Here is a 57,671-nt window from a genome sequence, read left to right as displayed (position 1 = left end):
TGGGGTGCAGATATTCATATTACTCAATGTGGTAAATTTTTATATGCTACAGATCGTAGTGCAAATATTCTTACTGTGTTTTCTGTTCACGAAGTATTTGGAACATTAAAAATTATTAATCATTATATTACTGAAAAACAACCTAGATCATTTCATATTGATCATAATGATCAATATCTATTTATTGTGGGACAACAATCTAATTCTTTAACTGTTTATCATATGAATGATAAAACAGGATTATTACATTTTTTAAATAATTTTTCAATTAACAATAATCCGTTATGGGTAACAACATATTAAAAATATAAAACAATTTATTATTTATTGAAAAAATTTTTTATAATCTAATGCTATTGTAATAGCGTCAGCTAATTTTTTTATTTCTAAATCTTTAATAATATATGCTGGGACAACATAAATTAAATTTTTAAATGGACGAATCCAAACACCATGATGTACAAAAAATTTTTGTATTTTTTCAATATTGATTTTTTTCTTACATTCAATTACACAAATTGCACCTAATACTCGAACATCTAATACTCTTTTATGTTCTTTTAAACAAGAAAAATAATATGTTAATTTCTTTTCTATAAAAGAAACTTGTTTTTTCCAATGATGTTCTTGTAGTATACTAATACTTTCTATTGCTACCGCACAAGCTAATGGATTTCCCATAAAAGTTGGTCCATGCATTAAACATTTTTCTTTTCCATTGCTAATTACTTCAGCAATTTTTTTTGTCGTAAGAGTAGCAGATAAGGTCATCATTCCTCCTGTTAAAGCTTTCCCAATACATAAAATATCTGGAATAATATTAGCATGTTCATAAGCAAATAATTTTCCAGTTCTTCCAAAACCAGTAGCAATTTCATCAATAATTAAAGGAATATCATATACTTGAGATAATTCTTTTACTTCTTTTAAGTATTGTGGATGATAAAAATGCATCCCTCCTACACCTTGTACAATAGGTTCTAATATTATTGCAATGATTTCAGTATGATATTTTTGTATTAATGTAAAAAATGAATATACATCTTTTTTATTCCATTTTTCAAAAAAATTAATTTTAGGAGATTCTGCAAATAAATTATTATGTATAATATTATGATTATATAAATTATGAAAAGAATTGTTAGGATCAGAAATAGACATAGCAAAAAATGTATCTCCATGATACCCTTTTTTTATTGTCAAAAAATATTTTTTTTTTATTCCTAAAGCTTTCCAATACTGTATTGCCATTTTCATAGATACTTCAATAGCTATAGAACCTGAATCTGCAAGAAAAACACATTCAAAGTTAAAATTTGTAATATTTAATAATTTTTTACATAATTTTATTGCTGGAATATGTGTAATACCTCCAAACATTACATGTGACATTTGATCAATTTGGTTCTTTAATGCATCATTTAAACGTTTATTATTATATCCATGTATAGCTGCCCACCAAGAAGACATTCCATCAAGAATTTTTTTATTGTATTCTAAAGTTAGATACATACCTTTTGCAGAAATAACAGGATAACATTTTGTTGGGTATAACATGGAAGAATAAGGATGCCAAATATGTTTTTTATCAAAATGTAGATCTATTTTTTTCATATATTTTTAATATTATTTATGAAAGAACATATTGTAAAATACAATTATTATACTAAAAAAAGAGAAATAAAAAAATGAAAAAATACTGGTCTTTGAAAGAAACTAATCAACTATTTAAAAAACCTTTTTTAGATTTATTATTTGAAGCTCAAACAATACATAGAAAAAATTTTCATCCATTAAAATTACAAATAAGTACATTATTATCTTTAAAAACAGGTGGTTGTCCAGAAGATTGTAAATATTGCCCTCAAAGTGCTAGATATAAAACTAATTTAAAAAATACAGAAAAAACTGCTAAACTTGGCATACAAGAAGTAATTTTATCTGCAAAAAAAGCTAAACAATCAGGAGCAGATCGATTTTGTATGGGAGCAGCATGGAAAAACCCAAAAGATCAAGATATTCCTTATTTAGTAGAAATTATTACAAAAATAAAAAAAATGGGTTTAGAAACATGTATGACTTTAGGAAGTTTAAATATAAATCAAGCACAACAGTTATCAGAAGCTGGATTGGATTTTTATAATCATAATCTAGATACTTCTCCTGAATTTTATAACAAAATTATCACTACAAGAACATATCAAGAAAGATTAGATACCTTATCAATTGTACGTCAATCTGGTATGAAAGTATGTTCTGGAGGAATTTTAGGAATGGGAGAAACATCAAACGATCGTCAACAATTACTTATGCAACTTGCTAATCTTGAACAACAACCAGAAAGCGTTCCTATTAACATGTTAGTTAAAACACCAGGATTACCTCTAGAACATGTTGAAGAAATAAATAATTTTGATTTTATTAAAACTATTGCTGCAGCAAGGATTATGATGCCTAAATCCTATGTCCGTTTATCAGCAGGTAGGCATCAAATGAGTGAAGAAATGCAAACAATGTGTTTTATGGCTGGTGTTAATTCAATTTTTTATGGATGTAAGTTACTTACAACACAAAATGTAGAAGCTAGTCAAGATATTAAATTTTTTAAAAAAATTGGTATTATTACTGATAATTTAAATATTAATGAAAAAAAAGAAAATGACATTAAATATGTATTACAACAAAATATTTATAAACAATACTATAATATATAGTAAAAAATAGTTGTTATATATACAATTGATTTTCATTAAATATTAAGTATGTATTGTATCGTTGTAAAAAAGATACAATACATATTAACATATAAAAATATATTAAATTTTTTACAAAAATTTTTTTTTAAAATTATCTTTAATACAAGACGAAAAAAAAATGATATGAAAAATAATTGGTTTATTACAGGAACAGATACAGAAGTAGGAAAAACAATTTTTTCTAGTATTTTGCTAAAAATTGGGACAAAAAATGGATATCGAACAGTAGGATATAAACCAATTTCTTCTAATATTATAGAAGAAAATAATATAAAAAAAACAGACATAGAATTAATGAAAAAAAATAGTTCCGTTTATTTTCCAAATAAAATTCTTAACCCTTTTAATTTTTATGAACCTTTTCCACCTCATTTTATTGTACAAAAACAAAACAAAAAAATTAATCCTGTAATTTTGTCAAAAAATTTAAATATTTTAAGAAAATATTGTAATTGGATAGTTATTGAAGGAGCTGGAGGATGGCATACTCCTATATCTAATGATTATTTATATTCAGATTGGGTAATTAAAGAAAAAATACCAGTAATTTTGGTTGTAGGATTAAAAATAGGTTGTATTAATCATGCAATATTAACTAGTAATACTATTATTGATAATAATGTACCTTTTTTTGGTTGGGTTTGTAATGATATTTTATCGACACAAAATTATAAAAAAGAATATTTATCTTGTTTAAAAAAACATATTGCTGCTCCCTTTTTAGGAAATATTCCATATGTGTCCTCTAAAAAACATTTTTATACAAACAAAATATTACAAATTTTTGATAAATCTATAAAAAATTTTGAAAATTATCATTAATATTTTTTAAAAAAAATGATGCTATGTTATATATATTATAACATAGCTAATACATTATTTATCCATATTTTATTTAATATATACAGGATATTGTTGACACAATTTTATTACTTCTTTTTTGATCATGTTAACTACTGTTTCATTATCTATGTTTTTTAATATTTTTATTATCCATTCTGATACTTGATAAGCGTCTAATTCTGTAAATCCTCTTCTTGTAATAGCTGGTGTACCAATACGGATTCCTGAAGTAACAAATGGACTTAATACGTCATATGGAATACTGTTTTTATTAACAGTAATATTTGCTTTTTGTAATACATGTTCTGCTTGTTTTCCAGTAATTTTTAAATTTGTTAAATTTATTACAAATAAATGATTATTAGTTCCATTTGAAACTAAATCAAAATTGTTCTCTATAAAATTTTTGGACATAATTTTTGCATTTAATAATATTTTTTTTTGATATTTATGAAAATCTATTTCCATAGCTTCTTTAAAAGCAACAGCCTTTGCGGCAATAACATGAACTAATGGACCACCTTGTGTACCCGGAAAAACAGAGGAATTAATTTTTTTATATAAACTTTCATCTTTTTCATTAGATAAAATAATACCGCCTCTTGGTCCAGACAATGTTTTATGAGTAGTACTAGTAACTATATGTGCATGTGAAAGAGGATTAGGATACAAATGAGCCACGATTAAACCAGCAATATGGGACATATCTACAAGTAGATAAGCATTAACACTATCTGCAATTTCACGCATTAATTTCCAATTTGCAAGACCAGAATAAGAAGAAAATCCTCCAATGATCATCTTCGGTTTATTTTTATAAGCTAAATATTCTATTTGTTGATAATCAATATCTCCTTTTTTATCTACCCCATAAAATATGGAATTATATATTTTACCAGAAAAATTTACTTTAGATCCATGTGTTAAATGTCCTCCATGTGATAAATTCATTCCTAAAATTAAGTCACCTGGTTTTAATAAAGCATTATATACTGCAAAATTAGCTTGAGAACCAGAATGAGGTTGAACATTAACATAATCTGCTTGAAATAATTTTTTTGCTCGTTGAATCGCAATATTTTCTATTAAATCAACATTTTGACATCCTCCATAATATCTTTTTTCAGGATATCCTTCTGCATATTTGTTAGTAAATTCTGATCCTTGTAATTCTAATATAAGTCGACTAGCATAATTTTCTGAGGCAATTAATTCAATATGTTCTTCTTGTCTTTTTTTTTCTAGTTGTAATATATCCCATATAGTTTTGTCATAATTTTTTAATAATATATTTGATTTTAACAATATATTCTCCTAAATATTTAAAATTTTCTTTGAAATTATTGTATAATTATTTTTATTAAAAATATTAAGTATAATATAAATGATATTATATATTTAATACAATCAATTAATATTTAAAAAAAAATGATAAATAATTAATAACTTGATCTATTGGAATATTTTTTTGAGTATGTTTGATTAAATTTTTAACTAATATACAATTATTCATTATTTCTTTTTTTCCAAAAATAAACATTAATTTTGAAAAAGAATTAACTGCATGTTTTATTTTTTTTGACAATTTTCTTGAACTAAAATCTATTTTTATTCTAATTTTTGAAAATTTTTTTCTAATCATTGCAGAAATTTTTAATACTGACAATTGAATAGAATTTTCCAAACAAATGATATAAATATCAACGGTATTATTTTTTTTATCAAAAATTTTGTGTTTATTTAATAATAATAATAATCTATCTAAACCAACGGCACAACCTAATGAAGGAGTATTTGTTCCTCCTAATTTACTCATTAAAAGATTATAACGACCACCGGCACAAATAGTATTTTGTGTATTGGCATCATTGATTGTCCATTCAAATACTAAATCATTATAATAATCTAATCCTCTAATTAAATTTTTGTTTACAATAAAAGGTATTTTCATTAATTTAAGTAAAATACAAATTTTTTTAAATTTCAAATGAGTATCTTGATGTAAAGAATCAAATAGTTTTGGAGCTTTAAAAAGTATGTTTTTTATTATAGGATTTTTGCTATCTAATAATCTTAAAGGATTTTTAAGTAAAGTCGTTTTCAATTCATGATCAAAAATAGATTCATATTTTCTAAAAAATAATAATATTTTTTTTTCGAATTCTTTTCTTTCTTCATAAGATCCTATAGAATTAATTTCTAAACTTAATAATTTATGTATTCCAAGTTTTTTCCACCATGTATAATTTATTGTCAACAATTCTAATTCTATTTCTTCCCCTGATATTCCAAATATTTCTGTTCCTAACTGATAAAATTGACGATATCTTCCTTTTTGAGGTCGCTCATAACGAAACATAGGACCAGAGTACCATAACCTTTGTTCTAAATTTTGTTTTAATAAATTATGTTGTATCACAGCTCTCACACAACTTATAGTTCCTTCTGGTCTTAAAGAAATTTTTTCATTACTTTTACTTTCAAAATTATACATTTCTTTTTCTAAAACATCTGTACTTGGACCTATTGTTCGATAAAATAAATCAGTTTTTTCTAATAACGGTAATTTAATTTCTTGAAAACAATAACTTTTGAGAATTGAAAGTAAAATATTTTCAATATTTCGAAATTTTTCCGCATCTTTAGGAAGATAATCGTGTATACCTCGAATAGATTGAATATTTATATTCATTATCATTCCTTATCTTAATTACAATTAATAATATTAATAAAAAGTTTAAATATACTTAAAATGATTAAATTCAAATAACACCATTATTGTTTATCATTAAAAATAAATATATCTATAAAAATAGATTAAAAAAATCTTTTTTTATTTTGTTTGAATATTTCCTTTTAATTGTCCACATGCAGCCTGAATATCTATTCCTCTATTTTTTCTTATAGTAACCAAACACTTTTTTTTTAATAAAAAGTTATAAAAAAGATTAATTTGAGATTGAGAACTACAATTCAAAGAAGATCCAGTTATATAATTATAAGGAATTAAATTAATTTTACTTTTTATATTAGATAAAATTTTTACTAATTGATATGCATGTATTAATGAATCATTAATATTATTTAACATTATATATTCAATTGTAATGCCACTTCGATTTGCTTTAGATTTTTGAATATATTTTTTTGCAGCAGATAATATATCTTTAATATTATATATATTATTTATAGGCATAATTTTACTTCTTAAATCATCATTCGGTGCATGTAAAGAAATTGCAAGATTTACATCAACTGTATTCATCAATTTTTTTATTGCAGGAACAATACCTACAGTAGATAATGTAATTTTTCTTTTTGAAAAACCTAAACATAATGGATGTTGCATAATTTTTATAGCTGTAACAACATTATTAAAATTTAATAATGGTTCCCCCATTCCCATTAATACAATATTTGTAATCAACATATTTTTTTTTTTTTTTTTTGTTTTATTAATAATATATTTTGCTAACCATATTTGTCCAATAATCTCAGATACTGTTAAATTTCTTTTAAAACCTTGTTTTCCAGTTAAACAAAATGTGCATTTTAAAACACATCCTACTTGTGTAGAAATACATAGAGTATTTCTATTTTTTTCAGGCATATAAACTGCTTCTACTAATTGTTTACCTACTAATACACCCCATTTTATAGATCCATCTAAAGAATGCTGTTCTTTTATAAATTTCAGTGGTATAATACACGCAAGCTTAACAAGCTTCAATCTTAATTCGATTGGTAAATTATGCATTTTTTCAAAACTAGTACAATTTTGATGATAAATCCATTTCATAATTTGATCTGCACGAAATTTTTTTTCTTGAATAGAAAGAAAAAATTGTCTCATATGATGTATATCATATTCAAATAAATTAATTTTATTTTGTATAATATCCATGACTTTTATTTCCATTATATGTTGAAATATTTTTTTAAATATTAAACACTAATTATAGTTCTAAAGAATAATATTTTTTATTGAATTAATTAAATAGTCATGAGGAAAGACATTATGCATCCTATGTTAAATATAGCAATTCGTATAGTACGAACAGTAGGTGTATCTATTCTTCAAGCATATGATTCTCAATCTTTTACACAAAATTATCAAAATAACAACAGTGATTCTGTTACTCATATTGTAATTCAATCAGAAAAAATTATGATTAAAATGATTAAAAAGTTTTACCCCAATCATAAAACAATATTAGTACTTGATAAAAAAAAAAAAATTGAAAATAATAAAGTTTATTGGATTATTAATCCAATAAGTGGTCAAAAAAATTTTGTTAAAAAAATACCACTTTTTTGTACTTCTATTAATATTTTAGTTAATAAAAAAATAGAAATATCAGTGATATATGATCCTCTACACAATGAATTATTTACTGCAGTAAGAGGACAGGGATCTAAATTAAATGGTTTTAGAACAAGATGTATACAACCTAAATCTATCAATAATACAATTTTTACAATTAATAATCATGATATTTTTAATCTTAATAAAAATAAATTATATCATAAATTAATAAATTTATTATATATAGATGGTATTACTTTCAGATGTACAGGATCATTAACATTAAATTTAGCTTATATTTCTGTTGGAAGAATTGATGGGTTAATTTATTGTCATATTCCTTTTTTTAAATTAATGACAGGAAAACTAAATATTATAGAATCAGGGGGATTACTTAATCATATTTCTCATAATAAAAATGAAAATATTAACTTAAATAATAATTTACATATTTTTATAGGAAGTTCCAAACTTATGCAAGATCTTTTAAAAAAAATAAAAACAATATGAAATGAAAAAAAATATTTGAAAAAAATTTTCAAAAAATTTTTCAAATATTTTTAATAAATTATTAAAAAAATTTTATGTAATAAAATTACATAACAAAAATATATCTTTGACAATTGTTAATATATAAAAAAATACAAATATTTTTATTTTTATTAATTTAAATTTTTAATAATAATTGTTTTATATTTTGTATATATTTTATAACAATTAAATAAATTTTAAAAAAATTTTTAAAAAATATTTTGATATATATCACATCAAATTTATACTTTTAAAAAAAATTTTAAAAAAAATTGATAGAAGTCATGAAATATACATAATATAATATTACTAATACGTTCAAAAAACATTTTTTTTTGAATTACGTATTGTATTTGTAATACATGAAAATTTTTCATTTTTATTTGAATAATATCGTCACTTGTATTAATACTATCTATAAATTTTTTTTTCAATGCTTGAGTACCAAACCAATGTTCTCCACTAGATATATCTTCAATTTTTAATTGAGGTCTCATATTTAATATAAATTGTTTAAATAAGTCATGAGTGTCTTGTAATATTTGACAAAATTTTTCTCTTCCTTTAGGTGTATTTTCACCAAACATAGTTAAAGTACGTTTGTATTCTCCTGAAAAATGAGATTCTACATCAATATTATTCTTCTTTAAAAATTTATAAAAATTTGGAAGTTGAGCACATACACCAATAGAACCAATTATAGAAAAAGAAGAAGCTGTTATATGATTTGCAACACAAGCCATCATATAACCACCACTAGTAGCAATTTTATCTACAGAAATAATAAGTTTTATATGAGCGTTTCGTAACCTTTGTAATTGAGCTGCTGCTAAACCATAACCATTTACTGTTCCACCTGGACTTTCTAATCTTAGTAAAACTTCATCATGATGTTGTGCTACAGATATAATTGCAGAAATTTCGTTTCTTAAAGATGTCACTTCTTCTGCATGAATACCGCCTTTAAAATCTAATACATATAATACTGGTTTTTGAAATTCTATATGTAATTTGGAATTATAAAAATAATGTATTATTTGTTTTATTTTTCTTTTAACAAAAGCAATAAAATTTTCTGAAGTTAAAAACATTTTTTTTTTGTTCTTTTTTTGTAAACTTTTTATTTCTTTTTTAATATTATTAAAATCATCACTTAATGAAGTAATAATCATTTTACCAGAATTGATTTTTTCTTTTTTTTGACATTTAAATAAACATATTAAAATAAAAAAAACTGTTAATATTTTAATTAAAAAAAAAACATAATTATAAATTAAGTGCATAAGTATTCCTTCTAGTAAAAATTTTTAATCATTATTTAAAATGACTAAATATCAAAAACATTGTTGTAATATATAAATTTTTATTATCAATTAACTATTTTTTTTAAAAAATTAATTTTTTTATAATTTAAATATACCCATTTTTTTGGTTTCAAAAAAAATGGTAGTTTAACATCTCCATATTTTATTCTAATTATTCGTGATACTTGTATATTTAGATAATTTAATAACTTTCTTATTTCTCTATTTTTACCTTCATATAAAGTAATTTTTAACCATTTATTAGTTTTGTTATGATTATGTAATTTTATTTCTTTAAATGCAATAAAATCTTTTTCTAATTGTATACCATTTTTTAATAAACTAATTTTATTATTATTCAAAGTTCCAAAAAAACGTACTAAATATACTCTTTTAATTAAATTTTTAGGATGCATAGCATAATTAGCAATTATGCCACAATTTGTAAATAACAATAATCCACTGGTATTAATATCTAATCTTCCTATATATAACCATCGATTCTTTTTAATTACAGGTAAATTTTTAAACACAGTATTTTTATGAAATGGATCATAATGAGTAGATATTTCCCCTATAGGTTTATGATAAAGCAACATTTTTTTTTGTATTTTTTCATTTTGAATAGTAACTTTAATAGAATCAATAATGAATTGATTTTTTTTATATATATTTATTTTATCTCCTAATACTACAATTTTTTTATTTAAAATAATTTTTTTTGCAATAATTAATTGTTCTATCATCCTACGAGAACCATAACCTCTTCTAGATAAAACTTTTTGCACTCTTTCCAAACACATTTTATTTACCTAATAAGAATTAATTTTTAAAATTTATATATTATTTTTAATATTTATATAATCATATAATATTATTAGATTATTTAAATTTTATATATTAATATTTAATTATATTAATATATATAAATCTTTATTTTAAAATAAATAAAAATATTTTTTTATTTATTTTAAAAATTAAATAAAGAACTATTAATATTTTTTAATTAATTTTAATTAAAAATGAATTATTTTCAATATAGTTATTCTATATTTTATTTTATAATATTTTAAAAATTAAAAAAAATAAATATTGTTAAATATATATATTTTTATATAAATTTCTTAAAAAATACTTGAACTTTTGATAAAATTATAATTTATGAAATAAAAATTATAAAAATAATTTTATAAGAAAATATATATTTTTATATATTAAAATAATTAATAATTACAATTATATATTTAAAAATATTTTTTTTATAAAAAAAATTTTTTGAGGTAAAATATTCAAGTAAAATTTATAAATTAATATAAATTTTAATGTATTCAGTTAAATAATGAATAAAAAAAATTAACAAGTATTTATTATTTAATAAAATAAAATTAAAATTAATCATCATACTGTTTAAACATTAAAAATTTTTACAAACACAATAATTTAAAAAAAATATGAAAAAAATTTTAAAAAAAATATATTCTTTACATGGTTTAAACCAAAGTGAAATATACGAATTATTTAATTATATATTATTTAAAAATATAAAAGAAATTGAGCTCGCTGGATCTATTATCGCTATGAAAATGAGAGGAGAAACTATTAATGAAATTATTGGAATGACTCATTTATTTTTAGAAAAAGCAAAAAAATTTCCTACACCACAATATAATTTTTCTGATATTGTAGGAACTGGAGGAGATAATAATAATGATATTAATATTTCTACTGTAAGTGCATTTGTTGCAGCAAGTTTAGGATTAAAAATTGCAAAACATTGTAATATTGGAATTACTAGTACATCAGGTTCTTCAAATCTTTTAAAAAAGTTTCAAATTAATTTAACACAAGAACCAAAAATATCACGTTTATCGTTAGATAAATTTAATCTTTGTTTTTTATTTGCACCATTTTATAATAAAGGTTATAAAAATATACATCATATTCGCCATACTTTAAGTACTAGAACTATTTTCAACATTTTAGGTCCTCTAACTAACCCATCTCGTCCACCATTTACTTTAATTGGAGTATATAATATTAAATGGATTTCTATAATAATCAAAATTTTAAAAAAACTAAATTATAAAAAAGCTATAGTATTATCTAGTAATAATACTGATGAAGTAAGTTTATCAGGAGAAACACACGTATCAGAATTATATGATGGTAAAATTATTTCATATATATTACAACCTAAAGATTTTGGATTTCAACCATTAGATATAAAAAAATCATCGGGAGGTACTCCATCAGAAAATTATACCTTGATAAAAAAATTATTGCAGGGAGATGGTAATATTCAACATGCACAAATAATTTCTGCTAATGTAGCAATGGTTTTAAAAATATTTGGATATAACAATTTAAAAGAAAATGCGCAACATGCTTTAGAAATAATTCAAAGTGGAATCGTATACAAAAAAATATTACAAATAAAAAAAATTGGTATAGTATGAATACAACAATTTTAGAAAAAATTATTCACTCGAAAATCGATTGGATTAAAAATCGAAAAAAAATTCAACCATTAAATACATTTCAAAATAAAATTCAAATTAGTACTGAAAATTTTAAACAAACTTTAACAAAGAAAAAACCGGCATTAATATTAGAAATAAAAAAAAAATCTCCTTCAGAAGGAATATTACAAAAAAAATTTAATATTCATTATATTTCTAACATTTATAAAAAATATGCATCAGCTGTTTCAGTTTTAACTGACGAAGAATTTTTTCAAGGAAAATTTGAATATATTCCAATAGTTAAATCAATAGTAAAAAAACCAATACTCTGTAAAGATTTTATTATTGATCCTTACCAAATATATTTATCAAGATTTTTTCAAGCAGATGCAATATTATTAATGTTATCAGTTTTAAATAATGAACAATTTATACATTTATATAATCTTGCAAAAAAATTAAATATGCATGTAATTACTGAAATCCATAATAAATATGAATTAAAAAGAGCTATTTTATTAAAATCCGAAATTATTGGAATAAATAATCGTAATTTACATGATTTAAGTATTAATATTAATAATACTTTTAAACTAGCCCCCCTAATCCCGAAAGAAATTATTACAATTAGTGAATCAGGAATTAAAAATTATCGTACTATAAAAAATATTAAAAATATAGTACATGGTTTTTTAATTGGATCATCTATTATGAATAAAAAAAATGTGGAAAAAGGTATACATAGTATAATATTTGGTAAAAATAAAATTTGTGGTTTAACACGTGTTATTGACGCTAAGATAACGAAGCAAGTAGGTGCAATATTTGGTGGATTGATATTTATTAAGTCTTCAAAAAGAAAAATTAATATTTCACAATCTTTTAATATAATTAAATCAATTAATTTAAAATATATTGGTGTTTTTCAAAATGAATGTATAAAAAAAATTATATATATTACTGAAAAACTTAATCTGTATGGTGTACAACTTCACGGTAATGAAAATCAAGAATATATTAACCAATTAAGAAAAAAATTATCTTCTTCAATTTTTATATGGAAAGCTTTCAGTATTAAAAACGTAATTCCTACAAAAAAAATAGAAAATATACAATACACATTATACGATAATGATCAAGGTGGTAGTGGAAAACAGTTTAACTGGTTATTATTAAAAAAAAAAGAATATAACAATATTCTAATAAGCGGAGGAATTAACATAAATAATTGTCAACAAGCATCTACTTTAGGATTTTCTGGATTAGATATAAATTCTGGAGTAGAAAAAAAACCAGGAATTAAATCTGAAAAAAAAATAAAAAAAATTTTTGAAATATTAAATATTAATTACAAAAACATTTAACATAACCATTATTATTATAATTAAAAAAATAAAATTATGAAATTATTAAAACCATACTTTGGAAAATTTGGTGGAATGTTTGTTCCTCAAATTCTTGTGCCTGCTTTAAATGAATTAGAAAAAGAATTTATAATAGCAACAAAAGATATTTTTTTTAAAAAAAAACTGTTAAATTTATTAAAAAATTATGCTGGAAGACCTACTCCATTAACATTATGTAAAAACATTACTCAAGGAACTAACACAAAAATATATTTAAAAAGAGAAGATTTACTTCATGGAGGAGCTCATAAAACTAATCAAGTATTAGGTCAAGCTTTATTAGCATTAAGAATGAAAAAAAAAGAAATTATAGCAGAAACAGGGGCTGGTCAACATGGTGTAGCTACTGCAATAGCTTGTTCTTTATTAGGTTTAAAATGTCGTATATATATGGGAGAAAAAGACATTATTCGGCAAAAATTAAATGTATTAAGAATGCAATTAATGGGTGCTACTGTTATTCCTGTATGTTCTGGTTCTCATACTTTAAAAGATGCATGTAATGAAGCTATACGAGATTGGTCTAAAAATTATAAAACAGCACATTATATGTTAGGAACAGCAGCCGGACCACATCCTTATCCAACAATAGTCAGAGAATTTCAAAAAATTATTGGTGAAGAAACTAAAAAACAAATCATAAAAAATACAGGAAAATTACCTGACTTAATCATCGCTTGTGTAGGAGGAGGTTCAAATGCTATAGGTATCTTTTATAATTTTTTAAACAATAGTCAAGTTCAATTAATAGGAGTAGAACCAGGAGGAAAAGGTATTCAATCTGGAAAACATGGAGCTCCATTAAAAGATGGTAAGACAGGTATTTTTTTTGGAATGAAATCAAAAATATTACAATCTCAAGATGGTCAAATTAAAGAATCATGGTCAATTTCAGCTGGATTAGATTTTCCTTCAGTTGGTCCAGAACATGCATGGTTACAAGATACAAAAAGAGCAAAATATGTCACTATAAATGATCATGAAGCCATATTTGCTTTTCAAGAATTATGTAAAAAAGAAGGAATTATACCTGCTTTAGAATCATCTCATGCATTAGCTCAAGCAATAAAAATAATGAAAAAAGATCCTAAAAAAAAACAAATTATTATAGTAAATTTATCCGGAAGAGGAGATAAAGATTTAAATACTGTAAATAACTTTTTAAAAAAACAGGAAAGAAAAGTACATGCAACGTTATAACATATTATTTAAACAATTGAAAAAAAAAAAAGAAGGTTGTTTAGTACCTTTTATAGTTATTGGAGATCCTTGTTTTAATACTTCTTTAGATATTATCGATACATTAATTATACATGGAGCAAATGCTTTAGAATTAGGTTTTCCCTTTTCTGATCCATTAGCAGATGGCCCTACAATACAAAAAGCTAATTTAAGATCATTTTCTCAAAATATTAATATAAATAAATGTTTTTCGTTTATAAAAAAAATAAGAAAAAAATATATAGATATACCAATTGGAGTGTTAACATATGCTAATATTATATTAGGACAAGAAATTAATTACTTTTTTTATCAGTGTGCACAAAGTGAAATTGACTCAGTATTAATAGCTGATGTTCCAATTGAAGAATCAAAAAAATTTTATTATTATGCTAAAAAAAATGGAATAGATATAATTTTTGTATGCCCCCCTAATGCAGATGATTTGACTATTAAAAAAATATGTAACCAAAGTTCTAGCTTTATATATTTATTATCTCGTTCAGGAGTGACAGGTACTAAAAATAAAGCACCTATACCTATACAAAACATTGTTGACGCATGTCAATTATTAACGAATACACCTTTATTACAAGGTTTTGGGATTTCAGATGTAATACAAATAAAAAAAGCACTACAAACTGGAATAAATGGAGTAATATGTGGATCAGTAATAATAGAAATAATAGAAAAAAATATACATAATCATTATGTCATGATGAAAAATATTAAAAATCTAATATGTAGTTTTAAAAGTGCTACATTAATAAATCAATAAAATTTAAAAAAACAAATAAATACACATAAATTTTTATAGTATAAAAACTGTAATAATGTTACTGTTACATAAAAAAATTATTTTGTATTTTTTTAAAACCATCCGATTGACAAGGAAAAAATATGCGTTTCACTGCACAACAGTTATATCGTGATTCTCGTAATTTTATTTCTAATACTTTTTTCATGCTTCTTTTAATTTCTGTGATAACATCTATATTTGGAATTGGATTAGAATCAATATGTAGTATGAATACGTCACAATTGCAAAATTTTTATATCAATCATATACATACTCGTTTTTCATTTAGTGAATTTATACAGGAGTCTAATGTTTTACAAAAAAAGTTATTTATTCAACTAACTTTATCAAATTGGTTAATAACTTTGATAGAATCAACTTTTTTATTAAATACTGTAATGTGTTTTACAAAAAATGTTATAGAGCAACAAGAAAATAAAATTTTTCAATTAATGATTCAAGTAATAAAAAAATTTCCGACTACTATTACTTTAATCACATTAACAAATATATGTATTCAAATTGGTTATATGATATTAATTATTCCAGGTATTTTATTATCTATTCGTTTTTCTATAGCACCAATTATATTACTATTAGATAACAAAAAAATAATAGAATGTTTAAAACTAAGTAGCGATATATCAAAAAAATATTTTCTATATATTATATTACCTATAATTGTATGTTTCTTATTTAAAATATTACTTATTGCAATATGTTCTAATTTTAATATTTCTAATATTAAATTTAATAACTGTACATTGCACATTATTAATAATCTTTGTACTTCATTTTTACTTGTTTATTTATGTCGAATGTATATGTTAATACATAAAAAATAAATTTTTTTGAATTTTAAAAAAATAATTTCCATTTAATGTATTTATTAAAATTAATTTATTAATATTCTTTATAATAAAATATAATATTATTTAATATAAAAATACAGTTTTACTATTTTTTTAATGTTATTTATACATTTTTAATTTATTATTATTTTAATATATATTGTAATTTGAAATATTACTAATATTTTCATATGAAATTTATCAATATATAATTATTACCATGTATTTTGATAATATATATATTTTACAATGATACAATTTTTATAATTTTAATTATATTTCAACTATTATTTTATAAAAAAATTAAATGAATTTTTTTTGATTAACTAATCAAAATTAGTATGTGGTAAAATAGTGATAACACAAAGATATTAAAAATAATTTTTATTATTTTTCAATTTAATTTTCAATATATAAATTTTTATTTTTTTTTATAAACAATATATTTTTTAAAAAAAAAAGAATTAAATAAAAAATATTAATAATTGTTTTATTATATCTAATTTTTTATACATACAATATTTAAAAATATAGAAAATATGAAAAAAAAACAACAATATAAAAAAAAAAATTATTTACCTCATGGAGATATTGTACTTAAAACATTAGCGATGCCTGCCAACGCTAATGCAAACGGAAATATTTTTGGTGGGTGGATTATGTCTCAAATGGATATGGGGGGAGCTATTTTATCTAAAGAAATATCAGGAGGAAAAGTAACAACAGTACATGTTAAATCTATGACTTTTTTTCAATCGATATCAATAGGAGATTTAGTAACATGCCATGCAAAAATAATAAAAATAGGGACAACTTCTATTACTATTAAAATAGAAATTTGGATTAAAAAAGTCACTTCAATGCCATTAGGAAAATATTATAAATCTACTGAAGCAACATTTATATATGTTGCTATCAATGATGTTGGCACACCTCGAATACTACCTTTAATGAGTATTATATAAATTATTATAATTTATTTAGTAAAAAATACTATTATTTATATTACAAAATACATTAAATTCTTATTTTTTAAATTTTTATATAAATATATTTTAATAATATTTATATAAATTATTTCTTTATATAAGAAATATAAAAATATTAATATAAATAACAGTACATATCAATATAAAAATAATTTTTTTAAAATTGGAGGAACAGTGAAAAATCTGCTTCAATGGACAGGAAATATTATTAAATGGATGTTTCAATCTTTAACATTCCTAAGAACATTATTATTAAATTTATTTTTATTATTTGTGATTTTTGCAATTTTTAATTTTTTTTTCACATATAATAACTTTAATGAAACAATACAAGAATATAAACCACCTATAAAAGGTGCATTAAAACTTAATATTAGTGGATATCTTTTTGATGACGTTGTAAGTCATTATGCTCCAGATAATATTGAAACATCATCAAATGAAAAAAATAAAAATTTTATAGAAGGTAATTCAGTTTATGAAATAGTTGCAAAAATTAGACAAGCTGCTGTAGATCCAAAAATTACCGGAATGATTTTAGATTTACAAGAATTTTCCGGTTGTAATTTTTCAGCATTAGATTATATTGCTAAAGCATTAAAAGAATTTAAAACACATAATAAAAAAATATATAGTATCGAAACTAATGTTAGTCAAAATCAATATTATTTAGATAGTATAGCTGATAAAATTTTTTTAACACCAGAAGGTCAAATTTTTTTGAAAGGATTGCATTTGCAAGAGACTTTTTTTAAAAAGTTATTAGATCGAGTAAAAATTCAATCAATTGTTTTTAGAATTGGAAAATATAAATCAGCTGTAGAACCATATTTAAGAAATAATATGTCTCCTGATAGCAAAAAAAATAAAAGTCAATGGTTACATGATATGTGGTTTTATTATCTTAATAACGTTGCGAAAAATAGACATACATCAGTCGACGTTATTTTTCCAAAATATGATGTTTATCTACGTGATTATAGAGAATTACAAGGAGACATGGCTAAATTTTCAAAAAAACATCATTTAGTAGATGAAATATTAAACGAACAACAAATAAATAAAAAATTTGAAAAAATTTTTGGATTTGATAAAGAAAATCAAACATACTGTAATACAAGTATTTATGATTATCAAATAGAAGATTTTGAAAGTAAAAAAAATAAAATTGCAGTAATTTCAATTAATGGACTTTTATATGGAGATGGTTATACATATGATGCCATAGATACATCTTCTATTGCAACTAAAATACATGATGCAGGAAATAATCCAGATGTTAAAGCAATAGTTATAAGATTAAATTCTCCTGGAGGAGAAGTAGATTCTTCTGAAATTATTAGACAAGAAATGATACAAGCAAAAAAAAATGGGAAACCAATTGTGATATCAATGGGTGATATCGCTGCTTCAGGAGGATATTGGATTGCTTCAGCTGGAGATTTTATTTTTGCAAATAATCATACTATTACAGGTTCTATCGGTATTTTTTCTATATTACATAATTTACAAAAATCTTTAAATGCAATAGGAATTTTTCAAGAAAATTTATCAACATCAGAAATGTTAAATTTTTCACCTTATTCTCCTCTTTCTCCTTTTTTAAAAAATTTTATGCAATTAAATCTAGATTTGAATTATGAACAATTTATTAAAATTGTTGCTGAATCTAGACATAAAACAGAGAAATACATTGATAATATCTCACAAGGTAAAATATGGAATGGAAAACAAGCACAATCAATAGGTCTTATAGATAAAATTGGAGATTTTGATGATGCAATCAATAAAGCTGCAGAAATTGCAAAAATCAAAGATTTTGAAATAATTGTTTCAAATCAAGATGCAGCAGATGCATGGCAAAATTTAACAACAACATTACATAAAAATGTAGTATATATAATAAAAAAATTATTACCACCTGATGTAATTATGATTTTTTCAAAAATTTCAAATATAATTGTTAATCACTATGAGGATATTCATATACTTAGTAATATCATATTTAAAGACCAAGATTTTACTACTTACGCAATGTGTACAAACTGTAGCAAAATACAGATGAATTAAATACTAAAAAATCAATAATTGTAGAAAATATATAATTTTTTACAATTATAATTTTTTTTAAAATATTTATGAATTTAAAATAAATGCCCCATTTTCATTGCTTTAGTTTTTAAATAATTATCATTTTTTTCATTACGTGTTACAATTAATGAAATTCTTTCTACAACTTTTATTCCTAATTTAGATAAATTTTTTATTTTAAAAGGATTATTAGTTAATAACTTTATTGTTTTTACGTTTAAAATTTTTAATATTTCTGCACATGAAAAAAAATTTCTTTCATCTGCAGAAAAACCTAGAACATGATTAGCTTCTACTGTATCTAATCCTTTATCTTGTAAAGCATACGCACGAATTTTATTTAATAAACCTATATTTCTACCTTCTTGACGATGATATATTAAAATTCCTTGTCCTTCTTCTGTAATTTTTTTAAATGATTGTTGTAATTGTAAACCACAATCACATCTTAAACTAAAAAAAGCATCTCCAGTAAGGCACTCTGAATGTATACGTACTAATATCGGTTGATTATTATCAATATTTCCATATACTAAAGCAACATGATTTTTATTTTTGTTTTTTTCTTGAAATCCAATAATGTTAAAGTTTCCCCATTTAGTAGGTAAAACAGCTTGATCAATTTTTTTCAAATTAATATACCTTTGTAAAAAAGTTTATATACAAAATTTTTTTATATAAAAAATTTTTAAAAAATGTAAATATCAAATATATATAATATTTCATATTAATAAAATTAATATATATTGATTAAAATTAATAATGTTTTTATGACAAAATATATAATAATTTTATAACTAAAAATAATATACAATGAAAAATTGTTAAAAAATTCTTGATAAAATAATACAAATAATATTTTTATTTATACATAAATTAAATTATTTTTTTAAAAATTAAAATATTTAATCTTATAAAAAATTATTGTATTGAACATTGCTGATCTGCATGATATGAAGAACGTGCAAAAGGACTACAAAAAACGTTAAGAAAACCAAAAGAAAGTGCAATTTTTTTAATATTTAAAAATTCAGATGGAGTTAAATAACGAATTACTGGAAGATGCATATCACTCGGTTGTAAATATTGTCCTATCGTTAACATATCTACTTTATGAATAGATAAATCTTTTATTACATCAATAATTTCTTCTTTTGTTTCACCAAGTCCTAGCATAATTCCAGATTTAGTTAATATTTTTGGATTTTTTTGTTTAAAATTTTTTAAAAGATTTAATGAACGAGTATAATTTGCACCAGGACGAACAATTTTATATAATCTTGGAACACTTTCTAAATTATGATTAAAAATATCAGGAGTAAAAGTAGACAATAAAGAAAGAGCTAATTCAGAACAATGTTTAAAATCAGGAACTAATATTTCAACAATAATATTTTTTTTTAATTCTCTAATTTTTTTTATTACTTTGACAAAATGTTGTGCACCACCATCTTTTAAATCATCTCTTGTAACAGATGTTAAAACTATATGTTTAATCTTTAATTTATTAATCATTTTTGTTAATTTTTGTGGTTCATTTTCATCAGGAGGTAAAGGTCGACCTTTAAGAACAGCACAAAATGGACATTTTCTGGTACATATAGCTCCTAAAATCATAAAAGTTACGGTGCCATTATTAAAACATTCCTGCAAATTAGGACATTGAGCTTCTTCACATACTGAATGCAAATTATTTTTTCTTAAAATAGATTTCATATAATTAATTTTATAATCATCTGTTATAATTTTAACTTTAATCCATTTTGGTTTTTTTATTTTTTTTTTAAAAGCTAAATTATTTTGTTGACGAACGATACAATCTTTATTATTCATATAAATTATACATTCCTATATATACATAGTTATATTTTACTATAAACATAATCAATACAAATTAATTTATAACGCATAACCTAACCAATATTTTTTTAAATTTATTTATAATTCCAGTGATTCAAAAGAACTATTTTTCTATCAATTAATTTAGATAATTCACTAATTAAAACGTTTTGAACATTTTGAATAGTTATATCACTAAAAAAATCTGATATTTGAGTCATTTTAATATTTTTTAAACCACAAGGTTCAATATTATTGAATGGTCTTAAATCCATTTTAACATTTAAACTTAAACCGTGTAATGTACAATTTTTTTTAATTCTTAAACCAAATGAACAAATTTTTTTTTTTTTAATATAAATACCTGGATGAATAGTACTAGAAATACTTTGAATAGAAAAAAAATTCAAAGTATTGATCACTATCGTTTCAATCAAATTAATAAAATTACGTATATTTAAATTCATACGTTTCAAATTAATTAAAAAATAAACGATTTGTTGTCCAGGTCCATGATAAGTAATTTTTCCACCACGATTACTTGGCATAACAGGAATGTTATTATAACAATTGATGTTTTTTTTTTGATTAATGTATTCAGTTTGACCAATAGTAAATATTGGATAGTGTTCTACCAACCATATTTCATCAACAGTATTTGCATTTCTTATTTCAGTAAAAAAATTCATGTTTCTATAAATATATTCCCATTTTTGTATACCTAATTTCCTAACAAAAATTTTTTTTAAACAATCATTATTTTTTTTTTTTACTTTCATATTTTTTATTAAACTTAATATTAAAATTTTTTTAAAAAATAAATAAATTATTAAAAAATACTATATTTTTCAAAAAAAAATTATATAAAAATAGACAAAAAAGATATAATACCTTGTAGGATTAATTCAATTCCTAAAGCCATTAATAATAAACCCATTATACGTGTAATAATATTAATTCCTGATGTTCCCAATACGTTTAAAACTGTATCAGCTGTCTGAAATAATATCCAACAAAAAAAAGTAAATACACCAATAATCATTATTCCTAAAAATGTGTGTATAATTCCAGAATGTTGTGATCCCCACATTATTGTAGCACTAATAGATCCAGGACCTGCAATTAAAGGCATGGCTAAAGGAACAACACCAATATTTTCTGTAATTATCTTTTGTTTTTTTAAATTATTTTTTTTTGTTAAAGTCCCATTAATCATTGAAAATGCTATACTAGCTACTAGTATACCTCCTGAAATCTGAAAGGCGCTCATAGAAATACCAAAGAAATTCAGTACTATATCCCCTAAAAATAAAGACATAGATAATATAAAAAAAACACTTATATTAGCAATATAATTAATCTTTTTTCTTTCTAATTTTGATTGACTATAAGTCATAGCAGTAAAAATTGGAACCATACCAATAGGATTAATCAAAGCAAATAAACTAAAAAACAAATTTATATACAGAAAAAAATTTGAAAAAATGAAATGCATATTTACCCCTAACTTAAATTAAAATGAAAATAAGCAATTTCAAAATATTGAGTAAAAATACAATAATATAATTTTTTAGTATAATAAAAAAATTACTGAAAGCTTAAAATAAATACAAGGTAAAAAAAATTTATATTTGTATATATAACATTTCAATTAATATTTTCATATATATTTATAATATAAATCAATGAGATGTTTTTTATAAAAATAAAAATTTAACAAAAATATTATTTATTTTTATTTAAATAATTGAATATTTTAAAAAAAATATTAAACTTGAATCATCTTCAATAACATAATTCTGCAATAATATTTCTAGTTGCATTATTCATTTCTATTATTTTGACTTTTACTAAATCAGTAATTCTATATATAGGTTGTCCATTTATATATATAATCCCTTCTTCTTTATTACAAAAAAAATTATTTTTAACATTATATAAAAAACAAGATGGAACAAAAACAATAGCACCTATTTTTATCAATTGTACTTTTATACCATTGTTTTTTACATCAACAATTTCTCCTTTTAGTTTTTTATTAAGATAATTATTTTTATTTAAATAAATAAAATATAACCATTCTTGTATTTCTTTTTCAGCAATTCGATTTCTTTTTTTAATTTCAGTAATTCTTGTAAGGAGTTTACGATTTAATATTAAAAAATCATTATTTTGATTTAATAATACTAATTTAATTAAACGATGATTAATCATATCAGTATATTTCCTAATAGGAGAAGTCCAAGTAGCATACATATTCAATCCTAAGGCAAAATGAGGATATGCATGATAACTAAGTCCTCCAAAAGATTGAAGTTTTCTTAATCGAGAAAGTACATAATTATCAGATAAATTATATATAAATCGAATAATTTCACAAAACTCTTTTAATACTAATTTATTTTTTAATTTATTATTCCAACCATTTTTTAATAAAAAATTATTTATTTTTTTTATATTTTTTAAATCAAAACCAGAATGAATATTAAAAATTCCTTTATTAATATTTTTTTTTAAAAAAATTGCAGCAGCATAATTAGCTAAAATCATAGCTTCTTCAATCATATGATGTGCTATATTTCGTTTCTCTATAGAAATATGCGTAATATTATTATTTTCATCAAAATGAAATTGATAATCAATTTTATCTTTGAATAAGATACAATTATTTTTTCTCCATGTCATTCTTATATTACATAAATGAAAGAGTGTACGAATTTGTTTTTCAATTTGGGTATTTTTTGGCTTCCATGTCTGCTCTTTTTGTTTAATCCATTTATCAACATATTCATAAGATAATTGAGATTTAGAAATAATCCACGCTAAAAAAAAATTGATACTATTTTTTACAATCGATCCATTTTTTTCAATTAATATTTTACACACTAATACTGCTCTTTTTTCGGATTCTTTTAAAGAATATATATCTTCTGATAATTCTCTTGGTAACATAGGTATATTAAAATTTGGAAAATAATTTGTAAAACCTCTTTGAGATGCAAATGAATCTAATTTGCTAGAATATGGAATATATGCAGTAGGATCGGATATTGCAATATATAATATAAATTGATTTAAATCATTTTTTTTTATAAAAATTGCATCATCAATATCTTTGGTACTACTATTATCAATAGTGATAAAATGTAGATGAGTTAAATCAACTCTTTCAGATTTTTCTATTTTTGTATATTTTTTGATTTCTACCATAGGAGGTAATTTACTAATGTTATATTTTGACAAAATAATTAACCAAGGTTTTAACATATTTTTATCATGTGAAATAAATTCTTTAATATCTGCATAAAAATTAACATTTCCATTTAATTTATGGTGTACTAATTGAGCCATTACCCAATCCTGATGATTAAGAGGAGAATTTTTTATTGTATCATTAGTATAAATAATTGTTTTTCTTAATATATGATGTTCTGGAATAATATACATCTTTTTATTTTCGATAATAATTTGTCCTACAAAGGTATTTAAAAAAGGTTTAATTAATTTTATAGGTTTAGCTATACAACGTTCATTATTTTCTTCAATCACTGCAATAATTCGATCTCCATGCATGACTTTTTTCATATATATTGGAGGAATAAAATACTTTTTTTGACTATCACTTTCTAAAAAACCAAATCCCTTTTTTGTTCCTTTTACAATTCCTTCAACTTTCTTTTTGTTATTTTCAAAAGCTTTTTTTAATTTTTTTAATATAATGTGATTATGAAAAATCATGATTTATCCTAAAATAAAAAGAAATAATAAAGTTCAAAATGTAAAAAATAAATGAAATAAAAAAAATTATATATTGTTCTTTATTTAAAAGAAAGAAATTTTTTTTTATTAAAAAAAAATCAAAAAATCAACATAAAAATTATAAAATAATAAAAATATTGAAAATATTAAATAATATTATATCCACTATCTGTATAAATTATTTGACCAGAGATACTACTGGATAAATCAGAACATAAAAACGAAGCAACATTTCCAATATCATAAATACTAACAGTACGTTTTAAAGGTTTATTATCATTATAATTTTGAAAAATTTTGTAAAAATGTTTAATTGATTTAGATGCAATTGTTTTTATAGGTGGAGCAGATATACCATTTACTCGTATTTGTTTTGTACCTAAAGAATATGCCATATAACGAATGTTAGCTTCTAAAGAAGCTTTAGCAACGCCCATTACATTATAATATGGGATCACACGTTGTGATCCTAAAAAAGATAAAGTTAATAATGAGGAATTACTATTTAACATATGTTGACTATATTTAGCCAAAGCAGAAAAAGTATAAGAAGTGATATTATGAGTATATAAAAAGTTTTTTTTTGTTAAAGACGCTAAATAATCTTTTTGTAATGATAAATCATCTGTAAAAGCAACAGAATGAACAAAACCATCAAAATTTTTCCAATAATTTTTCAATTGTTTAAATAAATTTACAATATTTTTTTTTTTTTTAAAATCACATTGTATAACAATATTAGATTGAAATTTTTTTGCAAAATTAATCATTCTATTTTTTATTTTTTCATTTTGATAACTAAATGCTAATTGAGCTTTATTTTGATACATAGATGTTGCAATACCAAAAGCAATAGAATTTTTATTTGTAATTCCAGTAATCAATATTTTCTTTTTTGATAACATAATATATTCATTTTTTTATTTGTGTATAATAATTTTTATTATGTATGTAAATACTATTTTTTTAAAAAAGTATTTACATATAATTTATTTTAAGTAAAAATATTTTTTACATATTTATAAAAAAAATCTTAAAAAATATTTTTTTCAAAAAAATAACTAAAAAACATAAAAAATATTATAATTTTTTATTTATTAACAATAAACTATAAGTTTATCATAATTAACATTTTTTTATGACTCAAATATTTATATTTTTAATTATATTACATTATATAAATGGTTTCTTATGAATTTAATTTTTTTGTAAAAAAAGTTTTATATATTGAAATAATTGTTTTAACTATTATAATTAATTTTAACATACATTTCACTTATTTTTTTATAATATATAATATCTATACACTTTTTTTTAAAAAAATATATTGTAAGTATTTTATATAAAAGATTTTTTAATCTTAAAATATTTTTTTTTGTATTAAATAAAAAATTTATTATTAATCAAAATAAATTAGAATGAAAAAATAAAAGAAACATGTAATTTTGAAGATAAAAATTATTAAAATACATGATAAATATCAATATAAATGTACTTATATAATAAATTAGTAAATTTATTAAAAAATTATACATTATCTACGATTTCACTGGCTAAACCAGAATAATTGTGAGGTGTTATAAAATATAATTTATCTTTTTCTGTTTGAGGAATATTTAAAGTATCAATAAATTTCTTTATAATTATTTGATTTATTTGTTTTTGATCAGATAATTTTTTTAATTGTTCATAAGCATTATGAATACCATGTTTTCTCATTATAGTTTGTATTGCTTCACATAATATTTCCCAATTTTCAGATAAATCTTTATAAATTACTTTTTCTGAAACATCAATGCGATGAATACCTTTTAATAAAGAATTATAACCAATTAATGAATGTCCAATAGTTACACCTATATTTCGTAATAAAGTAGAATCTGTTAAATCTCTTTGCCAACGAGAAAGTGGTAACTGTATAGACATATAATTATTTAATGCATTGGAAATACCTAAATTTCCTTCAGAATTTTCAAAATGAATAGGATTAATTTTATGAGGCATAATAGAAGAACCCACTTCTTCAGAAGTTTTATTTTGGAAAAAATATTTCATAGAAATATAACCCCATATATCTCTATTAAAATCTATTAAAATAGAATTAAAAGAAGTTAAACAAAATAAATATTCTGTAATATAGTCATGTGGTTCAATTTGAGTAGTACAAGGATTCCATGTAATTCCAAATGATTCTACAAAATCTTTATTAAAATTTCTCCATTGAATATTAGGATAAGCTAAAAAAAGAGCATTATAATTACCTGTAGAACCATTAAATTTACCTAAAATTTTTATTGTATTAAAAATTTTTAATTTTCTTTTTAAACGATAATAAAAATTACAAAATTCTTTTCCAATCGTACTAGGTGTAGCAGGTTGTCCATGAGTTCTTGATAATATAGTTATATTTTTATATTTTAAAGATAATTTTTTAAAACATAAAATAACTTTTTTCCATAAAGGAATAAGTATCTTATTTTTAGCTTTTTTTAACATTAAAGCATAAGATAAATTATTAATATCATCCGAAGTACATCCAAAATGAACAAATTCTATAAAAGGTTTAAGTTGGTCATTCAAAATAAATTTTGATTTAATATAATATTCTACTGCTTTAATATCATGTTGTGTTTTTTGTTCAATCTTTTTTATAATTATAGCTTCATCTTTATTAAAATTATTGTAAATATTTTGAATAAAAAGATATGTATCTTGAGAAAATTGAGGTAAATTTTTTATTTTTGAAGAATGAGATAATTTAATAAACCAATTAATTTCTATTTTAATACGATTTTTTATCAACGCATATTCACTAAATATATCACGTAAAATAAATGTATCTTTATAATATCTACCATCTAAAGGAGAGATAGTATTGAATTCAAAATTAAGCATTATTTTTTCCTATTACAGTTATTTTAAAATATTATTTTCTCCTTAAAAAATATTGTTGAAATATATTTATAAATTATTTTTTATAACAATAATAAATATTTTTCATTTCTTTTTATAAATTATATTTTAATTTATATTAAATCATAAAAAAAAGTATAAATTTTAATTGGAAAATTATTAAAAATTCAAAAAAAAATGTGTTTAAAATAAAAAATATTCAATTTTATATAAAATATATTATTTAAAAATAAAAAAAAATCGTATATAATTTTCTATTTTAAAATTAAATATTATTTATATAATACAAACATTATGAATATTTTTTATAATATAATAAAATATACAAAATATAAAAAATAATATTTTTTTATAAAAATATATTAAATTTATTAAGAATATGTTAATTGAGCACTAATGATTCCTCCTCCTAAACAAATGTTATCTTGATAAAATACAACTGATTGTCCTGGAGTTATTGCGCAAACTAATGTAGAAAATAGTACTTTTACCGAATTATATCCAATTGGAATTATTTTACTTAAAATATCTTTTTGTAAATATCTTGTCTTTACAAAATAACAATAATCTTTTGATTTAATAATATGATTTTTATTAATCCAATTTACAGAATGAGCAATTAAACCAATGGAAAATAAAAAAATATTATTATTACCTTGATCAACAATCAGAACATTATTTTGAATATTTTTTTTAATAACATACCATGGAATATTTTCTTTATTTTTTTTTCCTCCAATATTTAAACCTTTTCTTTGTCCTATTGTATAATAAAACAAACCTTTATGTGTTCCTAATTTTTCTCCTGAAACAGAATAAATATCTCCATTGTTATTTTTTAAAAATTTTTTTAAAAAAAAATTAAATTTTTTAGGTTGAATAAAACAAATTCCGGTAGAATCTTTTTTATTTGCTACAATCAGTTTTAAATGTGATGCAATTTCGCGTACTTTTTTTTTTTTTAAATGTCCTATAGGGAATAGTATTTTTTTTAATTGTTGAGAAGATAAAGTATATAAAAAATAACTTTGATCTTTTTTTTTATCTATTCCGCGTAATAAAGTATAATAATTATTTATTATTTTTATTTGAGCATAATGTCCTGTAGCTATGAAATGAGCATTTAAATTAATACAGGCAAATTTCAAAAATAATTTAAATTTAATTTCTTGATTACATAAAATGTCAGGATTAGGAGTATTACCTTTTTTCATTTCCGATAAAAAAACTTGAAATACTTTTTCCCAATATTCAATAGAAAAATTCACTACATGTAATGGTATATTTAAAGTCTGACATACTAATTGAGCATCTTGTAAATCTTTTTTTGAATGACAATAGTTTTGAGAATCTTCTTCTTCCCAATTTTTCATAAATACACCTTCTACATGATATCTTTTTTGTAATAACCAAGCAGAAACAGATGAATCAACACCTCCTGACATAGCAACAATAACTTTTTTTTTCATATGATACCTTTAAGTTAATAATAAAAATTATATTAGTTTAATTTATTAAATTAAATCAATAATAGAAAATATATTTTATATAACAAATATATAGAAAAAAATTGTTTATTATATTAAATATATATTGAACTGTAATCTATAAAAATAATTAGAAAATCAAACTTAAGTAGATAAAATGTCTTATTTTTGATAATATTTTACTATAATTTTTTTTAAAACACATAAAAAAATAAAAAATATTTAAATTTAATATAATAACTAATTTTTTATTATTAAAAAAATAATACATAATATTTTTTATATTTATTTCCACAATAACTCAATAAAAAATTAAGTATATCATGATTAAAAACATAAGAAATTTTTCTATAATTGCTCATATTGATCATGGAAAATCAACAATATCTGACCGTTTAATTCAAATGTGTGGTGGATTATCTGAACGAGAAATGTCAGAACAAGTACTAGATAGTATGGATTTAGAAAAAGAACGAGGAATTACTATAAAAGCACAAAGTGTAACTATTTTTTACGTTTCTCAAAAAAAAGAACGATACCAACTTAATTTTATTGATACTCCTGGTCATGTTAATTTTTCCTACGAAGTGTCTCGTTCATTACATGCATGTGAAGGTGCTATTTTAATTGTAGATGCAACTCAAGGTGTTGAAGCACAAACAGTAGCAAATTGCTATACAGCAGTAGAGCTTGGTTTAGAAGTCATTCCTGTTATCAATAAAATTGATTTAAAAACTGCAAATCCTAAACAAGTAAAAGAAGAAATTGAAGATATTATAGGAATTAATGCTATTGATGCTATAGAATGCTCTGGTAAAACAGGAGTTGGAATTATAAATTTATTAGAAAGTATTATATATAACATTCCATCTCCAAGAGGTAATAATGAAGAATCATTACGTGCAATCATTATTGATTCTTGGTTTGATAATTATATGGGAGTAGTGTCCTTAATTCGAATAAAAAATGGTCAATTAAAAAAAGGTGAGACCATTCAATTTATGAATACAAACAAAAAATATACTGTTGAAGATATAGGTATTTTTACTCCAAAAAAAATATCTAAAACAACTTTATTTTGTGGAGAAGTAGGTTGGATTATTTGTGGAATTAAAAAAATTAACAATATTATAGTTGGTGATACTATTACTTCAGTAAAATTTCCAGCCTTAAATCCATTACCAGGTTTTAAAAAAGTGAAACCACAAATTTATGCTGGAGTTTTTCCTACAGATGCAAATCAATATGTTATATTTAAAGAAGCACTTAAAAAGTTAAGTATAAATGATTCATCTTTGTTTTATGAAATAGAACAATCATCAGCATTAGGTTTTGGTTTTAGATGTGGTTTTTTAGGTTTATTACATATGGAAATTGTTCAATCAAGGTTAGAAAGAGAATATAATTTAAATTTAATATCTACCGCACCTTCAGTAATATATGAAATTTTACTAACTAATAATCAAATTATTAAAATAGATAATCCAAATAAATTTCCAAAATTAAATATTATAAAAGAAATTAGAGAACCAATTGCAAAATGTATTATTTTATCTCCTCCTGATTATGTTGGAAATATTATTGTTTTATGTAATAAAAAAAGATCCAAACAAATTTCTATTACATATTATAATCGACAAGTATCTTTAATTTATGAAATCCCGATGTCTGAAATTATATTAAATTTTTTTGATGAATTAAAATCAGTAAGCAGTGGTTATGCATCACTAGAATATGAATTCCATAAATTTCAAATATCCAATTTAGTAAAATTAGATATTTTAATTAATTCTGAAAAAGTTGATGCTTTATCTATTATCATACATAAAAAAAATGTTCAATATCAATCTAGAAAACTTATTGAAAAAATGAAAGAAAGTATTCCTAGACATCAATTTGATGTAATCATTCAAGCTTCTATAGGAAATCAAATTATTGCTAGAAGCACTATAAAACAATTACGTAAAAATGTTCTTTCTAAATGTTATGGAGGTGACATTTCTCGTAAAAAAAAACTATTAAAAAAACAAAAAATCGGAAAAAAAAGAATGAAAAAAATTGGTAATATTCATATACCACAAGAAACATTTTTTTCTATCTTAAACATGGATTAAAAAATAAATAAAAAATTGTATGAATAAAATTATATCTTTAGGATTAATTTTTCTATTCTCTGTTACTTTTTTCTTTTGGTTTTTTGAAATAATTATTAAATTGTATATCAACAGAAAAAATAGAAAAAAAATAGAAAAATTAAAAAAAAATTTTTTTTTAAAAAAAGTTTTACATTATTTTCAAATAATCGGATCAATATTTCCAATCTTGTTTTGTGTATTAATCATACGTTCTTATATTATCGAATCATTTTATATTCCTTCTAGTTCAATGATGCCAACTCTTATAAAAGGAGACTTAATTTTTGCAAATAAATTTTTGTATGCTATTAATAATTCCAAATTTTTAAAAAAATGGGTTCACGTTAAACCACCAACTTTAGGACAATTAATTATTTTTAAACATCCTATTTATAAAGAAATATATTATATTAAAAGAATTATTGGTACTCCAGGAGATATTGTAATATATGATTATAAAAAAAAAAAAATTCATGTATTTCAAGTTATAAATATCACAAAAACAAAAAGAGAATATTTACATAAAAATAATAAGATGTTGAAATTTTTTCAAATTAAAAAAAAAATTATTTTTAGAAAAATTGATTTTCATGTAACATCAATAAATAAATTTCAAAACAAAAAAAATAATTTTTTTAATATAGTAAAACATCCTAACAAAACTGAATATCAAGAAAAATTTCAAAACAAAACAATTCACGTTATTATATATACAAAAAGAAAAGATGATATAAATAATTATTTTACACAAAATGGTATGAAAAAAGGAGTGTGGGTAATTCCAAAAAAACAATATTTTGTTATGGGAGATAATAGAGATAATAGTTTTGACAGTCGCTATTGGGGATTCGTTCCCGAAAAAAATATTATTGGAAATGCTTTTTTTATATGGATGAATATTGATAATAAAAAAAAATGGTATACAATAATAAATATTTATAGAATTGGGATTATTCAATAAATTTTAAAAAAAAAATAAAAAATAAAAAATATTTTTTTAATTATTTTTTTTTAAAATAATTTTGTGTTATATTTACATTCATTATTACTTACATTTTAAAATACACATAACATTTATAATAAATGGTACTATATGGATTGTATTCAACTCACTAAACTACAAAAAACTTTAGGATATACATTTATTCGTAAAAAACTCTTAATATTAGCACTAACACATCGAAGTGCTAGTAGCATTCATAATGAACGATTAGAATTTTTAGGAGATGCAATACTCAGCTTTGTTATAGCTAATTTCTTATATCAATTTTTCCCTCAAGTTAATGAAGGAGAAATGAGTCGCATACGTGCTACTTTAGTAAAAGGCAATACTTTAGCAAAAATAGCACATGAATTTAATATAGGGGAATATTTACTTTTAGGACCTGGAGAACTAAAAAGTGGAGGATTTTTAAGAAAATCTATTCTTTCTAATACTATTGAAGCTCTGATAGGTAGTATTTTTCTAGATAGTAATATTGAAACTGTTTCAGCACTAATTTTAAAATGGTATGATAGTAGATTAAAAAAAATAAATCCACAAGATACTCAAAAAGATCCAAAAACAAAACTACAGGAATATTTACAATCAAAAAAATTACCTCTTCCTAATTATTTTATAGAAAAAATATATGGGGAAGCACATAACCAAATATTCACTGTTTATTGTCAAATAAACAGAATTGATGAATTTTCGATTGGAATTGGAACCAGTAGACGAAAAGCTGAACAGGATGCAGCAGAAAGAGCATTAAAAAATTTAGGACTAGTATGAAAAATGAACAAAATAAATATAGAAAAAATAGCAATTATCGGAAAACCTAATGTAGGAAAATCTACTATATTAAATCATCTTGCATTACAAAAGATATCTATAGTCACACCAAAACCTCATACAACACAAAAAATTATTCCTACATATACTAATGTGAATAATATTTGTTTTAATTTTTTAGATACTCCTGGCATCAATGAAATAAATAAAAAATATTTACGATTTTTTTATCAAGCAATAAATACAGCAGACATTATTTGTCTAGTAACTGAACATATTAAATGGGATTATAATGATGCATTTGTTTATACATTAATTAAAAATTATAAAAAAAAAAAATTTTTAATTTTAAATAAAATTGATAAAATTAAAAAAAAATATTTTATATTAAAATACCTTGAAAAAATGATGTTAAAATTTCAAATTTTTAAAAAAATTATACCCATTTCTGCAAAAAAAAAAAAAGATATTTTAATATTGAAAACAATTCTTCAAAATGAATGTAAAAAAAATAATATTATTATTAATAATAATATTCAATATAATAATCCCATGATTTTTCATTTGTCTGAAATTATTAGAGAAAAATTTATATTAAATTTAAATCAAGAGCTACCTTATTCTTTTAAAATTAAAATTAATAAATATGAAATAATTAAAAATACACAAACTTATATAATTAAAGCTTCTGTAATAACCAGTAATCCAAGACATAAAAAAATTTTTATAGGAAAAAAAGGAGATAAAATTAAAAAATGTAGTATAGAATCAAGAAAAGATATGCAAAAGTTTTTAAAAAAACCAGTACATTTATTTATAAAAATTATTTAAATTAAGTAAACATTTATATGACAATTATCGGAACTGGAATAGATATTTTATCTATAAAAAGAATAGAAAAAATATTTACTATATATGGAAATTTATTTGCAAAAAAGATTTTATCTAACTATGAATGGACTGATTATTTAAAAAGCTTTAATCCTATAAATTTTTTATGTAAAAAATTTTCTGGTAAAGAAGCTATATCAAAAGCATTAGGGATAGGTATGCAATATGGTGTTACATGGAAACAAATTGAAATAAAAAATGATATTTTTGGAAAACCATATGTACAATTTTATGGAAAAACAAAATTTTTAATACAAATTTTACAAATTAAAAAAACACACATTACATTTTCGGATGAAAAAAAATACACTATAGCATCAGTAATTTTAGAAAAATAATTAGTCCATTCTATGTTGTTGAAAAAAATTTTTTAATATTTTAGTACATTTTTTTTGTAAAACATTCTTTTTTACTATAATTTTATTGTTTTTTAAAAAATCATTTACATTATCATTTAAACAAAAAAAGTTCTTATAATTAGATGTTCCAATTACTAAACGAGAAATTCTACTAATTAAAATAGCTCCTAAACACATCATACATGGTTCTAAAGTTACATATAATGTAGAATTTAATAATCTATAATTTTTTTTTTTTTAGCTCCTTGTCTTAATGCAATAATTTCTGCATGTGCCGTTGGATCTTGTTTTAAAATAGATGAATTAAATCCTTCTCCTATATTACAATTATTCCATACTAAAATTGCTCCAACAGGTACTTCTCCTTTTTTTTGTGCTAAAATTGCTAATTTAATAGCATTCTTCATCCAATATTCATCTATTTTATTAGAATGTATATTATTCATTTAATATTATACTTATTTTTATTTTTCATCAACTTTGATTGTGTTAATTTCCATTCTTTTTCTTTTTCATATTTTCTTTTATCGATATTTTTTTTTCCTTTTGCTACACCAATTACTAATTTACACCAAGCCCCTCGAAATAATATTGATAAAGCAAGAACGGTATAACCTAATTGATGTATTTTACCATTTAAGTAATTTAATTCTTTTTTATGAAGTAATAACTTTCTATTTCTATTAGATAAAAATTTTTCTTTATGTAAAAATATTGTATGTACAGGTTGAAAATTAGCTCCAAATAAATAAGCTTCTCCCTGAATAAAAGAGATATAACTATTATGAATAGAAACTTTTTTTGCTCTAACTGATTTAATTTCCCATCCTTGTAATAATAAACCTGATTCAAAAGTTTTTTCAACAAAAAAATTATGATTTATTTTTCTATTTTGACACACTATAATATTTTTTTTTTTTTTCATATGTTTATTTAAATTTAAATATATAATATATAGAATAACATTCTTTCAAGAATGTTATATAATAAAATTGAAAATTAAAAATTTATATCAAATAAATGTAATATTTTATTAAAATTTAAAAAACGGATATTGTATATAAATACTTCATCAATACATACATCTATTTTGAGGATTACATTAAATAATGTATTTTTTGTAATCCTCATACTTATAACATAAATTATACATATATATGTAATTATGATTTTCCAGACGAAACTATGACTAAAGCAGCTCTTAATAACCGATCATGTAATATATAACCTTTTTGAACAACCATAATAATATGATTTTCAGGAATCTCATCAGAATGTTGCATTAACATAGCTTGATGTATAGAAGGATTAAATATAACATTTGATTCATTAATGATATTCACATGATATTCATGTAATATATTATGTATTTCTTTTAAAATTACATTCATTTCTGAAATAATAGATTGATCATTATCAAAATTTTTTTTGGTTAAAGAAATTGCTTGTTCTAAACTATCAATAGTTGTTAACAAAGATATTATAATTTTTTCTAAAGAATATTTATAAGTACTTTGTAAAAGTATATTTTCTCTTTCTAATATTTTATTAATACGTTTCTTTTCTATTTCTTTTAAATTGATTATTTGTTTTTGATAATCTAATATCTTTTTTTTTAACTTTATCATATTATTATCATTTAATTCATTTTTTTTTTTCTGAAAAACATCATAATACATATTATTCTCATAATTTTTTTTTTTAATACTCATCTTAAAAATCCTATTTTAAATATTAAATCAATATTAATTTTTAACGTTTATAATAATACAATTATAATTTTTTTATTATATAATTTAAATTATAATGTTATTAATATATATAATTAATTTTTATAAAAAAATAATTTAAAAAAAATAAAAATTTTTATCATATTTATGATTGTATATATAAAAATAGAAAATGATATTAACATTTTATATTAAATTTAAAATTTATATAAATATTTCAAGCATTTTATAATAATTGTATTAAAGGTAATCTATATTTTAGACCCATATCCCAAGGTGGTTCAATCCAAATATTTTGATCAACACTAATTACATAATTGTCTATTAACAATTTTCCTTTTGGTTTAGCAAAAACTACAACAAAATAAGAATGAGGGTATAAACTTTTAACAATTTTTGCAGTACTTCCTGTATCAATTAAATCGTCAACTATAATTATATTTTTTCCATAATCTTTGGTTTTCTTAATTATTTTTATATTACCTTTACAATTATGTTCATAACTTGAAATGCAAATTGTATCTACAAAACGCACACCTAATTCTCTAGCTAATAGAGCAGCAGGAATTAATCCTCCTCTACTAATTGCAACAATACCCTCCCATTGTCTGATACGAATAATTTTTTTAGCCAACTTTAATGTATAAAGTTGTAACATATCCCAAGTAACAATATATTTTTTTAACATAAAAATTCACAAATATAAAAAAGATTATGGAAAAAAACCACATATATATATAAAATGATATTAAGATTTTTTTTTTTTTTTGAAAAAATGGTTGATAATATTAGTAGTTATTTTTTAATACATATTAAAAAATAACAAGTTGAAACATATATGGAGAGTATGAAAAAAATTGCAATTTTTTAAAAAAAAATACTATTACAATATTTTATTTAATTTAATAATTTTCGGTGCGGACGGGACTTGAACCCGCGACCTCCGGCGTGACAGGCCGATATTCTAACCAACTGAACTACCGCACCTAAAAAATATTTTTTTAGTTATTTGATTATATATTTTTTATACATTTAGTCAATTAAAATTTTAAAAAATTTTAATTTTTTTATTGATACCATATACATTTTTTATATTTTAATAACATATTTTTTAAATATTGTTTATGTGCCAACAATTCTTGAGATGAAGCTTTTTGTATCTTTAAAGAACTATGTACTATTTTTTTTGTATTCGAAATAGTTGGTAATATATTGTTATTATTGACTATAGAAAAACTAATTTTTTTCTGTTTACTAGTCATTTTAATATATACTTTTTGTAATAAAATTGCATCGATAATAGCACTGTGAAAAGCGCGATGTGATATAGGTATATTATAACGTTTACAAAGAGCATCTAAATTATTTTTTTTACCTGGAAATAATTTTCGTGCTATACTTAAAGTATCTATAATATTACAAATTGTTGTCAAAGATTTGATAGGATATTTTATTAAAGTTAATTCTTTTTCTAAAAACGAAATATCAAAAGAAGCATTATGTACAATTAAATTTGAATATTTTATAAAATTTAAAAAATCTTCTGCAATTTCTTTAAACTTTTTTTTTTCGATAGAAATTTATCAGAAATACCATGTACTTTAAAAGCTTCTAAATCTACATTACGTTCTGGATTTAAGTAAACATGAAAATTCCTATGAGTCATTTCTCTGTCGACCATTTCTATTGCACCAATCTCAATAATACGATGATTTTTATGTACAGCTCCAGAAAATGACATCCCAGTTGTTTCAGTATCAAGTATAATAAAACGATTAAAATTATTATTATTCATAATAATACTTCCTTTAAATTTTAAAAGAATTTGTTAAAAAAAAATGTCTGAAAAACTCTTAAAAAAAATTAAAATATTTACAGATGGTTCTTGTTTAGGTAACCCTGGACCAGGAGGATGTTGTGCATTAATTAAATATAAACAATATATCAAAAAAATTTGTTCTAGTTTTTATCTTACTACTAATAATAGAATGGAAATTATGGGAGCAATTCTTGGATTGGAAATGCTAAAAGAAACTTGTAAAGTAACAATTATGACTGATAGTCAATATCTTAAATTGGGTATAGTAGTATGGATTCAAAATTGGAGAAAAAAAAACTGGAAAACAAAAAATAACAAAACTGTAAAAAATATTGATTTATGGTTAAGACTAGAAAAAATTATTAATTTACATAAGGTAAAATGGATATGGATTAAAGGACATTCGATATATTTAGAAAATAATTTATGTGATCAACTAGCAAAAAAAGCAGCTTTAAATCCAAAAGAAATTGATATAGGATATCAAAAAAGTACATAAATAAATTTGTTTATAAAAACAAATGAAAATTTTTTTTATAAATATATTAAATATATATTTCTTTCTATAAAGAAATATAAAAAATAATTTTAATGTAAATATTATTAATTAAATTAATAAATAATAATTTATTATATTAAAAAAAATAGAAAATATAATTTTATATTTTTTAAATATATATAAAATTAAATAAATTTTTATTGGAATTTTATTTGGATTTTTATTAAAGAAAGGGTTATAAATAATTTTATTATTAAAAATAAGTTTATTAATTTAATATGGAGCTAAGCGGCATCGAACCGCTGACCTCCTGCGTGCAAAGCAGATGCTCTACCATCTGAGCTATAGCCCCAAAAATTTTTTTTAAAATGGTAAAAAAAGCACACATTAGGCCTGAGTGGACTTGAACCACCGACCTCACCCTTATCAGGGGTGTGCTCTAACCAAAACTGAGCTACAAGCCTATTTTTATATAAAAATACAAGAAAATTTGTGTGGGCACACTTTATTAATAAATAAAGTGAAATAATGTAAGGAGGTGATCCAACCGCAGGTTCCCCTACGGTTACCTTGTTACGACTTCACCCCAGTCATGAATCACAAAGTGGTAAACGCCCTCTTGATTTTATTATCATTACAAGTTAAGCAATTTGCTTCTTTTGCAACCCACTCCCATGGTGTGACGGGCGGTGTGTACAAGGCCCGGGAACGTATTCACCGTGACATTCTGATCCACGATTACTAGCGATTCCTACTTCGTGGAGTCGAGTTGCAGACTCCAGTCCGGACTACGATGTACTTTATGAGTTTAGCATGTCTTCGCAGATTAGCATCTCTTTGTATACACCATTGTAGCACGTGTGTAGCCCTGGTCGTAAGGGCCATGATGACTTGACGTCGTCCCCACCTTCCTCCGGTTTATAACCGGCGGTCTCCTCTGAGTTCCCGGCCGAACCGCTGGCAACAGGGGATAAGGGTTGCGCTCGTTGCGGGACTTAACCCAACATTTCACAACACGAGCTGACGACAGCCATGCAGCACCTGTCTCATAATTCCCGAAGGCACTACTCTGTTTCTAGAATATTTTATGGATGTCAAGACCAGGTAAGGTTTTTCGCGTTGCATCGAATTAAACCACATGCTCCACCGCTTGTGCGGGCCCCCGTCAATTCATTTGAGTTTTAGCCTTGCGGCCGTACTCCCCAGGCGGTCGACTTAATGCGTTAGCTTCGGAAGCCATTTCTCTTGGAAACAACCTCCAAGTCGACATCGTTTACAGCATGGACTACCAGGGTATCTAATCCTGTTTGCTCCCCATGCTTTCGCACCTCAGTGTCAGTATTTGTTTAGGAGGTCGCTTTCGCCACAGGTATTCCTCCAGATATCTACGCATTTCACCGCTACACCTAGAATTCTACCTCCCTCTACAATACTCCAGTTTATTAGTTTCAAATGCAGTTCCTAAGTTAAGCTCAGGTATTTCACATCTGACTTAATAAACAACCTACGCGCTCTTTACGCCCAGTAATTCTGATTAACGCTTGCACCCTCCGTATTACCGCGGCTGCTGGCACGGAGTTAGCCGGTGCTTCTTTTGCAGGTAACGTCACAGACGTAAACGTATTATTTTTACGTCCTTTCTTTCCTGCTGAAAGTACTTTACAACCCTAAGGCCTTCTTCATACACGCGGCATAGCTGCATCAGGCTTTCGCCCATTGTGCAATATTCCCCACTGCTGCCTCCCGTAGGAGTCTGGACCGTGTCTCAGTTCCAGTGTGGCTGGTTGTCCTCTCAGACCAGCTAGAGATCGTTGCCTTGGTAAGCCATTACCTTACCATCAAGCTAATCTCGTCTGGGCTCATCTAAAAACGCAAGGCTTTTTTTTCAAAAAGTCCCCTGCTTTGGTTTTTTTTTACAAAAAAACATTATGCGGTATTAGCTACCGTTTCCAGTAGTTGTTCCTCTTTTTCAGGTAGATTCCCAGATATTACTCACCCGTTTGCCGCTCGCCGACAAAAAGAAAGCAAGCTTTCTTTTTTCGCTGCCGCTCGACTTGCATGTGTTAGGCTTGCCGCCAGCGTTCAATCTGAGCCATGATCAAACTCTTCAATTTAAAACTATTTTTAAATATAAAAAATGAATTTTATATTAATTTTTTATAATTCACTTTATATTAATATTGTGTACCCACACAAATTTTCTCATATTTTTTTAAAGAACAATTTTTATAAACTTTATACACATTACATTTTTTTATGATTGTTGTCAATCTTTATTTATATAAATTATATAATATTATCTTTAATACAAATATAAAATATAATTGTATTAAAGATATTAAATACATTTACAAGTTTTATACGATTTGATCTACAAAAAGTTTATGTTATTATTTGTAGATAATATCTTGATTAAAAAAGATCATCTTTAACACTATCAAATAGATCAATAAATTGAATATGAACATAAAATGTTTTATATCTAATATAGTTAAAAAAACAATCCTCAAAATCGGAATCACAGATACATTTGATCCAATGATAAAAATTATTCAAAAAAAAAATTTAGGTCATTATCAATCCAATGGAATAATGCATCTTGCATATATAAAAAAAATAGAACCAGTAAAATTTGCAAAAAAAATTGTGAAATTAATTCCTTTATCCTGTATTTTTATAAAAATTTGTGTAATATCACCAGGATTTGTAAATTTTTATATAAATCAAAAATGGATAGAAGATAACATTAATAAAATTTTTTATAAAACACGTTTAGGGATTAAAAAATTAATACCAAAAACAGTAATTATTGATTATTCATCACCAAATGTAGCAAAAGATATGCATATTGGACATTTACGTTCTACTATACTAGGAGATGTATCAGCTCGTATTGCCGAATTTTTAGGTCATAAAGTTATTAGAGCTAATCATATTGGAGATTGGGGAACCCAATTTGGAATGATAATAGCTTTATACGAAGAACAAAATCCGTCTTTTAAAAAAAAGAAAATGAAATTAGAAATAATTGAAAAATTATATCAAAAATCTAAAAAAAAATTTGAACAGGAAAAAAAATTTTCGGAAAAAGCACGTTGGTATGTAACTAGACTTCATCAAAAAGATCCTTATGTATTAAGGATATGGAAAAAAATAGTATCTACCACAATAACATCACATAGTAAAATATATAAAAAACTCAATATTACATTACAAAAAAAAGATATAAAAGGAGAAAGTGAATATCATAATATGATTCCTAATGTAATAAAAGAATTAAAAAATAAAAAAATAGCAACTGTAGTTGATGGATCTACAATTATTCTTCTTGAAGAATATAAAAATAGACAAGGATTGCCAATGGGTATTGTCATTCAAAAACAAGACTCTGCATTTTTATATGCAACTGTAGATATTGCATGCTTAAAATATCGTTGTCAAACATTACAAGCACATCGTATATTATATTATACAGATAGCCGACAAGCTCAATATTTACAACAAATAACAACAATAGGGAGAAAAGCAGGTTATATAAAATCAAAAACAAAAATAGAACATCATATGTTTGGAATGGTTTTATCAAAAGACAAAAAACCATTTAAAACTAGAGATGGTAAAAATATTAAATTAAATCAATTATTAAAAACAGCTGTAAAAAAATCGCTTTATCTTACACAAAAAAAAAATTCTACACTATCAAAATATCAACTATATTCTATATCTAAAAAAATAGGAATAGGAGCAGTAAAATATTCTGATTTATCTAGAAATCGATTAACAGATTACATTTTTGACTGGGATAATATGATAAGTTTTCATGGTAATACTGCTCCATATATTCAATATACTTATACACGAATATTATCTATTTTAAAAAAAATAAATAATAATGTAAAAACAATTCAACAACCAATTATTTTAAATAATCATACTGAAAGTGAACTATCTTTAAAAATTTTACAATTTGAAGAAACTATTCATGAAGTTTTTAATTTTGGACTTCCTCATATACTTTGTTCATATTTATATCAATTATCTGTATTATATTCATCTTTTTATGAAAAACATTCCGTTTTACATATTCAAAATGAAAAAATTAAAAACAGTCGTTTAAAATTATCTTATTTAACTGCAAAAACTATAAAAAAAGGATTACATCTACTAGGAATTCAAACTATGAAAAAAATGTAATATCAAAATATTAAAATACATTTTTTTATATTTACATTTTTGAACCAATAAAATGAGTTACATAAATTTTTCTTTGGTCTCTAATTTCCATATCAGACAAAACTACCAAATGAGTAAAGTGAGTTCTTAATATTTTAGATATAAATACTCGCAAATCATGTTTAACAACTAAAACCAGAGGTTCACCCAAAGAATCTTGAATTTTAATAGCTTTTTCTGTTTGTAATAAAAAATTATTTTTTAATGTAGGCTCTAAAACTTGATTATTTTTATCTTGAACAATTTTAATAAAAATTTTTTCTAAGTTATGTTCTAATCCAAGAACTTTAATTTCTTTTGCATTATTAAATATTTTTTGAACAATATATTGACCTAAAGTTAATCTAACAATACTAGTAAGTTCTTGAACATCTTTTGTACTTGGAGCATAGTCAATTAATGTTTCTATAATTGTTCGAATATCTTTAATAGAAATTTGTTCTAATAATAAATTTTTCAATACTTTATGAAATATAGTTAAAGATATAAGATTTGGAGTTAAATCATTAACTAAACCTGGCATTAACTGATTAATACGTTCTAATAATTTACTTGTTTCATATCGATCTAATAATTCATGAAGATTATGTTGAATTACAAAATTTAAATGTGTTACGATCACAGAAGAAGCATCTACAATAAGATACCCTTTTGTTTTTGCTTCATATTCTAATTTTTTTTCAATCCAAATTGCCGGCATTCCAAAAGTAGGTTCTGTTACTTTTATACCTTCTAAAGTAGCATTATTATCAACATTACCAGAATCTAAAGCCATTAATTTATCAGGAATAACTTTTCCTGTAGCGATGATTACACCTTTTATTAATATAAAATATGTATCTTTAGAAGATTCATTATTAAATATATACACGGGAGGTACTAAAATACCAAAATTATTTGCATATTTTTTTCTAATTCCTTGAATTCTTTTTAAAAAAATTGTTGATTCGTTTCCATTTACTAAACTAATTAATTTTGATCCTAATTCAATACTAATTAATTTTTCTATTTTAACATTTTCCCAAGACAATTTTAATTCTTTTTTTTGTAACAAAATATTATTTTTTTGTGCAAAAATATTATCTTTTTGAATTTTTTGATTATATATAATCCAAGATAAAATAAAAAATAAACTCATAAAAAACAAAAAAATAAAATTCGGCATACCTGGAACTAAACCTAAAACACCTAAAATACACCCACTTATAGCAATTAACAGAGGATCTGAAAATAATTGATGCAACATTTGCTCTCCTACATCTTCATCTCCACTAATTCTAGTAACAATAACTCCAACAGCAGTAGAAATAATTAATGCAGGAATTTGAGCTACTAATCCATCTCCTATTGTTAATAGTGTATATGTTGCAGCTGCTTTTTTTAATGACATATTATGTTGAAATATTCCAACAGTTAATCCACCTAAAATATTAACAATCATAATAAATATTCCAGCTACAGCATCACCTCGAACAAACTTACTAGAACCATCCATAGAACCATAAAAATCTGCTTCTCTGTTAATTGCAATACGACGATTTTTTGCTTCAGATTCACCTATCAATCCAGCATTTAAATCTGCGTCTATTGCCATTTGTTTACCTGGCATACCATCTAATGCAAAACGTGCTCCGACTTCTGCTATTCTACCCGCACCTTTAGTAATAACCATAAAATTAATAATTAACAATATAATAAAAACTACAATTCCTATAAAAAAATTACCACCAACTAAAAAATGTCCAAATGCTTCAATGACTTTTCCTGCAGATAAAGTACCAACATGTCCATTTAATAAAATAATTCGAGTAGAAGCAATATTTAAAGCTAATCTTAATAAAGTGGAAAATAATAACATGGTAGGAAAAGACGCAAAATCTAATGTATGTTTGGTAAATAATGCAACTAACAAAATTAAAATAGATAAAATAATATTAAAAGTAAAAAAGAAATCTAAAATAAATGTTGGTAAAGGCAATATCATCATTGATAAAATAATGATTAATAAAAGAGGAATAGCAAGTTGTTTAAATTTAAAAAAATTTGAATGATATATATTTTTATAAAAATAAAAAAAAATATTCATATTTTTTTATTTCCTTTTATTATAAATCTAAAGAAGATGGTATTACTAAATTTTTTGGTTTAACTGGAATTGTGTCTTCAGAATAACCTTTTTCTTCCCATTTTTTCAATTTCCAAGCCCATATCAAAACTTCAGCAATTATTAAATATAACTTTTCAGGGATATATTCATCAATTTTTGTATTATAGTATAATAATTTAGCTAATTCAGGGGACTCAAATATAGGTATAGAATGTTTTTTCCCGTTTCTTGTAATATATAATGCTATCATTCCTTTTCCTTTTAATAATACTTTTGGTGCTTCCATAACCTTCATTTTATAATTTAATGCAATTGCATAATGAACAGGATTTGTAATAATTACATCAGCTTTTTTTACTTTTTTTAACATATAACGACGAGATAACATTCTCATAGTTTGAAGAATACGCCTTTTGATATTAGGATTACCTTCCATTGCTTTGAGCTCATCTTTTAATTCTTGTTTAGTCATCTTTAATTTGTTATAAAAAAACCATTTTTTTATAAAAAAATCTAAAATTACTATAGGAATAAAAACTAAAATTGATAAAATTAACCCTTGAAAAATAACATCAAGATTATTATAAAAAAAAACATGATCAAAACTATAACTAAATATGAATATTTCAAATTGATGTTGTATTAAATACCAAATTAATATTCCAAAAATTAAAAAAAATTTTATTATTACTTTAAATAATTCAATAATAGACTGCAAAGAAAAAATACGTTTAATCCCTGAAATAGGATTAATTTTAGAAAAATTTATTTTTAAAGGAACATATATAAGAGAACCACCTCCAAAAATAATAGGTCCAATATATGAAACAAAAAAAATACTTAAAAAAATTAATATATGTATAAAAAAAATATTTTTTATAAATAAAACTAAATAAAAAAAAGAATCGTGAATATTACAAGTACGTAATTTATTAAATGTTAAATAATGTTTAATAATATTAATACATTCAAAAAAAATGTATTTAATATAAAAATAAAATATTAATGTAAAAAATGAAAATAATAATAAAATATTTAATTCCTGAGAATAATAATTCTCACCTTTTTTTTTCGCTTTTAATAAACGATAATGTGATGGTTGTTCAGTTTTTTCTCCATCAGAATTATGAGTCATAATTTTACCTATGTAAACACATAAAAAACATTGTTATAGAATATATTTTTTTTTAAAAAAATATTATTTTTAATAATATTTTTAAATACACATATTAAGTATATAACGTTTTTAATTTTAATAAAAATATATTTTATGAATATAATTTATCCAAAAATATTTTTTATGTATTAAAAATTAAATATTTTTAATTAATAATATATAAAATCAGTTATAATATTTAAAATTAAATTAAATAACATATCTTTTAAATAAAAAAAATAATGTTTTATATAATTTATAATTTATATTTTTCATCAAAAAATAAACTATATTTTTTAAAAAAATTTTATTATAAATTTTTAAGGAACAAAATGCGTACAAGTCAATATTTACTATCTACATTAAAAAATCATCCAAAGAATGCTGAAATTATTAGCCATCAATTAATGTTAAGAGCTGGATTAATACGTCAACTATCTTCTGGAATATATATTTGGCTTCCTACAGGAGTAAAAGTACTTAACAAATTAAAAAATATAATAAATCAAGAAATGCAAAAAATAGGAGGAATGGAAATAAATTTACCTAATATTCATCCAATTAAAATATGGAATACAAGTAATAGAATAAACAATTATGGTAATGAACTATTTACTATTATTGATCGTAAAAAAAATAACTGGATATTAGGACCAACACATGAAGAAGTAGCAACAGAATTAGCAAAATTAGAAATTCAATCTTATAAACAATTACCAATAATAATGTATCAAATGAAAACCAAATTTAGAGATGAAATTCGTCCACAATTTGGAATAGTAAGAACGAAAGAATTTTTAATGAAAGATGCATATTCTTTTCATGTTACTACAACATGTTTATCAAAAACATATGAACTAATTAAATATGCTTATAATAACATTTTTTCAAAAATTCAATTAAAATTTAATATTGTTGCTGCCGATTCTGGTGCAATTGGTGGAAATATATCTCATGAATTTAAAGCTTGTAAAAATATTCAAAACAATAAAAATTCCAAAAATAAATCAATCCAAACATGTTCTAACATTTTTAAAATATATTTTTTAAAATATTATTCAATAAATGATAGTACAAAAACAATTTATTTTGCTTACATGATTAAAATAAACAAAAATATTGATTTAATCAAAATACAAAATGATATTAATATCAACACTAAAATTAATTTAGCTTCAAAAGAAGAAATACAACAATTTTTTAAAAAAAAAAAAGAAATCAATTTAGAAATAATTAGAAAAAACATTCCTGTAATTATACATAAAAATATTATAATACAAGAAAATTTTTCTATTGAACTATCTCAACTTACAATATGTTTAATTAATAATTACTGGTTTCAATATCTTCCTAATCCTATTAAATATTCTGATAATTTATTGATAGAAATAAATGATTTTTTTAAAAAAAAAAATAAACAAAAAAATTATTATCAAACAGAATTAGAAATTGCACATATTTTCCAAATTGGAATAAAATATTCCAAATATTTTAATTTGAAAGTTAAAAATAATAAAGGAAAAAATACATTTTTAAAAATGGGATGTTATGGAATTGGAGTTACCAGAACTATTGCTGCAGTAATAGAACAAAATTATGATGAAAAAGGCATTATCTGGCCTTTAAAAATAGCACCTTTTGAAGTAACAATAATTCCTATTAATTTGCATAAATGTGTATTAGTAAAAAAATATACGCAATTATTATATTCTGAATTACTTAAAAATAACATTGATGTTTTATTAAATGATTTAGAAGAGAATCCTGGAGTAATATTTTCCAATATGGATTTAATCGGTATACCTTATCAAATTATTGTTAGTCCAAAAAATATTCAAAAAAATAAAATTGAAATTAAATACAGATACGATAATAAAAAAATTATATTAAATATATCTGAATGTATCAAATTTATAAAAAATGAAATGAATAAAAATATTTAATATAATATGTAATTTATGTAATAAAATATAATAAATATTATGATGAATAAATTTTAAAAATATTAATATCATTATCTTTACGAAAAAAAAGATTAATTTTTTGAATAAAAGAAAAAGAATAAATTAAATTTATAAAATTATTATCTGGAAAAATATTCCATGAATTTTGTAAAGTTGAAAACTCTTTAACATGTGCATGTAAATAACAAATCTCAAAAAGTGTATTTCCTTTTTTATTTTTTTTTAAAATATTTTGTATATCCGATATATTATTTTGACTAATTACATTTTTATCTATATAAATAACAATTTTTGATAAACATGTATGTCGAGCATATTCAATATCAGTAATATTTACTGCAGTTATTTTTAATTGATTATTAAAATTATCAAATGATATTTTTCCTTTTACAATCAAGATTGTATCTTTTTTTAAAAAACAGCGAACATTTTCTATTAAATTAGAAAAAACCACTACTTCTATAATTGCAGAACTATCATCAATGGAAATAATTGCAATTTTTTTATTATTTTTTGTATTTTTAAATTTTACATATTTTATAATCCCTGTGACTACAACAAATTTATTAATACTTATTTTAGAAATTTTGATTATTTTTGTACTTTTAATATATTTTTTTAATTCAAAATAATATTCATTAAAAGGATGACCTGATAAATATACACCTAAAACAGCATATTCATGATCTAATTTAGTTTTTTTTGTCCATTTACTATATATATTTTCTTTATTGTTTGTACTAAGCATTTTTAATTCTTTTAAAGGAGAACCAAAAAAATCTTGTTGATTTTGACTTTTAAATAATAAATACTGTTTGACTGATATAAAAATAGATGGAAGTGTTCCAACTAAAATCGATCTATCAATATATGTAAAATCAAAACAACCAGCCATAATTAATTTTTCAACTATTTTAACAGTAATTTTATATACTACAATTCTTAAGCAAAAATCAAATAAGTCAATGAAAAAACCATATTTTTTTCTATTTTTAATAATCAAATTAATAGAATGACTTCCTATACCCTTTATTGCTCCCATTCCATAAATGATTTCTTGTTTTTTGTTAACATGAAAATGATAATATCCATGATTAACACAAGGTGATAAAATTTTTATTTTCATCCTTTTACATTCTTCAATAAGCTTAATAAGCTTATCAATGTTATCCATATCAGAAGTCATAACCGCAGATAAAAATTCTTCGGGGTAATAATATTTTAACCAAATAGTCTGATAAGTAATTAATGCATAAGCGGCTGAATGAGATTTATTAAACCCATAACCAGCAAATTTTTCTAATAAATCAAAAATTTTAATTGATAATGAAATACTAATCTTCTTTTTTTGAGCACCCTTTTGAAAAATAAGACGTTGTTTTTCCATTTCAATTGGATCTTTTTTTCCTATTGCTCTTCTTAATATATCTGCCTCACTTAACGTGTATCCTGCTAATACTTGAGCAATTTTCATCACTTGCTCTTGATATAAAATTATTCCATAAGTAGATTCTAAAATAGGTTTTAAACATAAGTGTTGCCATTTAACATCAGGATAACTAATTTTTTCTTTTCTATGTTTACGGTTAATGAAATTATCAACCATTCCAGATTGTAAAGGGCCAGGTCGAAATAAAGCAACTAAAGCAATAATATCTTCAAAAGAATCAGGTTTTAATCGACGAATTAAATCTTTCATACCTAAAGATTCTAATTGAAAAATACCTGATGTTTCAGAACATTTTAAAATAGAAAAAGGTTTTTTATCGTATAATGATATGGTATTAATATTAATATATTGATCAGAATTTTTACGATTTTTATTAATTGTATTTACTGTACGTTGAATGACAGTTAAAGTTTTTAATCCTAAAAAATCAAATTTCACTAAACCGATTGATTCAATATCATATTTATCAAATTGTGTTAAAGGATTATTTGAATTTTCATCAAAATATAAAGGAACAAAATTAGTAATTTGAAAAGGAGAAATAATTACACCACCTGCATGTTTCCCAACATTACGTGTAACTCCTTCTAATTTTTTAGAAATATCAACAACAATTTTAACATCTTCATTAGTATTGTATAATTCCTGTAATTCATTACTCATTAATAAAGCTTCTTGTAATTTAACACCTACATCCATAGGAATTAATTTAGATAAATTATTTATAAAACCATATGGATAACCCAAAACTCTACCCACATCTCTTACAACAGCTTTTGCAGTCATTGTACCAAACGTAATAATTTGAGCAACAGAATCTGTTCCATATTTTTTTGCTACATGTTCAATAACTAAGTCTCTTTTTTCCATGCAAAAATCAATATCAAAATCTGGCATAGAAACTCGATGTGGATTTAAAAAACGTTCAAATAATAAATCAAATTGTAAAGGATCAACTTCAGTAATTTTTAAAGCATAAGCAACTAAAGATCCAGCTCCAGAACCTCTTCCAGGTCCTACTGCAATATTATTTTTTTTAGCCCATTGTATAAATTCCATAACAATTAAAAAATAACCTGGAAAACCCATGTCATTAATTACTTTTAATTCCTCTTGTAATCGATTTATATATTTTTTATGATCAATAAAATAATTATTTTTTTTTTTTATTTTTAACGAATTTAATCTTTCTTTTAAACCAAAATATGCTGATTTTATTAAAAAATTCTGTTCAGTATCTGTACCTGTATTAAAAACAGGTAAATAAATTTTATTTAACTCAAAAAAATAATTACAACGTTTTGCAATTTCTACACTATTTTTCACTGCTTCTGGAATATCTCTAAATAATTGAATCATTTCATTTTCAGATTTTAAAAATTGATGACAAGTATATGATTTTTTAAAATCAGTATCTGAAATCATAATTCTACGATTAATAGCTACTCTTATATTATGAATATAAAAATCTTTTTTTTTTAAAAAACAGACTGAGTTTGTTGCAACAACTGGAATACCTTTAATTCTTGCAAGTGATAATACACGAGTAATATATAAATTTTCATCTTTTTGATTAATTCTTTCTAATTGTAAATAAAAAGAATTAGGAAAATATTTATCATAAAACAAAATTATTTTATCTACCATTTTCCAGTTTTTTTTTAACAAACTATATCCTAATTCTCCAGATATACCTCCTGACAATAAAATTAGTCCTTTATTATATATTGTTAACCATTTTTGTTGTAAACATACTTTAACCATATTCACTTTATCAATCTTATGGGCAAGTGTTACCAACATAGAAAGATTTCTATATCCTTCTTTAGTGCAAGCTAGAAGAGTTATTTTTTTTATTATATTATCTTGAAACATTGACTGTACATAAATGTCAATTCCTATAATTGGTTTTATTCCCATCTTATTAGCTACTTTATAAAATTTTAAAGAACTAAATAAATTGTTAAGATCAGTAATAGCAATAGCTCCCATATTCAAATTCTTTGCTTCTTGAACTATCTTATATGGATTAGCTAAACCATCTACAATGGAAAAATCGCTACGTATATTTAAATGTACAAATTTTGGAATAACCATATTTTATTTTCTTTCTATAAAAAGTAAAAATGTAAAATTAAAAATTTATCATTTACTATGTATTCTTATACAATAATTATATTTATATCAATCATACATTTTTTAATATTAAATATAAATATTAATTACATTGTATATTTACTGTTGAAGATTTATATATATTAATATATTTAATAATATTTAATAATATTTAATAATATTTAATAAATAAAAGTATTTATGTAGTCAATTAATTTTTATGCATTAAAAATATTAAAGCTTTTGCAATAACTTTTGACTTAATTAATACTATTGATTGAAAACTAAATAAACCATGTCTTTGAAATTTTAAAAAAGTATTTATAATCATTTGGTCTCCTGGATATACACAACGTTTAAAAATAGCATTTTGAATTTTTACTAAAGGAAAAAAAATTGTTGAATCACACAACAATATTTTTTTTAATAAAATATAAGCAGATTGAGACATGACTTCAAGTATATGTACTCCAGGAAAAATAGGATTGTTTACAAAATGAGAATGCATAAATAAATCATTGAGACTAACATTTTTTAACGTTTGAATATAATTTTTATTATTACAATATATAATTTTATCGATAAATATAAAAGGATATTTATGTGGTAATAAACTAAGAACATCATTTTTTATAATATTTTTCTTGTTTTTTGTAACAAAATTTTCCATATTTATTCCATAAATAAGTTTTTACTATTTTTTAATAAATATTAAAAATATTTTTCTATAATTAAACATAAAGTATCTTTGTAACAAACATCAAAAATATATAATTGTTAATACTTTTTTTAATATTTATATATATTTATTAAAATAATTTATATTATAAAAGATTTAAAATTTAAATAAAAAAATATTTATCATTTTTTTAAAAAATATATATAAACGTCGTTTTATTATTATAACAATGAAATTGATATAAATTTTTATAATATAAAACGACGTTTTAAAATATTAAAAAGTCATTAAATCTGTTTCTTTATCTGAAACAAGATGATCAATTTTTTGAATATATAAATTTGTTATTTTTTGAATTTCATTTTGTATTTTACGTTCTTCATCTTTTGTAATATTTTTTTCTTTTAATGCTTTTTTTGCTAACTCATTATTATCCCTACGTGTATTTCGTACGTAAATACGTACTTTTTCTGCATCATTTTTTACAATTTTTACTAATTTTTTTCTATTTTCTTCGGTTAAATCAGGAACAGTAACATAAATATTATTTTCTCGAATATTTAATGAAAAACCTAAATTTAAATTAATAATCGTCTTTTTAATAAAATTAAAATACTCATTATTAAAAGGACTAACTTTTAAAGTTCTTGCATCACTGGATACAATACTTGAAACTTGACACAATGGAATTTTTTTACCATAATATTCAATATAAATATTATTTAGTATTTCAGGACATACACGATTCGTTCTAATAGTATTAATATGATTTTTAAATACTAAAATATGTTTTTCCATACAATCTTTTGTATTTTGGATAATATTATTAATCAACTTTATAATCCTTTTTTATTTATAAAATATAAATTAAATGTATTTTTTAAAAAAATATATTTTTTTATTATATTATTAATATAATAAATATTATATGAATTATTGTTACAAAATATTTTAAAACTTTTTAATAATAATTCATAAAAATATTAAAATACACATGTAACAATGTAAATTTATATACTTATATTTCTAAAAACTTATATATAATTATATTAAAAATTAAAAAATTCATTAATTTTTATAATTTAAAAAAATATCTTTTTATTGTAATAAAAAACAGAATAAAATTTTCAATTTATTTAAAATAAAAGAATTATTTATTATTTTCATTTTTAAAAAAAATATTTTTTATAACAAAAAATTAATATAAATAATTATTTATATTAATATAAATAATTATTTATTTATCAAAATTAAAATATCAAAAACTAATGAATTTTTTCACCTAATTCATATCTCATGAAAGAAAATATTTTAATATTATTTTCATCAATAATATCTTTCACTTTTCTTTTCAAATCAAAAATAAAAAATTGATTAAATAAAGTGATTTCTTGAATAAATTTATCCATTTTTCCTTTTATAATACGTTGTTCTTGGAAAGAATTTTTAGATAATTTTTTTGTTAGTTGAGATTGTATTTCATATTCTCTTTTTAATACATGTTCTGGTATATCTTCTTTTTTAATATATTTTGGATTACTAGCAGCAATATGCATCGCAATATTTTTTATAATATGTTCATGATTTAAATAAGCATCTTCATTACATGTAACTATTACACCAATACGATTATTATGTACATAACATGTAGTACAATTATTATTTATTAAGAAAAATCTTCTAATTTTTATATTTTCATTAAACTGAGAAACTAAGTTAACTCTTTTATTTTCAAATTCTTTTTTCAATATGTCTACTGTTTGTATTTTTTTTTCTAAAGCATAATTTAAAACATCTTTTCCAAAAATATTAAAAAATTTATTATAAGCTACAAAATCTGTTTCACAATTTAGTTCTAACATACCACAACAATTATATTTTTTTAAAACTAATATGATCCCTTCAGTAGCGGAACGAGTATTAATTTTTGCTGCTTTAGATAAACCTTTTTTTCTTAAATCATCAATAGATTTTTCAATATTTCCATTATTTTTTAATAAAGATTTTTTACATTCTACTATACTAACACCAGTTCGAATTCTTAATTCCTTAATTAAATTTGCAATTACATCCATAATATTTTTTCCTAAAAAATTTTATTACTTTAAATACAGTACATATTCTACTAAAATAAAGTTTTTAATATTAAACTTATTCAAATATTTTATATAGTACATTATTACATTTGTTCATCATATACAGATTCTGTATTTTTAATTAAAGCAAAAGTTATATAACTTAAATATAACTGAATTGAACGAACAGAATCATCATTTCCAGGTATAATATAATTAATACCATTAGGATCAGAATTAGTATCTACAATAGAAAAAACTGGAATTTTTAAATGATTAGCTTCTTTAACTGCAATTTGTTCATGCATAGCATCAATAACAAATAGAGCGTCTGGCAAACCTCCCATATTTTTAATTCCACCTAAACTCTTATCTAATTTATTAAGTATTCTTAATTTTGTTAATGCTTCTTTCTTTGTTAATTTATCAAATGTTCCATCTTGAGATTGAATTTCTAAATCTTTTAAACGTTGAATTGACTGCCTTACAGTTTTCCAATTTGTCAACATCCCTCCTAACCAACGATAGTTAACATAAAATTGTTGACATTCAAGTGCAGATTTTTTTATTGGTATACTTGCTGCTTTTTTAGTTCCAACAAAAAGAATTTTTCCTTTTTTATATGCTATTTTTTTTAATTCTTTTATTGCTGTATTAAACAATAACACAGTTTTTTCTAAATTAATAATATGAACCTTATTTTTTGATCCAAAAATAAATGGTTTCATTCTTGGGTTCCAATATCTTTTTTGATGTCCAAAATGAACCCCTGCTTGTAACATATCTCGCATGGAAATGCTATTCATAATTCTCCTGATAAAATTTTGTTAAATAAACATATTTGAAACATTTTTAATATTAAAAATGCATTAATCTTACTATGTAAAGTAACTATTTTATTTTATTAATATTAAATATATTATAGACAAAAAATAAAAAATTACTATTTTAGTAATAATTATTTTAATATTTATAATAAATTTATTTTAAATTCACTATTTTTTAAACAATATTTTTTGTATAAAATTATTATACATAATTAAAAATTTTATTTTTTTTTACTATATATAAAACATTATAATAAATTATGGAAATATTATGCAAAAAATAAAAATAAAAAATCAAACAGAAATAAAATTCATGCGTACAGCAGGAAAATTAGCTTTTGAAGTATTAAATATGATTGAACAATATTTAAAACCTAATATTAGTACAGAAGATATTAATCAAATTTGTCACAATTATATTGTCAATCAACAAAAAGCTATTCCTGCTTGTTTAGGTTATAATGGTTTCCCAAAATCTATTTGTACTTCAATTAATGATGTTGTTTGTCATGGTATACCTAATGAAAAAGATATAATTCAGAACGGAGATATCATTAATATTGATATTGCAATTATAAAAAATGGATATTATGGAGATACTTCTAAAATGTTTTTAATAGGTAAAACTTCATTATTATCTCAACAAATATGTCAAGCTGCACAAGAAAGTTTATTACAATCAATTAAAATAATTAAACCTGGTATTCAATTATCTGAAATTGGAAAAAGCATACAAAAATACATAAAAAAAAAAAATTTTTCAATTGTAAAAGAATATTGTGGACATGGAATTGGATCTTCGTTTCACGAAGCACCTTATGTTTTACATTATTATGAAAAATATCACCCAAAAATTATCTTACAAGAAGGAATGATATTTACTATAGAACCAATGATTAATGCTGGTTCTTCTGAAGTATATTGTTCTCCACATGATAAATGGACTGTGAGAACTAAAGATAAATCTTTATCTGCTCAATATGAGCATACCATTTTAGTAACAAAAAAAGGATATGAAATTCTCACAAATTAAATTTAAAAAATTAAAATTAAATACAATATATTAAAAAAATATCATATTTATTTAAAAAAATATTAATCACATGTTATATTAAGTTATTTTTATAATATAAACAATTACAACAATATTCTAATAAATTTTAATAGGTTACAAAAAAAATTATGGACATTTTGAAAAATACCATTAATACTTTATACGAAAATAAACATACAATTAATCCTGAAAATATTAATTCTCATGATTCTGATGCTATACATCAAATTATTAATATGTTAGATAAAGGTGAAATTAGAATTTCAGAAAAAATTAATAACCAATGGGTTACTCATAATTGGATTAAAAAAGCAGTACAATTATTTTTAATAATCCAAAAAAATAAAATTATACACGGATTAGAAACAACATACTACGATAAAATAGATTTAAAATATAGTGATTATAATGAAGAAAAATTTAAAAAAGAAAATGTACGAGTAGTACCACAAGCAACAGTAAGATATGGATCGTTTATAGGTACAAATAGTGTATTGATGCCATGTTATGTAAATATAGGTGCTTATATAGGTCAAAATACTATGATAGATACTTGGGCAACAGTAGGATCATGTGCACAAATTGGTAATAATGTTCATTTATCTGGAGGGGTAGGTATTGGTGGAGTATTAGAACCAATGCAATCAAATCCTACAATCATAGAAGATAATTGTTTTATTGGAGCAAGATCTGAAATAGTAGAAGGAGTCATTGTAGAAGAAGGATCTGTTATTTCTATGGGAGTATATATTGGACAAAGTACTAAGATATATGATCGAAAAACTGGAAAAATATTTTATGGAAAAATTCCATCACAATCAGTTGTTGTTCCAGGAAATTTACCATCTAGTGGAAAAGATTGTAGTCTTTATTGTGCTGTTATTGTAAAAAAAGTTGACTCTCAAACATTAAGTAAAGTAGAAATTAATGAATTATTAAGAAATTGTGATTCACATTAACAATTAACATTCAAATGTTTCTAAATATAGAAATATGTGTTCTTCCGATTAATATTTAACATGTCGGAAGAATACATTTTTATATTAAATTACTTCAAATATATCTGTATATTATATATATGTTTTCATTTATATGAAACTTGTAAAATAATTTAATATTCAAGATTAATTTAATATTAAACAAAAACTAATATTTTACACTCGAAATAAAATTTAGTGTATAATTTTGTATAATTGCAAAAAATTTGTCTAAATATTTTTCATTTTAAAAATTATATTTACAATATA

General features: G+C 22.1%; 45 protein-coding genes, 3 tRNA genes, 1 rRNA gene and 2 pseudogenes (1 of these 51 only partly in view). 21 read left to right on the top strand and 30 right to left on the bottom strand.

Annotated features, from left to right (window positions below; translation table 11 throughout):
- Positions 1–303, top strand: partial view of a beta-propeller fold lactonase family protein gene (locus D9V80_RS01135; RefSeq protein ID WP_158353407.1) — the 3' end only. 687 nt of this gene lie to the left of the window's left edge; the window shows 303 of its 990 coding nt (coding positions 688–990); its start codon lies off the left edge, out of view; it ends in the stop codon at positions 301–303.
- 21 nt (positions 304–324) lie between these two features.
- On the opposite strand, the gene bioA is transcribed toward D9V80_RS01135, so the two are convergent.
- Complete coding sequence (gene bioA, locus D9V80_RS01130) at positions 325–1,614, bottom strand: adenosylmethionine--8-amino-7-oxononanoate transaminase (RefSeq protein WP_158353405.1); 1,290 nt, start codon at positions 1,612–1,614, stop codon at positions 325–327.
- Positions 1,615–1,688: 74 nt separating this feature from the next.
- On the opposite strand from bioA, the gene bioB reads away from it, so the two are divergent.
- Complete coding sequence (bioB, locus tag D9V80_RS01125) at positions 1,689–2,714, top strand: biotin synthase BioB (protein ID WP_158353403.1); 1,026 nt, start codon at positions 1,689–1,691, stop codon at positions 2,712–2,714.
- A gap of 165 nt (positions 2,715–2,879) precedes the next feature.
- Positions 2,880–3,578 (top strand): dethiobiotin synthase, encoded by a 699-nt coding sequence (bioD, locus tag D9V80_RS01120; protein ID WP_187306508.1) that lies wholly within the window; start codon positions 2,880–2,882, stop codon positions 3,576–3,578.
- Positions 3,579–3,647: 69 nt separating this feature from the next.
- On the opposite strand, the gene glyA is transcribed toward bioD, so the two are convergent.
- The 3 genes from glyA to rlmN all read right to left on the bottom strand — a co-directional run bounded on the left by glyA (position 3,648) and on the right by rlmN (position 7,503).
- On the bottom strand, positions 3,648–4,904 hold the full coding sequence (gene glyA, locus D9V80_RS01115) for a serine hydroxymethyltransferase (RefSeq protein ID WP_158353399.1): 1,257 nt from the start codon (positions 4,902–4,904) through the stop codon (positions 3,648–3,650).
- Between the two features lie 106 nt (positions 4,905–5,010).
- A complete protein-coding gene (hisS, locus tag D9V80_RS01110) occupies positions 5,011–6,291 on the bottom strand; it encodes a histidine--tRNA ligase (RefSeq protein WP_187306507.1) in 1,281 nt (426 codons plus the stop codon).
- 141 nt (positions 6,292–6,432) lie between these two features.
- Positions 6,433–7,503 (bottom strand): 23S rRNA (adenine(2503)-C(2))-methyltransferase RlmN, encoded by a 1,071-nt coding sequence (gene rlmN / locus D9V80_RS01105; RefSeq protein ID WP_261978569.1) that lies wholly within the window; start codon positions 7,501–7,503, stop codon positions 6,433–6,435.
- 114 nt (positions 7,504–7,617) lie between these two features.
- On the opposite strand from rlmN, the gene D9V80_RS01100 reads away from it, so the two are divergent.
- Complete coding sequence (locus tag D9V80_RS01100; RefSeq protein ID WP_187306506.1) at positions 7,618–8,415, top strand: inositol monophosphatase family protein; 798 nt, start codon at positions 7,618–7,620, stop codon at positions 8,413–8,415.
- A 263-nt stretch (positions 8,416–8,678) separates the two neighbouring features.
- Here D9V80_RS01100 and sohB read toward each other — a convergent pair whose 3' ends face one another.
- Together sohB and D9V80_RS01090 are read right to left on the bottom strand one after the other, a co-directional pair.
- Positions 8,679–9,719 carry a protease SohB gene (gene sohB / locus D9V80_RS01095; protein ID WP_158353391.1) on the bottom strand — a complete coding sequence of 347 codons (1,041 nt, stop codon included), beginning with the start codon at positions 9,717–9,719 and terminating at the stop codon, positions 8,679–8,681.
- 86 nt (positions 9,720–9,805) lie between these two features.
- A complete protein-coding gene (locus tag D9V80_RS01090) occupies positions 9,806–10,543 on the bottom strand; it encodes a pseudouridine synthase (RefSeq protein ID WP_158353901.1) in 738 nt (245 codons plus the stop codon).
- A 648-nt stretch (positions 10,544–11,191) separates the two neighbouring features.
- Between D9V80_RS01090 and trpD the strand changes: the two genes are divergently transcribed.
- From trpD to sppA, 7 genes are all read left to right on the top strand, one after another.
- Positions 11,192–12,196, top strand: a complete 1,005-nt coding sequence (gene trpD, locus D9V80_RS01085; RefSeq protein ID WP_158353388.1) for an anthranilate phosphoribosyltransferase — start codon at positions 11,192–11,194, stop codon at positions 12,194–12,196.
- Positions 12,193–13,566 (top strand): bifunctional indole-3-glycerol-phosphate synthase TrpC/phosphoribosylanthranilate isomerase TrpF, encoded by a 1,374-nt coding sequence (gene trpCF, locus D9V80_RS01080; RefSeq protein WP_158353386.1) that lies wholly within the window; start codon positions 12,193–12,195, stop codon positions 13,564–13,566. The genes trpD and trpCF overlap by 4 nt, the downstream gene beginning before the upstream one ends.
- Before the next feature lie 36 nt (positions 13,567–13,602).
- On the top strand, positions 13,603–14,808 hold the full coding sequence (trpB, locus tag D9V80_RS01075) for a tryptophan synthase subunit beta (RefSeq protein ID WP_158353384.1): 1,206 nt from the start codon (positions 13,603–13,605) through the stop codon (positions 14,806–14,808).
- Entirely contained in the window at positions 14,795–15,607 is an 813-nt protein-coding gene (trpA, locus tag D9V80_RS01070) for a tryptophan synthase subunit alpha (protein WP_158353382.1), read from the top strand. Before trpB ends, trpA begins: the two co-directional genes overlap by 14 nt.
- Positions 15,608–15,729: 122 nt before the next feature.
- Complete coding sequence (locus tag D9V80_RS01065; RefSeq protein ID WP_158353379.1) at positions 15,730–16,473, top strand: YciC family protein; 744 nt, start codon at positions 15,730–15,732, stop codon at positions 16,471–16,473.
- A 545-nt stretch (positions 16,474–17,018) separates the two neighbouring features.
- The gene (gene yciA, locus D9V80_RS01060) at positions 17,019–17,444 is read left to right on the top strand and encodes an acyl-CoA thioester hydrolase YciA (protein ID WP_158353377.1); all 426 of its coding nucleotides are present in this window, start codon (positions 17,019–17,021) and stop codon (positions 17,442–17,444) included.
- Positions 17,445–17,642: 198 nt separating this feature from the next.
- The gene (gene sppA, locus D9V80_RS01055) at positions 17,643–19,538 is read left to right on the top strand and encodes a signal peptide peptidase SppA (RefSeq protein WP_158353375.1); all 1,896 of its coding nucleotides are present in this window, start codon (positions 17,643–17,645) and stop codon (positions 19,536–19,538) included.
- Positions 19,539–19,612: 74 nt separating this feature from the next.
- On the opposite strand, the gene ribA is transcribed toward sppA, so the two are convergent.
- The 8 genes from ribA to mnmA all read right to left on the bottom strand — a co-directional run bounded on the left by ribA (position 19,613) and on the right by mnmA (position 29,539).
- Positions 19,613–20,197 carry a GTP cyclohydrolase II gene (ribA, locus tag D9V80_RS01050; protein WP_158353373.1) on the bottom strand — a complete coding sequence of 195 codons (585 nt, stop codon included), beginning with the start codon at positions 20,195–20,197 and terminating at the stop codon, positions 19,613–19,615.
- Positions 20,198–20,480: 283 nt separating this feature from the next.
- The gene (gene lipA / locus D9V80_RS01045; protein ID WP_158353371.1) at positions 20,481–21,392 is read right to left on the bottom strand and encodes a lipoyl synthase; all 912 of its coding nucleotides are present in this window, start codon (positions 21,390–21,392) and stop codon (positions 20,481–20,483) included.
- Positions 21,393–21,493: 101 nt separating this feature from the next.
- The gene (gene lipB / locus D9V80_RS01040) at positions 21,494–22,177 is read right to left on the bottom strand and encodes a lipoyl(octanoyl) transferase LipB (RefSeq protein WP_158353369.1); all 684 of its coding nucleotides are present in this window, start codon (positions 22,175–22,177) and stop codon (positions 21,494–21,496) included.
- A gap of 80 nt (positions 22,178–22,257) precedes the next feature.
- On the bottom strand, positions 22,258–22,893 hold the full coding sequence (locus D9V80_RS01035) for a YchE family NAAT transporter (protein ID WP_158353366.1): 636 nt from the start codon (positions 22,891–22,893) through the stop codon (positions 22,258–22,260).
- Positions 22,894–23,183: 290 nt separating this feature from the next.
- Positions 23,184–25,136: an exoribonuclease II gene (locus tag D9V80_RS01030; RefSeq protein WP_158353364.1), complete on the bottom strand. Its 1,953-nt coding sequence runs from the start codon at positions 25,134–25,136 to the stop codon at positions 23,184–23,186.
- Between the two features lie 167 nt (positions 25,137–25,303).
- Positions 25,304–26,062: an enoyl-ACP reductase gene (locus D9V80_RS01025; RefSeq protein ID WP_158353362.1), complete on the bottom strand. Its 759-nt coding sequence runs from the start codon at positions 26,060–26,062 to the stop codon at positions 25,304–25,306.
- Between the two features lie 622 nt (positions 26,063–26,684).
- Positions 26,685–28,052 (bottom strand): adenylosuccinate lyase, encoded by a 1,368-nt coding sequence (gene purB, locus D9V80_RS01020; RefSeq protein ID WP_158353360.1) that lies wholly within the window; start codon positions 28,050–28,052, stop codon positions 26,685–26,687.
- A gap of 389 nt (positions 28,053–28,441) precedes the next feature.
- On the bottom strand, positions 28,442–29,539 hold the full coding sequence (gene mnmA, locus D9V80_RS01015) for a tRNA 2-thiouridine(34) synthase MnmA (protein ID WP_158353358.1): 1,098 nt from the start codon (positions 29,537–29,539) through the stop codon (positions 28,442–28,444).
- A 344-nt stretch (positions 29,540–29,883) separates the two neighbouring features.
- Here mnmA and lepA point away from each other — a divergent pair, with 344 nt between their 5' ends.
- From lepA to acpS, 5 genes are all read left to right on the top strand, one after another.
- Complete coding sequence (gene lepA / locus D9V80_RS01010; RefSeq protein WP_187306509.1) at positions 29,884–31,671, top strand: translation elongation factor 4; 1,788 nt, start codon at positions 29,884–29,886, stop codon at positions 31,669–31,671.
- A 19-nt stretch (positions 31,672–31,690) separates the two neighbouring features.
- Positions 31,691–32,653 (top strand): signal peptidase I, encoded by a 963-nt coding sequence (lepB, locus tag D9V80_RS01005; RefSeq protein WP_158353354.1) that lies wholly within the window; start codon positions 31,691–31,693, stop codon positions 32,651–32,653.
- A gap of 132 nt (positions 32,654–32,785) precedes the next feature.
- The gene (gene rnc, locus D9V80_RS01000; protein WP_158353352.1) at positions 32,786–33,466 is read left to right on the top strand and encodes a ribonuclease III; all 681 of its coding nucleotides are present in this window, start codon (positions 32,786–32,788) and stop codon (positions 33,464–33,466) included.
- Between the two features lie 3 nt (positions 33,467–33,469).
- Positions 33,470–34,297, top strand: coding sequence for a GTPase Era (gene era, locus D9V80_RS00995; protein ID WP_158353350.1), 828 nt, complete (start codon positions 33,470–33,472; stop codon positions 34,295–34,297).
- Between the two features lie 17 nt (positions 34,298–34,314).
- Positions 34,315–34,695 carry a holo-ACP synthase gene (acpS, locus tag D9V80_RS00990; protein WP_158353348.1) on the top strand — a complete coding sequence of 127 codons (381 nt, stop codon included), beginning with the start codon at positions 34,315–34,317 and terminating at the stop codon, positions 34,693–34,695.
- On the opposite strand, the pseudogene tadA reads toward acpS, so the two are convergent.
- The 6 genes and pseudogenes from tadA to dnaQ form a co-directional block, all read right to left on the bottom strand.
- A pseudogene (gene tadA / locus D9V80_RS00985) lies at positions 34,696–35,162 on the bottom strand (tRNA adenosine(34) deaminase TadA). It lies immediately after the preceding gene.
- Positions 35,159–35,641 (bottom strand): SsrA-binding protein SmpB, encoded by a 483-nt coding sequence (gene smpB / locus D9V80_RS00980; protein WP_158353346.1) that lies wholly within the window; start codon positions 35,639–35,641, stop codon positions 35,159–35,161. The pseudogene tadA and the gene smpB overlap by 4 nt, the downstream one beginning before the upstream one ends.
- Before the next feature lie 238 nt (positions 35,642–35,879).
- The gene (locus D9V80_RS00975; RefSeq protein WP_158353344.1) at positions 35,880–36,428 is read right to left on the bottom strand and encodes a nucleotide exchange factor GrpE; all 549 of its coding nucleotides are present in this window, start codon (positions 36,426–36,428) and stop codon (positions 35,880–35,882) included.
- A 244-nt stretch (positions 36,429–36,672) separates the two neighbouring features.
- Positions 36,673–37,134, bottom strand: a complete 462-nt coding sequence (gene gpt / locus D9V80_RS00970) for a xanthine phosphoribosyltransferase (protein WP_158353342.1) — start codon at positions 37,132–37,134, stop codon at positions 36,673–36,675.
- Positions 37,135–37,359: 225 nt separating this feature from the next.
- Positions 37,360–37,433 (bottom strand) — tRNA-Asp (locus D9V80_RS00965).
- An 80-nt stretch (positions 37,434–37,513) separates the two neighbouring features.
- Positions 37,514–38,187, bottom strand: a pseudogene (gene dnaQ, locus D9V80_RS00960) (DNA polymerase III subunit epsilon).
- A 97-nt stretch (positions 38,188–38,284) separates the two neighbouring features.
- Here dnaQ and rnhA point away from each other — a divergent pair.
- Positions 38,285–38,764, top strand: a complete 480-nt coding sequence (gene rnhA / locus D9V80_RS00955) for a ribonuclease HI (protein ID WP_158353340.1) — start codon at positions 38,285–38,287, stop codon at positions 38,762–38,764.
- A gap of 279 nt (positions 38,765–39,043) precedes the next feature.
- Here rnhA and D9V80_RS00950 read toward each other — a convergent pair.
- From D9V80_RS00950 to D9V80_RS00940, 3 genes are all read right to left on the bottom strand, one after another.
- Positions 39,044–39,116: transfer RNA gene (locus D9V80_RS00950), tRNA-Ala, on the bottom strand.
- Positions 39,117–39,152: 36 nt separating this feature from the next.
- Positions 39,153–39,228: transfer RNA gene (locus tag D9V80_RS00945), tRNA-Ile, on the bottom strand.
- A gap of 67 nt (positions 39,229–39,295) precedes the next feature.
- Positions 39,296–40,878: ribosomal RNA gene (locus D9V80_RS00940) — 16S ribosomal RNA — on the bottom strand.
- 346 nt (positions 40,879–41,224) lie between these two features.
- Here D9V80_RS00940 and argS point away from each other — a divergent pair.
- Positions 41,225–42,958 (top strand): arginine--tRNA ligase, encoded by a 1,734-nt coding sequence (gene argS / locus D9V80_RS00935; protein ID WP_158353338.1) that lies wholly within the window; start codon positions 41,225–41,227, stop codon positions 42,956–42,958.
- A 31-nt stretch (positions 42,959–42,989) separates the two neighbouring features.
- Here argS and flhA read toward each other — a convergent pair whose 3' ends face one another.
- Positions 42,990–45,083 carry a flagellar biosynthesis protein FlhA gene (gene flhA, locus D9V80_RS00930; RefSeq protein WP_158353336.1) on the bottom strand — a complete coding sequence of 698 codons (2,094 nt, stop codon included), beginning with the start codon at positions 45,081–45,083 and terminating at the stop codon, positions 42,990–42,992.
- A 19-nt stretch (positions 45,084–45,102) separates the two neighbouring features.
- The gene (locus tag D9V80_RS00925) at positions 45,103–46,239 is read right to left on the bottom strand and encodes a flagellar biosynthesis protein FlhB (protein WP_158353334.1); all 1,137 of its coding nucleotides are present in this window, start codon (positions 46,237–46,239) and stop codon (positions 45,103–45,105) included.
- Between the two features lie 353 nt (positions 46,240–46,592).
- Here D9V80_RS00925 and proS point away from each other — a divergent pair, with 353 nt between their 5' ends.
- Positions 46,593–48,203 (top strand): proline--tRNA ligase, encoded by a 1,611-nt coding sequence (gene proS, locus D9V80_RS00920; RefSeq protein WP_187306505.1) that lies wholly within the window; start codon positions 46,593–46,595, stop codon positions 48,201–48,203.
- A gap of 37 nt (positions 48,204–48,240) precedes the next feature.
- Here proS and dnaE read toward each other — a convergent pair whose 3' ends face one another.
- The 5 genes from dnaE to rpsB form a co-directional block, all read right to left on the bottom strand.
- On the bottom strand, positions 48,241–51,771 hold the full coding sequence (gene dnaE / locus D9V80_RS00915) for a DNA polymerase III subunit alpha (RefSeq protein ID WP_158353330.1): 3,531 nt from the start codon (positions 51,769–51,771) through the stop codon (positions 48,241–48,243).
- Between the two features lie 229 nt (positions 51,772–52,000).
- On the bottom strand, positions 52,001–52,459 hold the full coding sequence (fabZ, locus tag D9V80_RS00910; protein ID WP_158353328.1) for a 3-hydroxyacyl-ACP dehydratase FabZ: 459 nt from the start codon (positions 52,457–52,459) through the stop codon (positions 52,001–52,003).
- A gap of 285 nt (positions 52,460–52,744) precedes the next feature.
- Positions 52,745–53,302 carry a ribosome recycling factor gene (gene frr, locus D9V80_RS00905; RefSeq protein ID WP_158353325.1) on the bottom strand — a complete coding sequence of 186 codons (558 nt, stop codon included), beginning with the start codon at positions 53,300–53,302 and terminating at the stop codon, positions 52,745–52,747.
- 431 nt (positions 53,303–53,733) lie between these two features.
- Positions 53,734–54,543, bottom strand: coding sequence for a translation elongation factor Ts (tsf, locus tag D9V80_RS00900; RefSeq protein ID WP_158353323.1), 810 nt, complete (start codon positions 54,541–54,543; stop codon positions 53,734–53,736).
- A 104-nt stretch (positions 54,544–54,647) separates the two neighbouring features.
- Positions 54,648–55,349 carry a 30S ribosomal protein S2 gene (gene rpsB / locus D9V80_RS00895; RefSeq protein WP_158353321.1) on the bottom strand — a complete coding sequence of 234 codons (702 nt, stop codon included), beginning with the start codon at positions 55,347–55,349 and terminating at the stop codon, positions 54,648–54,650.
- Positions 55,350–55,641: 292 nt separating this feature from the next.
- Between rpsB and map the strand changes: the two genes are divergently transcribed.
- On the top strand, positions 55,642–56,403 hold the full coding sequence (gene map, locus D9V80_RS00890; RefSeq protein ID WP_158353319.1) for a type I methionyl aminopeptidase: 762 nt from the start codon (positions 55,642–55,644) through the stop codon (positions 56,401–56,403).
- A gap of 149 nt (positions 56,404–56,552) precedes the next feature.
- On the top strand, positions 56,553–57,383 hold the full coding sequence (dapD, locus tag D9V80_RS00885; RefSeq protein WP_158353317.1) for a 2,3,4,5-tetrahydropyridine-2,6-dicarboxylate N-succinyltransferase: 831 nt from the start codon (positions 56,553–56,555) through the stop codon (positions 57,381–57,383).
- Positions 57,384–57,671 lie beyond the last annotated feature (288 nt).

Origin of the sequence: Buchnera aphidicola (Thelaxes californica) (genome assembly GCF_005080825.1) — a bacterium.
GTDB lineage: Bacteria > Pseudomonadota > Gammaproteobacteria > Enterobacterales > Enterobacteriaceae > Buchnera_I > Buchnera_I aphidicola_V.
This window is presented reverse-complemented; position numbering and strand designations above follow the sequence as displayed.

Coding starts and splice junctions, on each gene's coding strand:
- purB (WP_158353360.1), bottom strand. CDS start 28,052: ATGCTTAATTTTGAATTCAATACTATCTCTCCTTTAGATGGTAGATAT.
- sohB (WP_158353391.1), bottom strand. CDS start 9,719: ATGCACTTAATTTATAATTATGTTTTTTTTTTAATTAAAATATTAACA.
- trpCF (WP_158353386.1), top strand. CDS start 12,193: ATGAATACAACAATTTTAGAAAAAATTATTCACTCGAAAATCGATTGG.
- flhA (WP_158353336.1), bottom strand. CDS start 45,083: ATGAATATTTTTTTTTATTTTTATAAAAATATATATCATTCAAATTTT.
- rnc (WP_158353352.1), top strand. CDS start 32,786: ATGGATTGTATTCAACTCACTAAACTACAAAAAACTTTAGGATATACA.
- era (WP_158353350.1), top strand. CDS start 33,470: ATGAACAAAATAAATATAGAAAAAATAGCAATTATCGGAAAACCTAAT.
- D9V80_RS01100 (WP_187306506.1), top strand. CDS start 7,618: ATGCATCCTATGTTAAATATAGCAATTCGTATAGTACGAACAGTAGGT.
- D9V80_RS01035 (WP_158353366.1), bottom strand. CDS start 22,893: ATGCATTTCATTTTTTCAAATTTTTTTCTGTATATAAATTTGTTTTTT.
- gpt (WP_158353342.1), bottom strand. CDS start 37,134: ATGTTAAAAAAATATATTGTTACTTGGGATATGTTACAACTTTATACA.
- trpD (WP_158353388.1), top strand. CDS start 11,192: ATGAAAAAAATTTTAAAAAAAATATATTCTTTACATGGTTTAAACCAA.
- acpS (WP_158353348.1), top strand. CDS start 34,315: ATGACAATTATCGGAACTGGAATAGATATTTTATCTATAAAAAGAATA.
- lepB (WP_158353354.1), top strand. CDS start 31,691: ATGAATAAAATTATATCTTTAGGATTAATTTTTCTATTCTCTGTTACT.
- D9V80_RS01065 (WP_158353379.1), top strand. CDS start 15,730: ATGCGTTTCACTGCACAACAGTTATATCGTGATTCTCGTAATTTTATT.
- smpB (WP_158353346.1), bottom strand. CDS start 35,641: ATGAAAAAAAAAAAAAATATTATAGTGTGTCAAAATAGAAAAATAAAT.
- dnaE (WP_158353330.1), bottom strand. CDS start 51,771: ATGGTTATTCCAAAATTTGTACATTTAAATATACGTAGCGATTTTTCC.
- D9V80_RS01090 (WP_158353901.1), bottom strand. CDS start 10,543: ATGTGTTTGGAAAGAGTGCAAAAAGTTTTATCTAGAAGAGGTTATGGT.
- rlmN (WP_261978569.1), bottom strand. CDS start 7,503: ATGGATATTATACAAAATAAAATTAATTTATTTGAATATGATATACAT.
- bioD (WP_187306508.1), top strand. CDS start 2,880: ATGAAAAATAATTGGTTTATTACAGGAACAGATACAGAAGTAGGAAAA.
- trpA (WP_158353382.1), top strand. CDS start 14,795: ATGCAACGTTATAACATATTATTTAAACAATTGAAAAAAAAAAAAGAA.
- lipB (WP_158353369.1), bottom strand. CDS start 22,177: ATGAAAGTAAAAAAAAAAAATAATGATTGTTTAAAAAAAATTTTTGTT.
- trpB (WP_158353384.1), top strand. CDS start 13,603: ATGAAATTATTAAAACCATACTTTGGAAAATTTGGTGGAATGTTTGTT.
- bioA (WP_158353405.1), bottom strand. CDS start 1,614: ATGAAAAAAATAGATCTACATTTTGATAAAAAACATATTTGGCATCCT.
- rnhA (WP_158353340.1), top strand. CDS start 38,285: ATGTCTGAAAAACTCTTAAAAAAAATTAAAATATTTACAGATGGTTCT.
- argS (WP_158353338.1), top strand. CDS start 41,225: ATGAACATAAAATGTTTTATATCTAATATAGTTAAAAAAACAATCCTC.
- mnmA (WP_158353358.1), bottom strand. CDS start 29,539: ATGAAAAAAAAAGTTATTGTTGCTATGTCAGGAGGTGTTGATTCATCT.
- map (WP_158353319.1), top strand. CDS start 55,642: ATGCAAAAAATAAAAATAAAAAATCAAACAGAAATAAAATTCATGCGT.
- lipA (WP_158353371.1), bottom strand. CDS start 21,392: ATGAATAATAAAGATTGTATCGTTCGTCAACAAAATAATTTAGCTTTT.
- dapD (WP_158353317.1), top strand. CDS start 56,553: ATGGACATTTTGAAAAATACCATTAATACTTTATACGAAAATAAACAT.
- D9V80_RS00975 (WP_158353344.1), bottom strand. CDS start 36,428: ATGAGTATTAAAAAAAAAAATTATGAGAATAATATGTATTATGATGTT.
- D9V80_RS00925 (WP_158353334.1), bottom strand. CDS start 46,239: ATGACTCATAATTCTGATGGAGAAAAAACTGAACAACCATCACATTAT.
- bioB (WP_158353403.1), top strand. CDS start 1,689: ATGAAAAAATACTGGTCTTTGAAAGAAACTAATCAACTATTTAAAAAA.
- D9V80_RS01025 (WP_158353362.1), bottom strand. CDS start 26,062: ATGTTATCAAAAAAGAAAATATTGATTACTGGAATTACAAATAAAAAT.
- yciA (WP_158353377.1), top strand. CDS start 17,019: ATGAAAAAAAAACAACAATATAAAAAAAAAAATTATTTACCTCATGGA.
- proS (WP_187306505.1), top strand. CDS start 46,593: ATGCGTACAAGTCAATATTTACTATCTACATTAAAAAATCATCCAAAG.
- hisS (WP_187306507.1), bottom strand. CDS start 6,291: ATGAATATAAATATTCAATCTATTCGAGGTATACACGATTATCTTCCT.
- rpsB (WP_158353321.1), bottom strand. CDS start 55,349: ATGAATAGCATTTCCATGCGAGATATGTTACAAGCAGGGGTTCATTTT.
- fabZ (WP_158353328.1), bottom strand. CDS start 52,459: ATGGAAAATTTTGTTACAAAAAACAAGAAAAATATTATAAAAAATGAT.
- tsf (WP_158353323.1), bottom strand. CDS start 54,543: ATGGATGTAATTGCAAATTTAATTAAGGAATTAAGAATTCGAACTGGT.
- D9V80_RS01030 (WP_158353364.1), bottom strand. CDS start 25,136: ATGATTTTTCATAATCACATTATATTAAAAAAATTAAAAAAAGCTTTT.